This window comes from Stanieria cyanosphaera PCC 7437, assembly GCF_000317575.1.
GTDB classification, from domain to species: domain Bacteria; phylum Cyanobacteriota; class Cyanobacteriia; order Cyanobacteriales; family Xenococcaceae; genus Stanieria; species Stanieria cyanosphaera.
The window spans coordinates 4,061,955-4,119,625 of the sequence record NC_019748.1; the positions used below are offsets into that span (position 1 = coordinate 4,061,955).

54 protein-coding genes and 1 pseudogene (2 of these 55 cut by a window edge) are annotated in these 57,671 nt (G+C 34.6%); 20 read left to right on the top strand and 35 right to left on the bottom strand.

Going from position 1 to position 57,671, the window contains the following annotated elements:
* A protein-coding gene (gene glyA, locus STA7437_RS17680; RefSeq protein ID WP_015194757.1) for a serine hydroxymethyltransferase crosses the window boundary here: on the bottom strand, window positions 1–58 show its beginning. The gene continues 1,226 nt to the left of window position 1, outside the view; only the first 58 of its 1,284 coding nucleotides appear in the window; it begins with the start codon at window positions 56–58; the stop codon falls past the left edge of the window.
* A 167-nt stretch (window positions 59–225) separates the two neighbouring features.
* A complete protein-coding gene (cysS, locus tag STA7437_RS17685) occupies window positions 226–1,683 on the bottom strand; it encodes a cysteine--tRNA ligase (protein WP_015194758.1) in 1,458 nt (485 codons plus the stop codon).
* Window positions 1,684–1,802: 119 nt separating this feature from the next.
* Between cysS and STA7437_RS17690 the strand changes: the two genes are divergently transcribed.
* The gene (locus STA7437_RS17690) at window positions 1,803–2,876 is read left to right on the top strand and encodes a CobW family GTP-binding protein (protein WP_015194759.1); all 1,074 of its coding nucleotides are present in this window, start codon (window positions 1,803–1,805) and stop codon (window positions 2,874–2,876) included.
* Between the two features lie 226 nt (window positions 2,877–3,102).
* Here STA7437_RS17690 and STA7437_RS17695 read toward each other — a convergent pair whose 3' ends face one another.
* Both STA7437_RS17695 and STA7437_RS17700 read right to left on the bottom strand, forming a co-directional pair.
* Complete coding sequence (locus STA7437_RS17695; RefSeq protein WP_015194760.1) at window positions 3,103–3,789, bottom strand: DUF7683 domain-containing protein; 687 nt, start codon at window positions 3,787–3,789, stop codon at window positions 3,103–3,105.
* Between the two features lie 31 nt (window positions 3,790–3,820).
* A complete protein-coding gene (locus STA7437_RS17700) occupies window positions 3,821–4,069 on the bottom strand; it encodes a colicin E3/pyocin S6 family cytotoxin (RefSeq protein ID WP_015194761.1) in 249 nt (82 codons plus the stop codon).
* 198 nt (window positions 4,070–4,267) lie between these two features.
* On the opposite strand from STA7437_RS17700, the gene STA7437_RS17705 reads away from it, so the two are divergent.
* The gene (locus STA7437_RS17705) at window positions 4,268–5,623 is read left to right on the top strand and encodes an IS701 family transposase (protein WP_015191746.1); all 1,356 of its coding nucleotides are present in this window, start codon (window positions 4,268–4,270) and stop codon (window positions 5,621–5,623) included.
* On the opposite strand, the gene STA7437_RS17710 is transcribed toward STA7437_RS17705, so the two are convergent.
* The 3 genes from STA7437_RS17710 to queG form a co-directional block, all read right to left on the bottom strand.
* The gene (locus STA7437_RS17710) at window positions 5,582–6,412 is read right to left on the bottom strand and encodes a slipin family protein (RefSeq protein WP_015194762.1); all 831 of its coding nucleotides are present in this window, start codon (window positions 6,410–6,412) and stop codon (window positions 5,582–5,584) included. The two genes, STA7437_RS17705 and STA7437_RS17710, sit on opposite strands and share 42 nt — an antisense overlap.
* A 204-nt stretch (window positions 6,413–6,616) precedes the next feature.
* Complete coding sequence (locus STA7437_RS17715; protein ID WP_015194763.1) at window positions 6,617–7,294, bottom strand: HAD-IA family hydrolase; 678 nt, start codon at window positions 7,292–7,294, stop codon at window positions 6,617–6,619.
* A gap of 71 nt (window positions 7,295–7,365) precedes the next feature.
* Complete coding sequence (gene queG / locus STA7437_RS17720) at window positions 7,366–8,316, bottom strand: tRNA epoxyqueuosine(34) reductase QueG (protein ID WP_015194764.1); 951 nt, start codon at window positions 8,314–8,316, stop codon at window positions 7,366–7,368.
* 221 nt (window positions 8,317–8,537) lie between these two features.
* Between queG and STA7437_RS17725 the strand changes: the two genes are divergently transcribed.
* On the top strand, window positions 8,538–8,942 hold the full coding sequence (locus STA7437_RS17725; RefSeq protein ID WP_015194765.1) for a hypothetical protein: 405 nt from the start codon (window positions 8,538–8,540) through the stop codon (window positions 8,940–8,942).
* Window positions 8,943–8,961: 19 nt separating this feature from the next.
* Here STA7437_RS17725 and STA7437_RS17730 read toward each other — a convergent pair whose 3' ends face one another.
* Entirely contained in the window at window positions 8,962–10,116 is a 1,155-nt protein-coding gene (locus tag STA7437_RS17730; RefSeq protein WP_015194766.1) for a glycosyltransferase, read from the bottom strand.
* A gap of 9 nt (window positions 10,117–10,125) precedes the next feature.
* Window positions 10,126–11,556: a glycosyltransferase gene (locus STA7437_RS17735; RefSeq protein ID WP_015194767.1), complete on the bottom strand. Its 1,431-nt coding sequence runs from the start codon at window positions 11,554–11,556 to the stop codon at window positions 10,126–10,128.
* Window positions 11,557–11,779: 223 nt separating this feature from the next.
* Here STA7437_RS17735 and STA7437_RS17740 point away from each other — a divergent pair, with 223 nt between their 5' ends.
* On the top strand, window positions 11,780–13,030 hold the full coding sequence (locus STA7437_RS17740) for a bifunctional sterol desaturase/short chain dehydrogenase (protein ID WP_015194768.1): 1,251 nt from the start codon (window positions 11,780–11,782) through the stop codon (window positions 13,028–13,030).
* A 528-nt stretch (window positions 13,031–13,558) separates the two neighbouring features.
* On the top strand, window positions 13,559–14,251 hold the full coding sequence (locus tag STA7437_RS17745) for a hypothetical protein (protein ID WP_015194769.1): 693 nt from the start codon (window positions 13,559–13,561) through the stop codon (window positions 14,249–14,251).
* Between the two features lie 245 nt (window positions 14,252–14,496).
* Here STA7437_RS17745 and STA7437_RS17750 read toward each other — a convergent pair whose 3' ends face one another.
* On the bottom strand, window positions 14,497–15,222 hold the full coding sequence (locus tag STA7437_RS17750) for an ABC transporter ATP-binding protein (protein WP_015194770.1): 726 nt from the start codon (window positions 15,220–15,222) through the stop codon (window positions 14,497–14,499).
* Window positions 15,223–15,641: 419 nt separating this feature from the next.
* Here STA7437_RS17750 and STA7437_RS17755 point away from each other — a divergent pair, with 419 nt between their 5' ends.
* The gene (locus tag STA7437_RS17755; protein WP_015194771.1) at window positions 15,642–16,118 is read left to right on the top strand and encodes a TspO/MBR family protein; all 477 of its coding nucleotides are present in this window, start codon (window positions 15,642–15,644) and stop codon (window positions 16,116–16,118) included.
* A gap of 161 nt (window positions 16,119–16,279) precedes the next feature.
* Here the strand turns inward: STA7437_RS17755 and STA7437_RS17760 are convergent, their stop codons facing one another.
* The gene (locus STA7437_RS17760) at window positions 16,280–17,653 is read right to left on the bottom strand and encodes a sensor histidine kinase (protein WP_015194772.1); all 1,374 of its coding nucleotides are present in this window, start codon (window positions 17,651–17,653) and stop codon (window positions 16,280–16,282) included.
* Between the two features lie 774 nt (window positions 17,654–18,427).
* Between STA7437_RS17760 and STA7437_RS17765 the strand changes: the two genes are divergently transcribed.
* Window positions 18,428–21,556: a hypothetical protein gene (locus STA7437_RS17765; protein WP_015194773.1), complete on the top strand. Its 3,129-nt coding sequence runs from the start codon at window positions 18,428–18,430 to the stop codon at window positions 21,554–21,556.
* A 68-nt stretch (window positions 21,557–21,624) separates the two neighbouring features.
* On the opposite strand, the gene STA7437_RS17770 is transcribed toward STA7437_RS17765, so the two are convergent.
* The 14 genes from STA7437_RS17770 to secD form a co-directional block, all read right to left on the bottom strand.
* The gene (locus STA7437_RS17770; RefSeq protein ID WP_015194774.1) at window positions 21,625–22,431 is read right to left on the bottom strand and encodes a serine/threonine-protein kinase; all 807 of its coding nucleotides are present in this window, start codon (window positions 22,429–22,431) and stop codon (window positions 21,625–21,627) included.
* Between the two features lie 25 nt (window positions 22,432–22,456).
* Entirely contained in the window at window positions 22,457–23,215 is a 759-nt protein-coding gene (locus tag STA7437_RS17775; protein WP_015194775.1) for a tetratricopeptide repeat protein, read from the bottom strand.
* A 38-nt stretch (window positions 23,216–23,253) separates the two neighbouring features.
* Complete coding sequence (locus STA7437_RS17780; protein ID WP_015194776.1) at window positions 23,254–23,574, bottom strand: 2Fe-2S iron-sulfur cluster-binding protein; 321 nt, start codon at window positions 23,572–23,574, stop codon at window positions 23,254–23,256.
* A 60-nt stretch (window positions 23,575–23,634) separates the two neighbouring features.
* Window positions 23,635–24,111, bottom strand: a complete 477-nt coding sequence (locus STA7437_RS17785; protein ID WP_015194777.1) for a globin family protein — start codon at window positions 24,109–24,111, stop codon at window positions 23,635–23,637.
* A gap of 34 nt (window positions 24,112–24,145) precedes the next feature.
* On the bottom strand, window positions 24,146–24,628 hold the full coding sequence (locus tag STA7437_RS17790; protein WP_015194778.1) for a 2Fe-2S iron-sulfur cluster-binding protein: 483 nt from the start codon (window positions 24,626–24,628) through the stop codon (window positions 24,146–24,148).
* 23 nt (window positions 24,629–24,651) lie between these two features.
* Window positions 24,652–25,329 (bottom strand): V4R domain-containing protein, encoded by a 678-nt coding sequence (locus STA7437_RS17795; RefSeq protein WP_015194779.1) that lies wholly within the window; start codon window positions 25,327–25,329, stop codon window positions 24,652–24,654.
* Window positions 25,330–25,422: 93 nt separating this feature from the next.
* Window positions 25,423–25,908: a globin family protein gene (locus STA7437_RS17800; RefSeq protein WP_015194780.1), complete on the bottom strand. Its 486-nt coding sequence runs from the start codon at window positions 25,906–25,908 to the stop codon at window positions 25,423–25,425.
* A gap of 11 nt (window positions 25,909–25,919) precedes the next feature.
* Entirely contained in the window at window positions 25,920–26,288 is a 369-nt protein-coding gene (locus tag STA7437_RS25030; RefSeq protein WP_015194781.1) for a hypothetical protein, read from the bottom strand.
* Window positions 26,285–27,010 carry a V4R domain-containing protein gene (locus STA7437_RS17810; RefSeq protein WP_015194782.1) on the bottom strand — a complete coding sequence of 242 codons (726 nt, stop codon included), beginning with the start codon at window positions 27,008–27,010 and terminating at the stop codon, window positions 26,285–26,287. The genes STA7437_RS25030 and STA7437_RS17810 overlap by 4 nt, the downstream gene beginning before the upstream one ends.
* A 620-nt stretch (window positions 27,011–27,630) precedes the next feature.
* The gene (locus tag STA7437_RS17815) at window positions 27,631–27,906 is read right to left on the bottom strand and encodes a hypothetical protein (protein WP_015194783.1); all 276 of its coding nucleotides are present in this window, start codon (window positions 27,904–27,906) and stop codon (window positions 27,631–27,633) included.
* Window positions 27,907–27,994: 88 nt separating this feature from the next.
* Window positions 27,995–29,659 (bottom strand): ABC transporter permease, encoded by a 1,665-nt coding sequence (locus STA7437_RS17820; RefSeq protein WP_015194784.1) that lies wholly within the window; start codon window positions 29,657–29,659, stop codon window positions 27,995–27,997.
* A gap of 299 nt (window positions 29,660–29,958) precedes the next feature.
* Window positions 29,959–30,333 carry a hypothetical protein gene (locus STA7437_RS17825; RefSeq protein WP_015194785.1) on the bottom strand — a complete coding sequence of 125 codons (375 nt, stop codon included), beginning with the start codon at window positions 30,331–30,333 and terminating at the stop codon, window positions 29,959–29,961.
* 18 nt (window positions 30,334–30,351) lie between these two features.
* The gene (gene secF / locus STA7437_RS17830) at window positions 30,352–31,311 is read right to left on the bottom strand and encodes a protein translocase subunit SecF (RefSeq protein WP_015194786.1); all 960 of its coding nucleotides are present in this window, start codon (window positions 31,309–31,311) and stop codon (window positions 30,352–30,354) included.
* Window positions 31,312–31,316: 5 nt separating this feature from the next.
* On the bottom strand, window positions 31,317–32,729 hold the full coding sequence (gene secD / locus STA7437_RS17835; protein WP_015194787.1) for a protein translocase subunit SecD: 1,413 nt from the start codon (window positions 32,727–32,729) through the stop codon (window positions 31,317–31,319).
* 163 nt (window positions 32,730–32,892) lie between these two features.
* On the opposite strand from secD, the gene STA7437_RS17840 reads away from it, so the two are divergent.
* Window positions 32,893–35,868 (top strand): UPF0182 family protein, encoded by a 2,976-nt coding sequence (locus tag STA7437_RS17840; RefSeq protein ID WP_015194788.1) that lies wholly within the window; start codon window positions 32,893–32,895, stop codon window positions 35,866–35,868.
* Between the two features lie 42 nt (window positions 35,869–35,910).
* On the opposite strand, the gene STA7437_RS17845 is transcribed toward STA7437_RS17840, so the two are convergent.
* Window positions 35,911–36,681 carry a hypothetical protein gene (locus STA7437_RS17845; RefSeq protein ID WP_015194789.1) on the bottom strand — a complete coding sequence of 257 codons (771 nt, stop codon included), beginning with the start codon at window positions 36,679–36,681 and terminating at the stop codon, window positions 35,911–35,913.
* Between the two features lie 319 nt (window positions 36,682–37,000).
* Between STA7437_RS17845 and STA7437_RS17850 the strand changes: the two genes are divergently transcribed.
* Window positions 37,001–38,194: a methyltransferase domain-containing protein gene (locus STA7437_RS17850; RefSeq protein ID WP_015194790.1), complete on the top strand. Its 1,194-nt coding sequence runs from the start codon at window positions 37,001–37,003 to the stop codon at window positions 38,192–38,194.
* Window positions 38,195–38,581: 387 nt separating this feature from the next.
* Entirely contained in the window at window positions 38,582–38,878 is a 297-nt protein-coding gene (locus STA7437_RS17855) for a hypothetical protein (protein WP_015194791.1), read from the top strand.
* Between the two features lie 177 nt (window positions 38,879–39,055).
* Here STA7437_RS17855 and STA7437_RS17860 read toward each other — a convergent pair whose 3' ends face one another.
* On the bottom strand, window positions 39,056–40,429 hold the full coding sequence (locus tag STA7437_RS17860; RefSeq protein ID WP_015194792.1) for a cytochrome P450: 1,374 nt from the start codon (window positions 40,427–40,429) through the stop codon (window positions 39,056–39,058).
* Window positions 40,430–40,656: 227 nt separating this feature from the next.
* Window positions 40,657–41,553: a helix-turn-helix domain-containing protein gene (locus STA7437_RS17865; protein WP_015194793.1), complete on the bottom strand. Its 897-nt coding sequence runs from the start codon at window positions 41,551–41,553 to the stop codon at window positions 40,657–40,659.
* Window positions 41,554–41,804: 251 nt separating this feature from the next.
* On the opposite strand from STA7437_RS17865, the gene STA7437_RS17870 reads away from it, so the two are divergent.
* Genes STA7437_RS17870 through STA7437_RS17880 form a run of 3 tightly spaced genes read left to right on the top strand, consistent with a single transcriptional unit; the run spans window position 41,805 to window position 44,210 of the window.
* On the top strand, window positions 41,805–42,011 hold the full coding sequence (locus STA7437_RS17870) for a type II toxin-antitoxin system HicB family antitoxin (RefSeq protein WP_015194794.1): 207 nt from the start codon (window positions 41,805–41,807) through the stop codon (window positions 42,009–42,011).
* Window positions 42,008–42,229, top strand: a complete 222-nt coding sequence (locus STA7437_RS17875; protein WP_015194795.1) for a type II toxin-antitoxin system HicA family toxin — start codon at window positions 42,008–42,010, stop codon at window positions 42,227–42,229. The genes STA7437_RS17870 and STA7437_RS17875 overlap by 4 nt, the downstream gene beginning before the upstream one ends.
* A gap of 55 nt (window positions 42,230–42,284) precedes the next feature.
* Window positions 42,285–44,210 carry an ABC-F family ATP-binding cassette domain-containing protein gene (locus STA7437_RS17880; protein WP_015194796.1) on the top strand — a complete coding sequence of 642 codons (1,926 nt, stop codon included), beginning with the start codon at window positions 42,285–42,287 and terminating at the stop codon, window positions 44,208–44,210.
* Between the two features lie 49 nt (window positions 44,211–44,259).
* On the opposite strand, the gene STA7437_RS17885 is transcribed toward STA7437_RS17880, so the two are convergent.
* From STA7437_RS17885 to STA7437_RS17895, 3 genes are all read right to left on the bottom strand, one after another.
* Window positions 44,260–45,366 (bottom strand): glycosyltransferase family 1 protein, encoded by a 1,107-nt coding sequence (locus STA7437_RS17885; RefSeq protein WP_216087058.1) that lies wholly within the window; start codon window positions 45,364–45,366, stop codon window positions 44,260–44,262.
* A 219-nt stretch (window positions 45,367–45,585) separates the two neighbouring features.
* Window positions 45,586–46,089 (bottom strand): pentapeptide repeat-containing protein, encoded by a 504-nt coding sequence (locus STA7437_RS17890; protein WP_015194798.1) that lies wholly within the window; start codon window positions 46,087–46,089, stop codon window positions 45,586–45,588.
* Between the two features lie 20 nt (window positions 46,090–46,109).
* Window positions 46,110–47,297 carry an NAD(P)/FAD-dependent oxidoreductase gene (locus tag STA7437_RS17895; RefSeq protein ID WP_015194799.1) on the bottom strand — a complete coding sequence of 396 codons (1,188 nt, stop codon included), beginning with the start codon at window positions 47,295–47,297 and terminating at the stop codon, window positions 46,110–46,112.
* A gap of 99 nt (window positions 47,298–47,396) precedes the next feature.
* On the opposite strand from STA7437_RS17895, the gene pip reads away from it, so the two are divergent.
* The 5 genes and pseudogenes from pip (at window position 47,397) to STA7437_RS17915 (ending at window position 50,883) form a co-directional block, all read left to right on the top strand.
* Window positions 47,397–48,350, top strand: coding sequence for a prolyl aminopeptidase (gene pip, locus STA7437_RS17900; RefSeq protein WP_015194800.1), 954 nt, complete (start codon window positions 47,397–47,399; stop codon window positions 48,348–48,350).
* Between the two features lie 111 nt (window positions 48,351–48,461).
* Window positions 48,462–48,584, top strand: a pseudogene (locus STA7437_RS27870) (type II toxin-antitoxin system HicA family toxin); the annotation flags it as partial.
* Window positions 48,581–48,799, top strand: a complete 219-nt coding sequence (locus STA7437_RS17905; protein ID WP_015194801.1) for a type II toxin-antitoxin system HicB family antitoxin — start codon at window positions 48,581–48,583, stop codon at window positions 48,797–48,799. The pseudogene STA7437_RS27870 and the gene STA7437_RS17905, both read left to right, overlap by 4 nt.
* A 38-nt stretch (window positions 48,800–48,837) precedes the next feature.
* Window positions 48,838–49,503, top strand: coding sequence for a hypothetical protein (locus STA7437_RS17910; protein ID WP_015194802.1), 666 nt, complete (start codon window positions 48,838–48,840; stop codon window positions 49,501–49,503).
* A gap of 99 nt (window positions 49,504–49,602) precedes the next feature.
* Window positions 49,603–50,883 carry a TldD/PmbA family protein gene (locus STA7437_RS17915; RefSeq protein ID WP_015194803.1) on the top strand — a complete coding sequence of 427 codons (1,281 nt, stop codon included), beginning with the start codon at window positions 49,603–49,605 and terminating at the stop codon, window positions 50,881–50,883.
* A 283-nt stretch (window positions 50,884–51,166) separates the two neighbouring features.
* On the opposite strand, the gene STA7437_RS17920 is transcribed toward STA7437_RS17915, so the two are convergent.
* The 4 genes from STA7437_RS17920 to STA7437_RS17935 are packed head-to-tail and all read right to left on the bottom strand — an operon-like array spanning window position 51,167 to window position 55,345.
* Window positions 51,167–52,012: a glycosyltransferase family protein gene (locus tag STA7437_RS17920; protein WP_015194804.1), complete on the bottom strand. Its 846-nt coding sequence runs from the start codon at window positions 52,010–52,012 to the stop codon at window positions 51,167–51,169.
* A 1-nt stretch (window position 52,013) separates the two neighbouring features.
* Window positions 52,014–53,183 (bottom strand): hormogonium polysaccharide biosynthesis glycosyltransferase HpsO, encoded by a 1,170-nt coding sequence (gene hpsO / locus STA7437_RS17925; RefSeq protein ID WP_015194805.1) that lies wholly within the window; start codon window positions 53,181–53,183, stop codon window positions 52,014–52,016.
* Window positions 53,184–53,200: 17 nt separating this feature from the next.
* The gene (gene hpsN / locus STA7437_RS17930) at window positions 53,201–54,211 is read right to left on the bottom strand and encodes a hormogonium polysaccharide biosynthesis glycosyltransferase HpsN (protein ID WP_015194806.1); all 1,011 of its coding nucleotides are present in this window, start codon (window positions 54,209–54,211) and stop codon (window positions 53,201–53,203) included.
* Between the two features lie 42 nt (window positions 54,212–54,253).
* Window positions 54,254–55,345, bottom strand: a complete 1,092-nt coding sequence (locus tag STA7437_RS17935; protein WP_015194807.1) for an acyltransferase family protein — start codon at window positions 55,343–55,345, stop codon at window positions 54,254–54,256.
* A gap of 336 nt (window positions 55,346–55,681) precedes the next feature.
* On the opposite strand from STA7437_RS17935, the gene STA7437_RS17940 reads away from it, so the two are divergent.
* Both STA7437_RS17940 and STA7437_RS17945 read left to right on the top strand, forming a co-directional pair.
* Complete coding sequence (locus STA7437_RS17940) at window positions 55,682–56,680, top strand: hypothetical protein (RefSeq protein WP_015194808.1); 999 nt, start codon at window positions 55,682–55,684, stop codon at window positions 56,678–56,680.
* A 375-nt stretch (window positions 56,681–57,055) separates the two neighbouring features.
* A protein-coding gene (locus STA7437_RS17945) for an endonuclease/exonuclease/phosphatase family protein (protein WP_015194810.1) crosses the window boundary here: on the top strand, window positions 57,056–57,671 show its 5' portion. It continues 344 nt past the right edge of the window; the window shows 616 of its 960 coding nt (coding positions 1–616); its start codon is at window positions 57,056–57,058; its stop codon lies off the right edge, out of view.

Here is a 57,671-nt window from a genome sequence, read left to right on the forward strand (position 1 = left end):
TCGCTTCAGCAATTTCTGGATCTGTTTGGGCAAGAAAGTCTAAATTAGTTTGAGTCACTTGTGATTAATCCCTATATATGCTTACTCAGATTAGTGTAGCTGTTAGATAAAATGATAGACAGCTTCGAGTTTGGCTAAATATTCCCACAGATCAATTTATGATAACGCGAATTGGTTACCCGTCACACAACAAGCTAATTTTTTTCCTGAACTAGTGGATTTCAACTAATCTCGATGCCAAGTAGTCACATTACCAGGCTTATCAATTAAAGTAACACCTTGAGCTTTCAATTCATCCCGAATCCGATCGCTCTCTGCCCAGTTTTTGGCTTTTCTGGCTTCGCTACGTTGTTGAATTAAGGTTTCAATTTCGCGATCGCTGATCCCATTAACAACATCATTATTTTCGATTTCTGGTTGGGCAACAAATCCTAAAACACCTGCTAATTCTATTAAAGAATGCCATTGTTGAAGCAATTCTTCAGGATCAGTTTCAGTTTTACCCTGATGAACCAATAAATTGCCTTCTTTTCTGAGATTCTTGGCAAGATCGAACAAAACTGCTAATCCACCAGCAAAATTAAAATCTTCATCGACTGCTTCTCGGAAACGAATTATAAATTCATTCTCTTCTACATTCCCCTCCTTGTTAAGGGGGGATTCCCAACCTAATTTATGCCCATACTGATAACCAAACAACAAACCTTCCTTGAGAGTATGCCAACCATTAGTAGCAGCTTCCAAAGCTTCATCAGTAAAATCAACGGGTTTACGATAATGTGCCTGAAGAATAAATAACCTAACTGCCATCGAATCGGTTGGTTTATCGAGTAAATCGCGGATCGTCGTAAAATTGCCCAGGGATTTCGACATTTTTTCTCCGCCTACCTTTACCATGCCATTGTGCAACCAATAATTAGCTAAAGGCTTCCCTGTAACTGCTTCTGATTGAGCAATTTCGTTTTCATGATGAGGAAAAATCAGATCGCTACCACCCACGTGAATATCTATGGTTTCCCCGAGTTTCTCCCTTACCATAGCAGAACATTCGATATGCCAGCCAGGACGACCTGCACCCCAAGGAGATTCCCAAGCTGGTTCGCCTTCTTTGGCAGCTTTCCAAAGAGCAAAATCGAAGGGGTCTTTTTTCTTCGCTGCTTCTGGATCTTCTACTCTCCCGCTTGCCCCTGCTTGTAAATCTTCTAATTTTCTACCTGATAACTTTCCATAATCATTAAAATGTCTAACTGAATAATAAACATCACCCTCAGCAGGATAAGCAAAACCTTTTTGTTCCAACTCATAAACTAACCGCTTAATCCCATCCAAAGTATGAGTAGCGCGGGGATAAGCATCTGCTTGACCGACATTTAAACGTTCCATATCTTCAAAATAAGCTTTGATGAAACGTTCCGATACATCTTCCATCGATGTACCTTCTTGTCTTGCGCGATTGAGAATTTTGTCGTCAATATCAGTAAAATTTTGAATATACTGTACTTGATAGCCCCGCCATTGTAGATAACGACGAACTACATCCCAAACAATACAAGTTCTTGCATGACCCAAATGACAATAATCATAAACTGTAATGCCACAGCAATACATCCGAACCTGATTTGGTTCCAAGGTTTCAAATGCTTCTTGGCGACGAGTGAGAGTATTGTAAACGGTTAAGGTCATGACAATTTGATCGGACTTGTTATTTTAAGGCAATACGAAATAATAATGTAGAAAAGAGAGGTTATTCAGTCAACAGCCTCACACAATGAAATTAAAAGCAAGAAACTAACGCGATCGCTATGACTCAAACTACTGTTTCCTCTAATACACTTGAAACTTCAAAACACGGTTTACCAGTTACCATCATTACAGGTTTTCTTGGTAGTGGTAAAACTACTCTTCTTAATCATATTCTCACGAATCAAGAAGGTTTGAAAACTGCTGTTTTAGTTAATGAGTTTGGGGAAATTGGCATTGATAATGAATTAATTGTCTCTACTGATGAAAGCATGGTAGAGCTAAATAATGGTTGTATCTGCTGTACCATCAACGAAGATTTAGTTAACGCCGTCTATAAAATTCTTGAACGGGAAGACAAAATTGATTATTTGGTAGTAGAAACAACAGGTTTAGCAGATCCTCTTCCTGTTGCCCTCACTTTTTTGGGTACGGAATTACGAGAAATGACTCGTTTAGATTCAATTATTACATTGGTAGATTCGGCTAATTACAGTCTGGATTTATTTAATAGTCAGGCTGCTTTTAGTCAGATTCAATATGGTGATGTAATTATTCTTAATAAAACTGATTTAGTCGATGAAGCTGATGTTGATTTACTTGAAGTCAAAATTAGAGAGATCAAACAAGATGCTAGAATCCTTCGCACCCAAAAATCTCAAGTACCTCTTCCTCTAGTTCTCAGTGTTGGTTTATTCGAGTCAGATAAATATTTCGATTCAATAGAATCTGAACCTGAACATCATGACCATCATGAACATCATCATCATCACGATCATGAGCATGACCATCATCACCATCACTCCGACCATTTAGAAAATGATGGTTTTACCTCTCTCTCAATTCAAAGTGATAAACCTTTTAACATTAGAAAATTTCAATATTTTCTTGACAATCAATTACCTGGTAATGTTTTTCGTGCCAAAGGTATTCTTTGGTTTGATGAAAGTCCCAAACGTCATATCTTTCATTTAAGTGGCAAAAGATTCACTATTGAAGATGAAGAATGGAAAGGAGAAAAGAAAAATCAATTAGTTTTAATCGGTCAAAATTTAGACCATGATATTTTAAGAGAACAAATTGAAAATTGTCTCTGTCTTCCTTCAGAAAACCGAGGCAAAGGTTTTGGGAAATAAAACATAAACCGATTTACATTCTAGTTAAATAGAAAAAAGTTTCCCTTTAATTAGTTTTTTTTTTAAGAGAAACGAATTTATCGTAGGGATAATTCATGAATTATCCCTACAAATTATGTGATGTAATGACTAATGTGGCTAGATTATACTCCTAATATTGTTTGAATTTTCCGATGTTTTAGCCCTTGAATTCGCATTTTCACTACTAAGGGTTGCTTGAGATTATTCAATTATTAGTTGATGATTTGATTACATCTGGATTACGTTCTCTTAAAGCATCTACTAATTTCTTAATTTCCTCTCTATTTGGAGACTCAACAAAAATTTCTGTTAATAATTCTTCATGTCGGAAAAGAGTTTTCTGAAGCGACATAACTTGTACTTCAAAGTCAAAAGATAAATTTCCTAAGCCTTGGGAATTTGAATAACCCACCTTCCAATTTTTTATATAAAATCTATCATCTTTAGATAATCCTGGGTTTTCATTAAATTCATCAACAATAAGATACCCACCTCGATTGGGATCGCCTTCAAGATTTATCAAAAGACATATCTTATATTTGATAGAAATGACAGAAGTGGGTTTAACCATGTCACATTCAACTAGATAATCGTAAGATTTTGTATCTAACTCTAAATTTAATAAATTCTGCAAATAATTGATTTGTTCGGGAGATTCTACCAAATAGCAATCATACATCGGATTTTCTGAATCAATCCCAAATAGTTTTTGTAGATGCTCTAGATTAACATTAGAGATAACTTTTTCTCCTACCAAATCATCCCCTTCCTTTTCAAACCAACGAAGTACGCGATCAATTTTAGGTTTTGATATTTCCTCAGTCTTGTCTAAAACCGTATTATCGTGTTTTTTATTTGGTAATTTAGGATTAATTAAAAATTCAGAATTCATTTAAGACCTCGAATACGCCTTTGTAGTTGTTTTAAGGCTTTATTTTACGATTAGAATCTGCTGGTTTAGTTTGCTCTCCAGTATTAGGATCGAATTCACCAAGATGATTTCCTCGTTTGTCATATTTTTCTACTCTGCCATGATAAGAATCCCACTCATAAATATAATCTTTATCCTTCCATCTCTTTCGTAATCCACCTCCAGCTATAGGGGTTTTGGGTTTAACCTGTTTTGCTTCAGGAAAAGCTGATAAATTTTTAGGCGGTGGTATATTAGTCACTAATAAGATAAAAAAAATTTTACCGCTCTATTATCATTTGTTTTTTTCGATAACGAAACTGCACAAACAGAATCCTGATGAAGATCGCATTTATTTTGACTTTTCAGACATCCTCTCAGCTCGACTTTATCCATTGTGAGAGAAAAGTGAGGTCGAACAACGATACAGTATTTTTGAGTGTATCGTTAGGCTCGAAGCATGAGTTTTAATTTACCCGTTGAAATTATTAGTATTCTTTTACCTTTTGCTGGTCTGTTTTCTAAAAAGGTTTGGAACTACGTTCAAATCATGTTAATTGGTGCGATTTTAGCCACAGGAAAAAGAACTGTAACTTCAATATTAGAAGTGATGGGATTGTCTGCTGAGTCTAACTTCCAGAATTATCATCGGGTATTAAATCGTGCAGTTTGGTCAAACCTTCAAGCAAGCAAAATACTACTAACAACCTTAGTCATGACATTTATTCCTTGTGGCATAGTTGTCTGTGGAATAGACGATACGATAGAACGTCGAAAAGGCAAGAAAATAAAAGCTAAAGGTATTTATCGCGACCCAGTCAGGTCAAGTCATAGTCACTTTGTTAAGGTTAGTGGTTTACGTTGGTTGTCAATGATGTTGCTTGTGGAAATCCCTTGGGCAAAAAAGGTTTGGGGATTACCGTTTTTTACAACACTAGCTCCGTCTGAGCGTTATCATCAGCAATTACAACATCGACACAAAAAACTAACTGATTGGGCAAGACAGATGATTTTTCAAGTTAGACGATGGCTTTGGAATCGAGAACTGGTAGTAGTGGCAGATAGTAGTTTTACCTGTCTAGAATTACTTTCCTCAGTGAGCCAAACTACTTCTACTTCAATGATTACCCGTTTACGCTTGGATGCTGCTCTTTATGAACCTGCTCCATCAAGACCTACAGGTACTATGGGTCGTCCTCGTCTTAAAGGAACAAGATTGCCTAACTTGGAACAAATTCTCATTGATGCTGATACACAATGGTCAAAAATTACACTATCTAATTGGTATGGAGAAGCAAATCGCCCAGTTGAAATGTCAACTGGGGTAGCTGTCTGGTATCATACTGGACTACCTGTTGTGCCAATTCGCTGGGTTTTAGTCCGCGACCCTTTAGATAAATTTAGACCACAAGCTCTGTTGTGTACCAATCAAAGATATCAATCTCAACAGATTCTTGAATGGTTTTCGCGTCGTTGGCAAATAGAAGTAACTTTTGAAGAAGCTAGAAGACACTTGGGTATGGAAACTCAACGTCAGTGGTCAGATTTAGCAATTGCACGCACCACCCCTCTTATTTTAGGACTTTTTTCTCTAGTTACTCTTTTGGCTCATCGTTTACAAGCCAATTTTACTTGGACTACTAGACAAAAAAGTTGGTATGTTAAATCTCTACCTACTTTTTCTGATGCCTTAGCTTTAGTACGCCGATTTCTGTGGGCTAGCACTTTTTCGATATCATCTAAACCTACTGACATCATAAAAGTCCCTCGTTCTTTATTCAATCGTTTGAGAGATCTGGCTATTTATGCTGCTTGATTGGATAAAGTCGAGCTCAGTTGTTTGCCTTTTAGCTTGAAGTGTATTTGTCCATTCCTTCGCTAAAGTAATCATATCGGATGGCATCATAATCAAAGTAGTAGTGTTATTTTCTGCGCCAATTTCAGTTAGCATTTGTAAGCGTCGTAATTCTAAAGCAAGAGGATTTTCAGAAATTTTTTGAGATGCTTCAGAAAGTTTCTGGGATGCTTCTTGTTCTGCTGTTGCTTTAATTAAACGGGCGCGTTTTTCTCTTACAGCTTCTGCTTCTTTCGCCATTGCTCTTTGCATAGATTGAGGAATTTCTACATCTTTCATCTCTACTCTTTCGATTTCTATTCCCCAAGGTTCAGTTATTTCATCGACGATTTCTTGGACTTTAAAATTAATTTTGTCTCGGTTTTGCAAAACATCATCAAGAATATTTTGTCCTACCACATTGCGGAGAGTTGTCATTGCAGTTTGATAAACTGCTACATTGTAGTTTTCTACTTTGTTGATTGCTTTACAAGGATCGATAATACGATAGTAAAGGACAGCATTAACTTTAATCGTTACACTATCGGCAGTAACAGTTTCTTGAGGGGCAATATCTACAGTTTTGGTACGAATATCAACCTTCGCTTTTTGATCTACTAGAGGTACAATCCAATATATTCCTGGTCCTTTAGTTGTTTGATAACGTCCTAGGCGGAAGATCACGCCTCGTTCATATTCTCGGTCTATTTTTAATCCTTTAGCTCCTAATACCAATACTAAGCCTAACAAAATACTTAAAATTGATTCCATACAGATTTAGCAAGCACTTGATTTTTACTCAAATGTCTTGTCCTCCTGTTTAAATTATAAAAATTATTAGATGACTCTATTTTAGGCAAGTAAATTAATATTTAGCTAGAAATAAAAGATTAAGCAATCCAAACATTTTAATGGTTTAACTAATTCTAATTTGAACCAAAATTACAGACTTTGAGTTTGTTGAGTGGTATTTAGTTAACAAAGCTGCTTTTCTGAATTTTCTTTTTGCCAAGTATGTTCTGATTCAATTATCGCACTTAGTAATTCTACTGGTGTGGTAACTAAAAAGTCTGGTTGATAATGAGCTAAAATTTCCGCCGAATTAAATCCCCAAGTAACTGCGATCGCGATTACTTTGCTTCTTTTTGCTGCTCTAATATCTCTAGTTTCATCTCCTACATATATAAATTGATTTGGCTCAATTTGATATTGCTTAATAATATTATTAATAATGCGATGTTTACCAAAAATAGTTGTTCCTGAATAAATAAAATCAAAAATATTATCTAATTGATGTTTTTCTAGGAAAGCTACTACATTTTCTTTAGCATTAGAAGTAATAATACCTAGTTTATAATCATGTTGTTTTAATTGACGTAGTACCAAATCAATGCCATGAATTGGTTCTAAATTTGAAATTTCCTTCTTCAATTCTCTTTGCAGTCTTTTAATTAAAAAAGGAATTTTAAAAATTGAAATTTCTGATTGTTGAATAATTTCTCGTGAGCTTAAGTTTTTTAACAAAGATATTTCTTCTTCATCAACTGGCTTATAACCAAACTCTGAAGCTAACTGATTACTAATTTTAACAATCGCTTGATAACTATCGGCTATTGTGCCATCAAAATCAAAGAATACTAATTTGCCATTCATTGAATTAATTTTAAGCAAGTATGATGAAGAGCAGCAAAAATTTACTAATCAAACTGAATTTCAATTGTATCTTAAGACATCATCTTTTTTGATTTTAAATTAGCAAGCGCGTTGCGTTGTAACATTGGCAACTTAATTCTTCTTAAGGCTGAAGCTCGAAAACGACTATCCCACTCAGGTTCAGTAATTTCTGCCAATTCTGTCAATTTCGGGTTAAGATTCTCAGGATAAGGCTGAAACTCTTTAATATCTGTCTCTTGAGCAAAACGTTGATTCCAAGGGCAAACATCTTGACAAATATCACATCCAGCTACCCATCCTTGTAAGTTATTTGCGATCGCATCGGGTAATTGTTCGGCTCGGTTTTCAATGGTATGATATGCAAGACAACGATTAGCATCGACCACAAAAGGTTTGGTAATTGCCCCAGTTGGACAAGCATCAAGACAACGAGTACAAGTACCACAATGTTGAGTATGAGGGCGATCGGGAGGCAATTCTAAATTAGTTAAAATTTCCCCCAAAAATACCCAACTACCATAATCTCGTGTAATGACATTACCATTTTTAGCAATCCAACCAATACCAGCCCTTTGCGCCCAAACTTTATCTTGTATTGGTCCTGTATCAGCATAATAACGAGTTTTGATTCCTTCCTGTTGTGCTGTCAACCAGTTACTTAAAGCTTTGAGTTTTTTATCCATGATTTTGTGATAATCTCTTCCCCAGCCATAACGAGAGATTTTGGCTACTTCAGGATGATTAGAATGTTGATGAGGCGTATAATAATTAAGCGCAACACAGATCACGGAACGAACTTCAGGCATACAAGCAGTAATATTCTCCCGTTTCGGATTTGCCATCCAACTTAAATCTGCATGATATCCCAAAGCTAACCACGTTTGAAGGTGGGCAACTGCATCATCTTGATAGTTGTTGTTGATGGTAGCAATTCCAACTTTATGAAAACCAAAAGACTTAGCTGCCGATTTTATATCTTCACTGTTAAGGTTTTGTGACATAAGTATCTAGTCGTAATCAAAAGCTTTAGAAGCTTCAGACACAAAGGAGAAAAGACAAACATACACATAAATTTGCTGAAGTACTTAAATTGCAACTTTGATTGATGAGTTATAAAGCTAACTAGAAATATTGACGTAGCTCACGTTCAAAATCTTTCTTTTGGGGTAAGTAAAAATCGGTTCTTTTTTTTAAGCTAAGAGAGTCGAATTAAAAAAGATGAATGATTAATTCTAGTTTACAAATTGCAGGAATTACAAATCCAACTATTTTAGATTATTTTAACACGATTAACCAAGAAGAATTTATTGAAACTGCTAATTTATTTAATGAAAACGGGGTTTTATATGCTCCTTTTGAATCTCCCTTGGAAGGAAAACAAGCGATCGCATCATACTTAGAAAAAGAAGCTAAGGACATGAAATTAGAACCTAAGCAAGGAATTAGCGAAAATTTAGCAGATAATTTGGAGTTGATTAAGGTTACAGGTAAAGTACACACATCTTTATTTAGTGTTAATGTGCGGTGGGAATTTACGATCAATTCTAGTCAGCAACTTGAAGCAGTCAAAATCAAGCTCCTTGCTTCTCCTCAAGAATTACTAAAATTAAATGTTAAAGCAAATTAGAACGTAATTTTTGCCAAATTTAATCTTTGTTATTTTCCTTTACTTTGGCAACACAATGAGCAAACAATTCCCTGTATTTGTCAGCGCAAGTTCGCATGGAAAATCGCTCGGCTTGTTGTGCAGAAGCTTGTGCTTTTGTAACTAATCTTTGAGGTTCTAAAAAGTGTCTTTCAATTGCGCTTGATAACGCCTCCACAGACTCCGTTGCTACTAAATCACCATATAAACCATCAGCCAAAATTTCTCGTGGCCCAGTTAAACAATCAGTTGCTATCATAGGAATGCCTAAGACTGAGGCTTCCATCAAAGATAAGGGCATTCCTTCGTAGCGGGATGACAAGCAAAACAGTGATGCGCGAGCCAAAGTAGAATAAGGATTACTAGAAAAACCGAGAAAGTTTACACTATCAAACACTCCAAGATTTGTTGCTAATTCTGATAAGTTAGAATGTTCCTCTCCCTCTCCGATCAAAACTAGATGATGAGCAATTCCTTTCTTAATAACAGCAGCGTGAGCTTTAATCAATAAATCAAAACCTTTTTGTGGTACAAGCCTGCCAATCCCCACTATAAAAGGTAGATTGTCTGTCGTAAGTAACGATGAGTCAGGAAGCTTGGCGAGTTCCTGAACCCGTTCGATGTTGATTCCGTTTGGAATTGAGGTAATCGTTTTTGAATTTATTTCTGCTTCGACAAAAGTTATTAAAGCTTGACTAACACAAACTACAGCCTGTGTTTGTCCGTAAGCCCAACGGCGGACAACTCGCCCAATCCGACTTGGATATTGCGCCCAAGATTTTTGAATATTATTCTGAACAATAGCGATAGTAGGTTTACGCAGAATATAAGCGATTAAACTTGTCCAAACCAGGGCGGGGCCGTTTTCCCAGGTAAGAACAATAAGATCGGAATTTAAAGCTGACTTGAGCAGTCGATTTAACAAAATAGGTAATCCTAGTCGAACCGACTGATTTGCTTCTAAAGCTACGCTGGTTTTGACAGCTTGTTTGGGTAAGGGTGAGTGTGGTTCTTGTTCAGATAAAGCTAAAATTTCGACATCTAGGTAAACAAGAGCCAATTCATCTGCAAGATTGATAATTAAATTGACCGCACCGTTACGATAAAAAGCTGGGAGAACAAATAAAACCCGAAAAGAATTAGAGTTAGGCAGCATTTGACAAAGTTAATAATCAAAACTTTCTGTTCCTGCACCTTCATGAACTGTTTTCACCCATTTCAGCCGTTTGGGGCGAATTGACATTCGGGCAGTAATACAAGGCATGACAACTTGCCAATGCAGCATATAAACGAGTCCGTTAAGAGATTGCCAACCAATATTAATTAAGTCAAATAGATTGAGTTGTTGTTTAGCACGAGTACGCAAGATACCTCGAAACATACCTATATAAGCAAAGAAAAATAACAAAGCACTCAAAGGACTAAGCAGAATAAAATGATGGCGAATCGTTCCCATGATTAAATCTGGAACACAGGCAGTCGGTAGGATGTATTGCAGTAAAATAAAAGTTAGTAAATCAAATCTTTTTCTTAAACCCATTGGACTACGGAATAGATATCGCCAATAATCGAGATAACGTTGATATCCTCCTTCAGCCCAGCGATTACGTTGATGCCACAGAGAACTTGCTTTGACTACTCCTTCTTCTTGAACACTTGGATACAGTAGAAAACCGATTTTCCAGTTATCTAAATGCAATCTAATAGTTAAATCCAAGTCATCGGTGATAGTTTCTTCATTCCAACGACCACAACGTTCCAAGGCAGAACGACGGACAAATTGACCATTACCTCGTAACTCACCAATACCACCGAGGGCAATGCGCTGCTGCTGCATATAACTATCTAAAGCCATTTCGGCTGCTTGCCCTTTAGTCCAGAAATTTTCTTCGGTATTAGCGATCGCTTTACGAACTTGAACCGCGCCTGTTTCTGCTGAGGCAAACATCGGTACAACTCGCCTTAACAAGTCTGGAGTTACTCCAGCATCGGCATCAAAGACTCCAACAATTTCTCCTTGAGTTTGAGATAAAACTTGATTCAAAGCACCTGATTTACCACCTCCTGCATTAGCAGGACGATGAACTACCTTTAGTTGAGGATATTTTTGAGCTAAACGATCTAAAATTTCAGGAGTGCGATCGCTACTGTGGTCGTCTATTGCCCAGACTTCATATTGATCGCGGGGATAATCAAGATTACACAACTGTTCGATCAAATTCCCAATCACTGCTGCTTCGTTTTTGGCAGCGACAAGCAAGGAAACTTTAGGGGCAGAGGCTAAATCTCGATCAGACAAAGAGACTGGAGGTAATTCTGGTTGAGCAATTGATAATCTAAAGGCATGAATACCTACTAATCCCGTTAAAATAAAAACGATTAAATAGCCCCAGGAAACTAAATGAAGAGTAAGAACAATTCCCCAAATAGCCATTAGCACGAAAGCAGCTTTTTTTCTACGTCCGTCTAGTCCTTGGAAAAAATCGCTTCTAAACTCCTCCTCTTCTTCTTCTGGATCTGACCATTCTGATAATAAAGAGCCAATGGGATCAAATTCTTGTTCTGATTCTTTTTCTGACCAGTATTTCTCTGTCATAATGATTGTGCGTTCTTACCTATTATCAGGGCGAGCAATGTTTCAATTGTATCGAAGTTTAATATTTTTCTTAGCTAATTCTGTAATTTAAAGCTCAGAGAATAAGTTATTTGTTTTACTTATCTGTAGCTGATTGCAGGTTTTTTAGCTAAATTAATCAAGAATTAACTATATTTTGAATTTTATTCAATTAATCTAAAAATATAAAATCAAAACTTAAAATATGTCCAACTGGTATCAGGGTATAGCGATCGCTATTGTCTCAGTAATCTGGGTTGAGTTGGTAAGAGATCTGTATCACACTCTTGCCCATGTTTGGCAACCTCTTTATCGTCTTCACGTTTGGCATCATCGCGTTTTTCGTCGGGATTTATCCGTCGTAAGTGAAGCCATTTATCGTCAAGCACACTGGTACAACGATGTTCCTGAAGCTTTGGTCATGTTGTTCTTTAGTCTAATTCCTGGGGTGATAGTTTACAGTTTGAATTTATCCCCTCAATCAACAGCATGGGTTGGTTCTATTTATACTTTATCTTTTTTACTGAGTGCGATCGCTCGTGGTTGTGGAATTCCCTATGCTGATGCAATTACCGATGTAACCCATCGTCCAGGTGATTTTACTGATTTACCAGCACGTTGGTTTGTCAATCGTCCCTATCATTGGCGACATCACTTTGATAATCAAAATGCTTATTTCTGTGGAACTTTAACTTTAGTAGATAAAGTCTTGGGTACAGCATTATCTTTAAAAGGAAAAAAAATTGCAGTTACTGGTGCATCAGGAAGTTTAGGAAAAGCGTTACTCAAACAACTACATCTTCAAGGAGCAAAGGTAACTGCTTTAACCTCTTCAGATCAAACAATTAATTTAGATATTAATGGGGAAAAAATTGCGATTAAAACTATAACTTGGCAAGTAGGAAAAGAGTCAGACTTAGTAACAGAATTAGCAAAAATTGATATTTTAATTCTCAATCATGGTATCAATGTTCATCAAGAAAGAACCGCAGCAGCAATTACCAAATCTTATGAAATTAATACTCTTTCTGCTTGGCGATTGATGGAATTATTTTTTACAACTATTCAAACTAATGAAGATCTAGTTCGCAAAGAAATTTGGGTTAATACTTCCGAAGCAGAAGTTAATCCAGCTTTTAGCCCTCTTTATGAATTAAGTAAAAGAAGCCTTGGAGATTTGGTTACTTTACGTCGTCTTGATGCACCTTGTGTTGTTCGTAAATTAATTTTAGGGCCTTTTAAAAGTAATCTTAATCCAATTGGTGTAATGTCTGCTGATTGGGTAGCAAAACAGATTGTTAATTTAGCACAAAGAGATCTTCGCAATATTATTGTGACAATTAATCCTCTGACATATTTAGCATTTCCAATTAAAGAATTTTGTGTTTCTACTTATTTCAAATGGTTTAGTAAGTCGACTAAAAAAAAACTAGATAGCCTTTCTCGCTCTTGGTGAAGTACACGATTATCAGTTACTAATTACTATTTATGGGAATGAATAATCAACCATTAACATAAGCGAAGCGCACTACCGTAGGTCTCAACTATCAACGCTCTACCAGGAAAATGAACTGTATCTCAATAATCTGAGAAGCGCTATAGCAGTTCCATTTCATTAGTAATAATTTGCGAAAATTCTGTAGGGGCAATTTATAAATTATCCTTTTTTTTATAAATTAATTGATATTACTTTACTCTAGAGCAAACCCTGAATTATTTCGCTACTAGTTTTTTAAAGTTGAGATAAAGAAAAATTGATTCTACTAAGAAACTTATTAAACCAGTTGAAGTTAATCTTGTCTTCCCAAAGTATATTAAATCAAAGAAGTTTTAATTAAATTAAAAGTATAATTTGAGAGTTTTTGATTTGAATCTTATTTAAGATTCAATGAAGTTATACCTACTGCTATTGCTGTTTTTATTGTCAGTGTTTATTCTGAATTTAGTGAACAAAAAACATTCAATAAATTTACGCAAAAAAATCATGACATTAACTATTTCCAATAAAGTATTAGGTCTAGCTGCTGTTGCTACTGCTTCTATAGTTTCTTTTGCTGGTTCTGCTGAAGCTGCTGTTATTCAATTTGATGACAAAACAGTTCACGGTGGTACTATTTCTTATAATGGAACTGGTGGTAGTTTAGTTGGTAAAGATCTTTTATTAGATACTGTTTTAGGAATTGATACTGTTTTAAACAATAAAAAAGAACTTTCTTGTGTAGGTTGTAAATTAAACTTCGTTACAGGAGCAAATATTTCTGAAACACCTTTATACGAATTTGCTTCTGGAGGTTCGGTAACAATTACAGGAAAAATCTTAGACGGTTTAACTGAAATCGTTAATGGAACTCTTTTGACTGGAACATTCACTGAAAACATTTTCGGAAATGTCGCAAACGGTTTTGCAGTTTTTACTGGCATTGGTGTTAATTCAGTTAACTCAGCCCTCAGTTCCTACTATGGTGTTAATGCAACCGACTTTACTTTTGCTCAAACCAGTATTGCAGCTAAAAATGTTAAAGTTGAAAAAAATAGAGGCTTTACTGGTACAGTAACTAATACTGATTTTGATACTAAACCAGTTCAAACTACTCCCGAACCTACTGCTACTCTTGGTTTATTAGCCGTTGGTGCATTCGCTGCTAACAGTGCTGCTAAACGCAAAAAACAAGCTTAATCAAAGTAACTTTTTATAATTTACTTTTATAATTAATAGGGTTTAGATTAACATTTTTTGATTAATCTAAGCTCTTTTTTTTATGACAATATCGTTTTACAGCAGTTTTTGTGCTTGGTAGATTAGAGAAGGCAAAGTAAAATGCAGGAGGCAAAAAATATAAAACTTAATTTTGTTTTTTGTTCTCTACTCCCTATTAACTGATATTAGTGCTGCTCAACAGCCAAATCCTACTTTAATTAAAATTACTTTTTATAAGCTAAGCCTAAATATAACTCTCCTACTTTCGGATCTTTTAATAACTGTTCTCCTGTACCTTCAAAACGATCTTTACCACTTTCTAATACATAACCTCGATTTGCCATTAATAAAGCTTTTTTAGCATTTTGTTCCACTAAAACAATAGATTTTCCTGTTTGATTAATTGCTTTAATTTGTTCAAAAACAGAATTAACTAAAATAGGTGATAAAGCTGCTGAAGGTTCATCTAACAATAATAAATCGGGGTCAAGCATTAATGCCCTACCCATAGCTAACATTTGTCTTTCTCCCCCAGAAAGAGTACCTGCTCGTTGACGACGACGTTCTGCTAATCTGGGAAACATAGTATAAATAGTGTCTTTTAAAGATTGAAGCGAACCATTACGAATAAATGCCCCCATTTCTAAATTTTCTTCTACAGAAAGAGAAGCAAAGACATTTGCTATTTGAGGTACGTAACACATTCCCCTACGTACAATTTGGTTTGATTTCAAACCAGCAATATTTTCTCCTTTAAAAATAATTTTTCCTTGATTGGGATTGAGCAAACCAAAAATAGTTTTTGCTAATGTAGATTTACCTGCGCCATTAGGTCCAATTACTGCTACCAATTCCCCAGGAGCAATGCGAAAGTTAATTCCTTGCAATATATTTAAATCTTGCACATATCCAGCATAAACATTTTCTACTTCTAATAACCAATTATTCATAACTTAGCTTCAATCAATTATCTTGCTTGCTTTGTCTGTCTATTTTGCCAACGAAAAGTGTTGGTCTAAAACTATTATTGATTAATTATTTTGTTATTTTTGCAAACTACTCGACATTAGAGCTTATTTTTAGTTAAATTAAAACAAAGATTTTTTTTGTAGATTAAAAGAAAGCCGTTTGTACATTAGGTTTTTTTTGAGTCTAGACGTGCTAGTACAGCAGTCCAAGAGAAAGATACATCTCAATCAACTATCAACCATCAACAATTAACAAAAATCCTTGTTGTAAGACGTATTTCATAGAAGTGAGAATTCCTATATATCTTTCATTGTATAGATGTTGCTTTAATAACAATGCTTAATAATAACAAGTAGAATTTTTAGCTCAATTTTTATTTAAAAAAAATTTTAATAGTAAAATGGAAGTTCCTTCTTGGTTAGTTATTGGACTTGTGACGATCGCAGTAGCAGCAGCAGCAAATCTTCTTTCCAAAAAAGATATCCGTTGGTTTAAGCATTTACGTCGCCCTAAATGGCTAACCTTTGAAAAAGCAATTCCTTTAATTTGGACAATTGTATTTATTTGTGGTGCTTGGTCTGCTTATATTGTTTGGGAAGCAGAACCTGGTACGATTAAGACATGGTTATTGATGGCTTTTTATTTATTAGTAGAAATAGCTATCGTTGCCTATACTCCTGTGATGTGTAAAGCTCGTAGTCTTAAAGTTGGTACAATAATTGGTGGTGCAGGTTTTGTTCTAGGTTTAATTCTGGCTTTAATCGTTTTATCAATTAGTGGTTGGGCATTTATTTTGTTACTGCCTTATCTTCTTTGGAGTCCTATTGGTACTTTTGTGACTTGGCAAATGGCAAAATTAAATCCTGCCGATACCTAAAAAATTGATTTAGTTGTTCTCTAGTAAAGACTTAACGGGTTAGCTCAGGTTAGTTTCAACGGTGAGAAATTTAATTGGTAGTTATCATCCGAACTTGATATTACGTCTCTACAGTTATCAATCAACAATCAACAATCAACTATTAACAAAAACCATTTTAGTTATTTTAACCAAGTGAAATAAAAAGTTGTTCCTTGTCCTTCTTGAGATTCTAACCAAATTTTTCCCCCTTGATTTTCGACAATTTTCTTGACAATAGAAAGTCCTATTCCAGTACTTTCTTTTTCTTCACGGGAAGCTAAAGTTTGAAATATTTCAAAAATTTTCTCGTGGTATCTAACAGGAATTCCCATTCCATTATCAGCTATAGCAAATTGATAAGCAGAATCGCGATCGCTTACAAAAATTTCAATTTTCCCTTCAGGATTAGAATTATACTTGATTCCATTACTAATTAAGTTACTTAATACTTGTTGTAAAGGTAAAACTTCTGTTTTAAAAACAGGCATTGCTCCATTAATTTTGATTGTAAACTCTGGCGGAGGATTAAGAGAATCAATGATTTCTGCTAGTAATTCCTTAACATCTACAATCGTTTTTTCTTCTTTAAGTCTACCAGCGCGAGAGTAGCGCAACAAGCCGTCAATAAACGCATCCATACGAAAAACTCTTTGACGTAGTAGCGTTAGTTGGTGACTGGTATCTTCATCTAATTTATCCTGTAAGTCTTCTTCTAGCCATTCAGAAAGATTTGCGATCGCTCTTAGTGGAGCTTTTAAATCATGAGAAACAATATAAGTAAACTGGTCTAGCTCTTGATTACGACTAGTTAAATTAGCGTTGGTTTCTGCCAAACTAGTATTAACTAAAACAAGTTCTTTGGCTTGTTCTTCTAATTTACCTTCTGAGTTGCGATAAAACTGTACAGCAACAAAATAACTAATTAAACTAATAGTGATTGTAGAAACAAGTAAAATGTTAGTAACATTTCTAACTTGTTCTAAATTATCTCGACGTGAATTGAGCAAGCGCCATTCTTCTTTTTGGAAAGCATTTAACAAATTACGAACAATGTTCATTTCTTGTTGACTTTCTTCAAACAATTGTCTTAATTGGGGTGATAGCGTTGTTTGTTGTTCTATTTCCATCCTTTGCAAAATTCGTGCTAGTACATTTAATCTTTGCTGTACTTGTGGTTCAATAGCTTGAAGATGCTGCTTTTGTAAAGGATTATCTTCAGTTAGTTGCTTTAAAGAATTAAGACGAGAAGGTATTTCTTGAAGTGATTGTTGATAAGGCTTTAAAAAATCTTCATCTTGAGTAATTTTGTAACCTCGAACTCCCGTTTCTGCATCTAACAACAATCGCAATAAAACATTGCTTTCTCTCATTACTTCTTCGGTATGATTAACCCACCAATGCGCTTTAGCTTCTTCTTGACGTGACCACATCCAGCCATAGACTGTTATGATAACTGAAAGCAAGGGAATGGCTAAAATTAATGCTCCTCGATAAACAGCAGGTAATTTAGGCATTTGTTAATAGTAGTTTGATTAAATTGAGTTTGATTGATGGGAAGTTTATTGAGATTTCGATGCAGCTAAGGCGCGAAGCACAAGTAAACTTTTTCTATACTCCAGCTTTGCCTAAACAGCACTTATTGTATATGTACGTGACTGCGCGTCTTTTCTAGGAATGAATTCTAAAAATACTTTAACTAAACCCCAAAATTGTTTTTATTTTCTAGATGATAAAGTATAAAACAAAATGGTTCGTTCTCGATTAAAAATTTTACAAAAAACCATGCTTTTGAAAAAAACTTTAGATAAAGCTAGCTAAAAATAAGAATTTTTTATGAATTAATCGACTCTTTTTAACAATAAATAAAAACATTTTTAATAAAAAAAACAAATTAGTCTCACATTATAAACTTAATCCTAGCTTTTCTATAATATACCAGTACTCATTAATCATGAGATAGATACAGTAGACAGCTTGCAGCTTTACCAGTATGAAGCTTTATTTTCAGATTAAAAACAGCTTTTGTAGATTAATTCTTTTTTAGCATCAGACTTAAGATAGAAAAATTTACGTCATCAAAATTGCTCCTATCCTACATTGAGATAGATTTTTATGGCTGGAGAGAGAAGCCTGAAACTGAAATGTACTTCATACTTAGGCAATACTTATGATTTCACCAACGCTATGGGTTGAAATTTGATTAACAACTAGTAAACGAATAGACACGAATAATTTCAAACAAGTCGAAACATCTTCAATAACTTAGATGCAAAAATTAGGAACAGAAAATGGCGTTAAATTTATTATCATTTAGCTCTTTATATAATTTAGCAATATACTTTTCTCAAGTGGTCGTACCTGGCCAACCTCCAACCCAACCAACAGCAGAAAACGCTGCTTTGGTTTTTAGTGGCCCGCAGTTTTTTAGTGCGCTTATTGCTGGGGTCGTTTTAGCTTTTGCCTTTCAATTATTACTAACTAATTTGGGTGTAGCAGCAGGAATTTCGTTGCTCGGAAAATCATCTTCTTCCCATCACGAAGAAAAAGAGCCAGATAGTTTTGGTCGCACAATTCGTAAAGTAGGTACAACTTTAGGTTTAGGTACGCTTATTAGCGTTACTTTGGCTCTATTTTTTGCTTGTCTTTTAGCCGTTAAACTAAGTTTGTTTGTTTCACCTGCATCGGGTGCGATTGTCGGCTTAGTAATTTGGGCAACTTTCTTTTCAGCCATGATGTGGCTTAGTTCTACCGCAGTTGGTTCTTTACTAGGTTCGATTTTTAGCACGGCAACTTCGGGGTTACAAGCAATTTTTGGTACAGCCACCGCAGCTTTGGGTGCTAAAGCAGCTAATCAACAAATAATTAATACTGCCGAAGCAGCAGTAGCAGCAGTTAAACGAGAATTGGGTGCAGGAATCGATCCTATAACCATGCGGGAAAATGTTGAAGAATTGCTTCAATCAATTAAAACACCAGAATTAGATTTAGAAAAAATTTCTGCTGATTTTGAGCGACTGCTTAAAGAAGAAGATTTACGAGAAGTAGTCAATAGTGAAAGCCTCCGCAACATTGATCGCAATACTTTTACTCAGTTGATTAGCGATCGCAGTAATCTATCGAAACGAGATGTAGAACGCATTGCCTCTAAATTAGAATCAATTTGGCAGAAGGCAACTAATCAGCAACCGAGTTCTAGTTCTAATAATAAATTAGGAGATTTTGCAAATTATCTTAAGTCAGCTACAAAAGAACAGTTATTGGGTAGCGATCTTAGTAGTAAGCTAGATAGCCTAATTGATGAAATGCGCAAAGATCGTGAAAATCAAGGTGTCAATCCCACTGCTCAAACTACAACCCTAGGACTAAATAGTTTAATGGGTATGATTTTGGGACGTACCGATCTATCTGACTTTGATGTCGATAAAATTGTCGCCAAATTACAAAATTTCAAAGAAAGTTTCAGCGAACAAACAGATAAAGTAGTAACTCAAGTTGGCATCAAAGATTCTCAATCTCGCAGCACGATCAAAACTGATATCGAAAACTATCTCCTCAATGCCTATCCTTGGCAATTAAAACAAAAATATCTTGATGTCGAATTTAGAGATTTAATTTACGATCCTAATGCAGACCCTGAAATGGTAGCTGTCGAATTACGACGAATTAATCGTGGTTACTTTGTCGATTTACTAAAACAAAAAGGTCTTTATACCCAAACACAAATAGAATCTATTGCTAACTTACTCGAAGCAATTCGTTTAGAAGTTATTCACACAGCAGAAGGAGCTAGTGAACGAGAAAAAATGCTGGCTTTGTTAGCAGAAGTAGAATCTTATTTGGTTAATACTCCTAAATCAGAATTAACTCCAGAAAAAATTCAACTCAACCTCAAACCAGCTTTAGAAGACTTTGATGCCAGTTACGAGCAGTTAGGAAATCGCTTAAATCAACTAGATCGTCCTACTTTAGAGCGAATGGTTGAACTACGAGGAGATTTAGATGAGGTTGAAAAATTCAGAACTATTCAAGAAATCGAACTAATTCGCGACCGCATTTTACAAGAGTCACAAACTAACCTTAGCCAAGCAACAAGTTTAGCAGACCAACAATGGCTCAAAGTTCAATCCTATTTAAGAGATACAGGAAAGAGCGAACTCAATCCTCAAGCCATTGAAGCAGAATTAAAATTATTGCTCGAAGATCCCCAGGCAGGTGCTAACGCTCTCAAAACTAGACTAGCTCAATTCGACCGTGACACTTTAGTTCAGTTACTATCTCAGCGTCAAGATCTAAATCAACAACAGGTTGAAGATATCATTGATTCGGTTGAAAATGTTTGGTTTAGTATTCAAACTGCACCCCAAAAACTAACAGCTAAAGCTCAACAGCAATACGAAGAAGCCACAAGTGCGATCGCCAATTATCTTCGTAATACAGGTAAAGCAGAACTTAATCCCGAAGGCATTAAACAAGATCTAACTCTGCTGTTAGACAATCCTCAACTAGGAGCAAAAGCGATTCGTCAACGTCTAGCTGCGATGGATCGAGATACGTTAGTTCAGTTACTCTCTCAACGAAAAGATCTCAATGAAGCAGAAGTTAATCGAGCTATTGATGAAGTTCAGTTTACCCTGCGGACTCTTGCCAAAGCACCACGACGTTTAGCAATACGTACTCAAGCCCAAGTTCAAGACTTCCAAAGTGCGATCGCCAATTATCTCCGCTCTACTGATAAAGAAGAACTCAATCCTGAAGGAATTAAACGCGATATTGAGTTACTACTTAACGATCCTCGCGCTGGTGCAGAAAGTTTGCAAAGCAGACTGGCTAAGTTTGACCGCGATACCTTAGTCGCACTCTTGTCCCAACGCAATGATATGAGTCAAGAAGACGTTAATCGTACTATCGACCAAATCTTATCAGTACGCGATCGCATCTTAGCACAATTACAAACAATTCAAAATCAAGTACAGTCAGTTATCGACCGTGTGTTGGCAAAAATTCGTACCTATCTTGATAGTTTAGAACGCCCTGAACTTGCTTACGAAGGGATCAAACACGACTTACAAACTCTCTTTCACGACCCCCAAGCTGGCTTTGAAGCTCTCAAAGACCGCTTTTCTCAACTAGATCGAGACACCTTGATTGCCGTTTTAAGTTCTCGTGATGATATTTCCCAAGCGGATGCGGAAAGATTGGTATTTCAAGTAGAAAGAACACGCGATCGTATTTTACAACGAGCCGAACGAATTCAAACCGAAGCACAACTCCGTTTGGAAGCAGCTAAAGTTGAAGTCCAAAAACAAGCTGAAGAAACTCGTAAAGCAGCAGCAACAGCTTCTTGGTGGTTATTTTTCACTGCCTTAATTTCTGCCATAGCTTCAGCAGGTGCTGGTGCTTTAGGTGTAATTGACTAATTATTCCTTTATTTTATCTCCTCAGTTATTGGTAAATAGCTGAGGTTTTATTATGTTTATCTTTTTACTCAAAGATGAGATAAAATTTCTCTTGCCAGTTGAATAGATTTACGCATTTCCTCGGCCGAAGCAAATCGTCTTTGAGGTAACTTTTGAAGAGCTTTAATTATAGTAGAGTGTAGGATAAATGGAACAGAATCAGGAATTGTGATGGTTTGATTGAGATGTGCTTTGATTAAATCTCCTGGTAATCCTTCAAAGGGTCTTGTTCCAAGCAATAATTCATAAAGCATAATCCCAACCGCGTAAAGATCGGAAGCAACAGAATAACGACCATAAAATCTTTCAGGAGCCATGTAAGCAGGAGAACCTGTTGCTCCTACACCTACAACCGAAACACCAGCCTCTTGAAATAAACGAGCTATGCCAAAATCAGAAATCTTCGCAATCCAACTATTTCCTTGAGGTTTGAGCAAAACATTCTCTGGTTTTAGGTCACAGTGAACTACCTCTCGACTGTGAGCGTATTCTAAACCTAATAAAATATCATTAATAAACTTAAGAATATCAAGTTTGTTGATATTTACTTGAGATTCTATTAAATCTCTTAAAGTGCCTCCTTCACAATAATCCATTACTAAATATCTGTTATTAGAGCTATAATCTAAACCTTGAAAAGTAACTATATTAGGATGATGCAAACTAACTAAAAAGTTGAGTTCGCGCAAAAATAATTTGGTAGGTAAATTATGGCAATTAAGTTCTTTGAGAGCAACTAATTTACCAGTTTGACGCTCAACTGCACAAAAAACTTTACTAAATTGACCTTGACCAATTTGTCTAAGAATTTCGTAATGGAAAGGTTTATTTTCCACAAAAATTTAATTAATAAAAACTAATTTAAGAAAATAATTTTCCTAAAATCACTGGCTCACTATCTTTATCTTGATTAGAATCTTCAAGTTCATAAAGTTTATTACATAAGTCTTTAGCTTGTTGATAATTCTCCAAATCTTCTTGCTCGAAATATAATTTAGCTGCCATGCGAAAATCTTGAATTGCTCCTTGTTTATCATCTAATTCAGAACGGATCACGCCTCTTTGTTGATAAGCATTGGCATTTCTGTGATTATGTTTAATTGCTTCAGTATATAGTTCTCTTGCTTTAGAAAGCTCGCCTATATTTTGACAATGATGTGCTAATTCACTAAAATCTTCGGATGAACCTCCAACTGCCATAGCTTTACTTAAAATTTGAATTTTTTCTAATTTTTTAACTAGTTCAGTCAATTGTTGTATTTGTTGTTCTACATTTTCATCTTGTTCTTGTAACTTTTGTGTATCAGTATTGAGGTTAGCAATTGATTGTTCAACTGTGCTTATTTGATTAAAAGCTTGATCTAAATTAATGTGGTTTTCCTGAATCTGAGCCGTTAAAATTGCGATCGCTTTTTGAGTATCTTGGGCTTTTAATAATCGATTGCGATTACACAAATTAACAGCAACACAAATTGATAAAGGAATTGAACTCAAAGCTGTTTGCTGAAGAACTATGGCTAGTAGTGAACCACCAACAGAACTGACCACAGAAACAATTTCGACCAGATCTAGCCAATGAAAACTTTTTAATTCTGATGATTGATTAATTTGCTGGGACATAATCGTATCTCAATAACAAAAATTAATTATTAATATTTTTAAGAAAACAATTCTTCAGCTTGATCGGTAACAATAGTGCAATCTGAACGAGGACAAGCAGCACAAGTAAGTATATAACCAGCTTTTAACTCATCTGGACTCAAAAATTCTAAAGCTTTAGCCGTTTGTTCTACCTGACCTTGAAGAACTTTACCTAAACAGTCAAAACAACAGCCATTACGACACGAATAAGGCAAAGTCAGACCTTCTACTTCTGCGATATCCAAAATGTATTCTTCAGAATTGACTTGAATTGTCTGGTTAATTCCTTTGCCTTCGTTAATCAAAGTAACATTATAGGTTTTTGTAATTGTATTCATTGGTCTAATATCCTTTAGTTACAAGCGACAATTATTTAAAATAAAAATTTGTTGACAGCATTACCATAAACCGAGAATATTATGCTCAACTTGGAAAACTACCATAATTAACTCGGCTTCTTCAGGAGTGAGATAGTTTTTGATAACTTCTTGAATAGTAGGATAGTGATTCTGAACATATCGTTTCCATCCAATCGCACGAACAATAGTTTGAAACCAAATTAGTGTGCCTTCGCGCAAGCGGTCTAAGTCGTCCATTAACATAGCAGTACATGAGTAACATATGGCATTTTTTCGATCTCGCCTACAAATTTCTATTTCGTAATCTCCCATCACGAATAATTGGTTATTTTGATTTAAAGCCCGCATTTTAGCTTCTACTTCTGGAATAATTTCTGCTTCGTGATCCCTAATTTTTTCATAGGTACGAATGCGCAAGTCTACCGAATCGAGATATTCTTCTAAAAACTGCAACTCCTGATCCGTTGCATAACGACCATCAACTTCTAAACTTAAACGAGTTAGTTGAGTTAACATAAATCAAATTGTTTGATTGCAAATTGTGAATTATTTAAGCCTCGTGAGTATTAGCAAGATATTCACTAGCTTTGGCTTTAGTATCTTGTAATTGAGTAATCATCGAACGAGTAATTAACTTACCTTCTTCAACTAAAACTTTGCCAGATATGGGGTGTAAGATATTTTGCTCGGCGCGACGACCAATTAAAGTTTCTAAATCATCAAATTGGCTGACGTACATCCCCGCAGGTAACTCAATGATTACTCCTTCTCCTAAAACCCTAGCTTGACAAGCTAAACGAGAATTAACTTGACAGGTAGTAATTAATCCTAAAGTTCTTTGTTCGCGACGATTAATTGGCGAAAGACTTGCCATGCCATCTTTGATGTAAACGTGGCAGGTAGAACACATCCCACGACCGTTACATTCATCATTAATATTAAGTTCATTTTTTAATAATCCCGAGAGAAGATTATCATTAGTCTTAACTAAGGTTTCTTGCCCAAGAGGGTCAACTTTGATTGCTTTAGCCACAGTGATTTAGCCTTGAATGAAGATCAATCTTGATGAATAACTTCGTTATGACAAAGACGACTAAGAATGGTGCTATGGTCTTGTTGTTCTTCTATCCAAGCTTCTGCGGGCTTAAGCCGTTTAGCTAAACCTAAAATAAAATGATTACACTCTGCTCCCAATGATTCGCAAGAGGTTTGGACACAGTGTAAATTTTGTCCAGTTAATTGACTAAAAAAGGCACTTAAAATACCTGCCTCAACAAAACAAATCGGTTTATTGCTAGATAGTTCGAGTGAAGCAAAAGCTGAATTAACAACTTGAACAATTAAAAATCCCTGTTGATAATAGTCCATGTCGAGATTGATTGTTCCCCAGCCATGAGTTTGCCAACATTGCTTGAAACATTGTAAAAATTCAATCATTTCCATCTGAGCTAAAGGTTTGCCATAATATTCGCTAACTTCTTCAGCAAAACGACGATAAAAATTTTTGCCCCACCAAAAACCACAATTAAATAGAACTATTCCTGTAGCAGGTCCTAATTCTTGCTTTATGCCTTGGTAAATTCCTTGCAACATTACTTCAGGTAAAGCAATCAAACGCGCTCCTTGACGATTTTCGATCAAGCCAAATTCTATATCACCCTGAAGATAAGCATCTGGAGCAAAATAGTTTCCCCTTAAGGAACTATCTTGAATAAGATCGGCAATTGTAATCATTTTTTAAATACCTCGGCAAAATTAATTTCAAACTTTCACTTGATTTGATTGGCTTTGAGGTGTTGCTAGGGTAAGTGAATTGGGATACCTTATTTATCCTCCTATTTCAATGGGAGTACGTTCCCCTAATAACTTTGTCTGCGCCATGAGCAAAAAAGGTTCTATTAAATCAAACTGTTCTTGAGATAGAAATTGCTGTAAGCTTGTTTGTAAAAATTCATACAGTTTAGTTTCAATCTCTTGCAATTGATGAGCTTTAATCTGAGGAGCAAGCCATTCTAGCAAACGACGCTGCAAAAATTCTGGATTATTTAACAGCATTGCCATGCTACAGTTACGCATCACTAATAACCAATGCTTTAAAGCTTTTTCTATGAGTTGTTCCTGTTGATCGGGAAAAACATCTAACAATTGATTAGCTACAGTCTGGAAAATATCAATTTCTCGATCGCGTATACTTTTATAAGTCTTTAAACGTTGAGCTAGAGAATCGGTATGATGTTTAAACGCTTTTATTTCTTCCGATTGTAAGTAGTGGTCTTCTGCCTGATACCAAAAAGCTTGAAGATCAGAATGCATAAGATTAACCTTTAAAATAATTCTGTTAAATCAGCAATGTTCATTGTTGGAGTAGAAGCTTGAGCGACGTTCTTTTCTATCTTGAGCGGTGAGAAAGCAGCAATTTTAGGTTTTCCTTCCCAGTCAAAATAGCCAAATAATTGCTCTACGGGTAAAGTCAAAGAAAAATCAACCTTAGTTGTTTGATTCGTTTCATTAGTTAAGGCTTTACCTTGCCAGTTAGCATGGCTAAAAAATTCTTCAAGACTCAAAATTTGCCAATTAGAAAAAAGCTGAGATTCGATTTCTGATGAAGAAGAAACTTTTTGCCTCACAACACCTTGCCAGTTGGCATAGCTAAAAAATTCTTCAAGACTCAGAATCTGCCAGCGATCGCTCATGCCAGATATTCTCCGTTATGTAATCTTTTTTCAATATCTTTAGCAGTAGCTCCTTCGTTATGCCAGAAGGTTGCAGCATCGATGCGGTCTTTTTTACCTAAAAGAAATTTACAATAGGTTTCTCCCATGGCATAACATTGAATTTCAATACAATTTAAGTCTTTTTGAACTAAATCGCTAAAAAATCCTGCTAATAATCCAGCATAAATATGACAAACAGGTTTACCTACATTACCTAAAGTACGAGCAACGGCGGAATCAAAGATGTTGATAAACATAAATCCGTTGTTTTGTTCACTCAAGTCAACATCCCAATTTCCCCAGCCTTGTGTTGCAAAAGGCCACCACCATGCTTCTAAGACATGATGAAGATTTTTTTGGCTAATGTCTTGCTCGTATTGATACTCATTCATAAACCATTGACGAAAGAAACTGGCATCTCTTTTACCCCATTCTTTTCCAATGTTATACATGACAACTGAAGCAGCACTGCCTACTTCTTCTTCTAAACCTTCAATTAAACCAATAATAAAATCTTCTGTTACAAAAATATTTCGAGATTGATTCCAATCAATTACTGTTCCAGTTTCTGCCTGAAAGGAAAAGAAATCATCAAATAAGTAATGATTATGTTTTTGGGGATATTTAGCGCGCAACAAATGTTGATTTTGATTAGGAATTTTTATTGATTTTTTAGTTTGTTCTGGTTGAATAAAAACCATATTATCGACTTCCTACTCGATTTTAACTATAATTAATTATTCTGTTTATTTTCAAAAACTCTTTAGTAAGATAAATTGATTCTTCTAACATTAATGTAGTTCGATTTTAAATTAGTAATATTTTTAATACCTCAGTAAAATCAACGATTATTATTTAAAATTAACTACCAAAGTTATTATTGTAAAAATTATTTTTTATTTAAAAAACTTAATAAAAATTAAAGTTTATATGTATTTATTTTTTAATATTTTTTAGATTGAAAACTAAATTAGTTTCAAGAAAAATTTGACTAATTTAATAGCAAATCTGGACAAAAAAGTCAAGGTGATTTTTCTAAACTTTGAGATATAGCATTTCTAAATCATTTCTTTTGTCTTCTACTTGTTGACAAGAATTTATGTTCACAAATCATACTAAATTCTGTTGATATATAATAAGTAGTCGAGCAAAATAGAAAATTTAAAATGTGTAAATAATTATGCTTAAGTATTTACTTAAAAGCAAGCTTAAGGCAGAAGTATCTGAGTCTAATTAAAACCTTTAACCAAAAGTATGCTTTAGTAATCGGATGCAGTGATTATACGCAAATAATATAAATTAAATAATTAATAGCTTACTATTATATATAAGATTTGAGACGAGCAATAACTAAAGTATTAGTCCATTCTGTTTTAATTAATTCTTGTTTAGTATGCTTAGAAACTAACCACCACCAATCACCTATAACATCAGGTTTTTCTTGGCGTAGCCATTCTCTCAATCCAATAATTTCTTGAGATTGAACCTCTTGAAGATTAAACCATTGATTTTGCCAAGTTGGTTTTGTGTTTAAAAATTGCCAATTAATTGGTGGAATAACTACGCATACTTCTTGCTCAACAATTAACTGAAACATAAGCTTACCTATTTTCTAATCAGTTTTAGAATTGTTTAAGCCAAGTATGCCCAAAAACCAACAAAAAAAATTCGGGGTCACAAAAACTTTAAAAATTGGCACGAAATCTAGCAATTCGGAAACTTAAAAAAATCACTGGAATAATTCCTACTAAAACAATTGCTAAAGCAGGTGCAGAAGCTTCTACTAATCTCTCATCAGAAGCGTATTGATAGACTCGAATAGCTAAAGTATCAAAGTTAAACGGACGAATAACTAAAGTTGCAGGTAACTCTTTCATCACGTCAACAAAGACTAACATGGTTGAAGTTATTAATCCTCCCCACATTAAAGGTGTATGAACTTTGAGTAAAGTACTGGTTGCGCCATAACCAAGACTACGAGAAGCATCATCCAAATTGGGTGTAATTTTATTCAAGCTTGATTCAATCGAACCAAAAGCAACGGCTAAAAAACGCACTAAATAAGCAAAAATTAAAGTAGCAATAGTTCCCGATAACAACAAACCAGTAGAAATGCCAAAAGTAGCTTTCATCCAACTATCGAAAGCATTGTCAAACTGACCAACAGGAATTAAAGTTCCGACAGCAATTACTGAACCAGGAATAGCATAACCGATCGCACCAATTCTTACTGCACTACGCATAATTAAATTAGGTTGTAATCTCTGTCCGTAAGCCATGATCAGGGAAATAATTGTAGCTAATACTGCACTAATAATTGCCAAAATAAAACTATGATTAGTTAAACGCCAAAAATCTTTGTCTAAAGTATCTTCAAAATTACTAATTGTTAGTTGTAGTAAATAACTTGCGGGAATGATAAATCCTAAAGCAACGGGTAGCAAACAACTAAGCCAAGCTAAACTACCTCGAAGCCAACCCAATTGATATTTTGGTAATTGCTGTGTTGCACTGGCAGTTTGATAATAGCGAGCTTGAGAACGCGACCATCTTTCTAAAACAATTAGAATTAAGACAAATAACATTAAAAAAGCAGCTAATTTGGCTGCTGCTGCTCTTTGCCCCATACCCAACCAGGTACGATAGATGCCTGTGGTAAAGGTACTAACTCCGAAATATTCAACTGTCCCAAAATCATTGAGAGTTTCCATCAAAGCTAGAGCTAAACCTGCCATAATAGATGGTCTAGCTAAAGGTAAAGCTACTGTAAAAAAGCTGCGCCAGGGATTACAACCAAGAGAACGACTGGCTTCTAAGGTACAAACTGATTGTTCTAAGAATGCGACTCTAGCAAGTAAATAGACATAGGGATACAACACTAAAATCAGCATTACAATTGCACCCCAAAGGGAACGAACATTGGGAAACCAATAATCTTGAACACTAGTCCAGCCAAATAAATCTCTGAGTCCAGTTTGAACAGGACCAAAATAATCCAACATATATGTATAAGCATAAGCTAATAAGTAGGCTGGTGCAGCAAGAGGCAGTAGCAATAACCATTCAAACCAACTACTACCCCAAAAGCGACACATAGTAACTAACCAAGCTGTTCCTACTCCAATTACTAAAACACCTGTACCAACTCCCAACATTAACCATAGGGAGTTAAGAATATAGTCTTTTAAAACAGTTTGAGTTAAATGAGTCCAAACCCCCTCAGAATTGGTAAAGACGCTGCTAAATACAAAAATTATCGGCATGGCAATGATGATAGCCACTACCAAAACTACGATTGTCCAACCGTTAAATTGAGGAGTTGTAGAGATACGAGTATTTTTGAGGATCATTAGTAGCGATTAAATTTGTTTTAATGATTTGTTTGTTGAGAGTTGTTAGTTATACCATTTCTCAAACATATAGCAATCCTATTTGATTCGTGAATCTAAGTTATCGTCAAAAGGCAAAAGGCAGATGACAGAAGTTAAGTTAATGATTTTTTCATGAATGATTTATGACTGCTGTAGTTGAAGAAATAAAAATAAACAATGAGAAACTTACTTTAGCTCAAAGTTTTGTTTATTCTGATTTCTGTATGGGCAATTCATGAATTGCTTCTACTAATTCGGTTAATGTATGAGAATCGAGATTATTTATTAATCCATTTCCACAGGGGATGACTCGAACCAGAGGCTAAAATTTGTTTGACTTGTTGTTGAAGACGATAACGTTCTCGAAGAGGTAATCCCCAAATAAGATTGCGACTTTGCCACACTAATACAGAAACAGTTAAACCAATACAAATAGATAGACATAAACTCGATCCAAGATTGTAACTCAGGCTATAACGCAGACCAGCCCAGGTAAAATAATCTAATAAGCGTTGAATTTCTGCTCGTAATCCCCATAATCCAAACGTACCAAGTGTTAGCCAGCTAAAAATCACTAGCGACCATCTAGCATATACTGTTAATTGGTGAAGTCGTTTGACTTTTTTACGTAGATTGGGGTCGAGTTCTGTCATGATAATTTTAATTTAAACCTAGTCTGAAGTAGAACTATTAGCGATCGCGGTTAAGTCGTTTTTTTTACTGTTGCGCCACCAACCGAGTAGAGTACTAGCTACAAAAATACTAGAATAGGCACCTGCAATAAAACCAATAATTAAAGCTAGAGCAAAATATTTTAAAGTAGCCCCACCAAAGAAAAAAATTGCTACTAAAGGTAAAACAGTGGTTAAACTAGTGTTGATCGAGCGAGCTAAAGTTTGATTAACGGCATCATCGACAATTTGATCGATTGAGTCATTGGGATTAATCGCCATTGTTTCACGGATGCGGTCATAAATAACGACTGTATCGTTAACGGAAAATCCCACAATAGTCAGTAAAGATACCAAAAATAAACTGTCTACTTCCACTCCTGCAACTAAACCTAAAACAGCAAAAACTCCGCAAGTTACGACAACGTCATGAAAAAGAGCCACAATGGCAAAAAAAGCATAGTCAAACTGAAAGCGAACGCTCAAGTAAACGATAATGCCAAAAAAGGAAACAATTAAAGCGAGTAATCCCGACGAGAATAATTCCTGCCCAATTGTCGGCCCAACCGAATCAATTTGAATTGTTTTAGGGTCAAATTGACCAATTTTACTACTAAGAGCTTGTTGAAGTTCAGTTCTGGCATTAACATCGAGGTTTTGCGTCCGAACTGATAATATTTGTTTGTTATCACCTAGTAACTGGATACTACTACCAGTCAAACCTTGAGCATCTAAAACTTCTCTGACTTGAGTAACTTCAATTGGGCGATCGCAATTTCCTGCTATCGAACAGTCTCTTTCTACCTGTAAGCGAGTCCCACCAACAAAATCTAACCCTGGTCGTAATGGTGCATTAAGTTGGGTATAACTAATGATCATTGCAATGATACTACCTAGGATGGCAAGGCTAGAAATAGTCCACCACAAACCACGGGTTTTAGTGACATTTAGTTTATTCATTGGTCTTAATTGATTGATTTAGGGAGATTGGGACAGAATAATTCGGGTTTTTGTCTGATTTTAGGAAATCCTAATACAGTCAATAGTAAAAAAGTTCGACTACAAGTAAGAGCGGTAAACATACTTACTCCTACTCCAATAGCTAAAGTTAAGGCAAACCCTTTAACTAATCCCGAACCAAGCCAAAATAAGGCAATACAAGCAATCAAAGTCGTGACGTTACTATCCAAAATACTGGAAAAAGCCCGATAAAAGCCTGATTCTACGGAGCGATAGAGAGTTTTACCTGCTTGCAATTCTTCTCTGGTTCGTTCAAAAATTAAGACATTAGCATCTACTGCCATACCAATACTAAGGATGAAACCAGCAATACCAGGTAGAGTCATAGTAACTCCGATCAAAGAATAACAAGCAAGAGTAAGTAAGGTGTAAATAGATAAAGCTAAATCGGCAATTATTCCTGGTAAACGATAATAAACTGCCATAAATACCAAAACCAATATCAAACCAGCCATCCCAGCGTAGATACTGCGACGGATACTATCTTGTCCTAAAGTTGCTCCAACGGTACGGTTTTCAACTACTTCCACAGGAAAAGGTAAAGAACCACCGCGAATTTGAATGGCTAAGTCGTTGGCACTATCTAAGGTAAAATTGCCCGTAATAACCGCTCTACCACCAGCAATTCCTGTATCAGCAAATTCTGCTCCTACTACTGGCGCACTAATTAACTCGTTATCAAGAAAAATCCCAATACTACGTCCAGTTCCTGCTAAATTTTTGGTTAATTGGGCAAATTTTTTGCCCCCTTCATCATCAAACGCGATCGCAACTTCCCAGAGATTACCTGCTTGGGTTGGTTGAGGACGAGCATCTTTGAGATTTTTACCCGTTAAATCAACTGACTTAAACAATTGCGCGATCGCTTGATTGGATTTTTGTAAAGATTCTTGAAGCTCAGCTATTTGGGTTTGATTTTCAGCAATTTTGCCTGTTTCTTTTAAAACTGCTAATTGTAACTGTAATTGCTGTCGAACTTGCGATTCTGCTGCTAATTCGCCTTCAGTTCCTTGAATTTGCTCGCGAAATTCTAATTGTGCTGTACCACCTAAAACTCGTTCTGCTTGTTCGGGGTCAGTTACACCAGGAAGTTGAACTAAAATTTTATCATTACCAACCGTTTGCACAATCGGTTCAGAAACACCAAGAGCATTGATTCGATTGGTAATAACTTTCTCAACTGCACTGAGATCGTCGGCTTGAATTTCTTTGACTTGTTCGGTTGGTTTAACCTGAATAGTCAGTTGTGCGCCTCCCCTAAGATCTAAACCTAACTGAAAAGGAAGCGTAATTAAAACTGCGATCGCAGCAGCGACCAAAACTACAATCAGAACTAAATAAGCGCGCTGTTTTTGCATTGACACTCACCTGTGGCAACAAATGCCATAATAATGCTTTTTGTTAATTCCCAATCACTAATTCAAATATTTTAAGGGAGTAGGGAAGAAGAAGTAATAATTACTAACATAAAGAAAAGATGGTGCCATCTAGCACAATGTCAGCCTATACTATCAATTTTTTATGCCGAAACTTCTTTCAGAACGAATATTTCGTCTTGCTGTAATCATTATAGGAGCGTGGCTATTGATCGATCTGCTCGCTCATGTAGTTACTGAAATTTTGTGGTTTAAAGAAGTTAATTATTTGTCAGTGTTATTAAAACGTTGGGGATGGCAATTATTATTGTGGGTTGTTGCTTGTGGAGTTTCGATTGGTTTTTTATTAACGAATTGGTTTATTGCTAATCGTTTAGCGTGGCGATGGTTGCCTCAAAATGAAAATAACTCACTAGGGATTGCCTATTTACCTGGAAGACAAGACAAACCTGGTTTTAAGACTCCCAATCAGAAGTTTGTTTTAAGGCTCAAATTACCACTATTATTGATTTTAGTCTTGATTAGTAGTAGTGCGATCGCGTTTTTAGTAGTTTATTATAGTACAATTGCTTTTCAGGCTTGGCATTATAACTATAATTTGCCTAAGATTATTCCTACTTTGCCTTCTTTGTTTACCTGGTTGTCGGTAGTCAAAATTTTCACGGCTATCAAACAACCACAATATCTTGAACAAAGCATGATCATTATTTTTCTTGCTTTGCTATTAATTTTTAAACCCAAATCCTTTTTATTAGCTTTATCAGTAATTATTAGTTTAGCTTTTAGTTTAATTATATCTGGAAATTGGACAGTCTTTTTACAATATTTTAATAAAAGCTTATTTAATACTGTCGACCCCCAATTCGGTAATGATATTAGTTTTTATATTTTTAGTTTTCCTGTTTGGAAGTTATTAAATCTTTGGTTATTAGGATTGTTTGGGTTTGCGCTGCTTGGTTCTTTTTTATTTTATTTATTATCAGGAAATAGTCTTTTTGAAGGTAAATTTAATGGATTTTCGACTCAACAATCTTGGCACTTATCTTGTTTATTGTCTGGCTTATTTCTCATTGTAGCGTTACGGCATTGGCTCAATCGATATGATCTGCTTTATTCTCAACGAGGAGTTATTTATGGAGCAAACTTTACTGATATTACCATTCAACTGCCTTTAGAAACAATTTTGACGATTACAGCAATTGTAGTGGGAATTTGGTTGTCACTGCAAGTTTTAATTAGTTATCGCCCGAAAAAATATCAATTTAAACTAGGTAAAAAAAGAATTATATCTTGGTGGTTAGTTTTAATTTATTTATTAATTTTAGTAGTTGGTAATTTAACTGGTCCGATTGTACAGCGTTTAGTCGTTCAACCGAATGAATTAGCCAAAGAAAGCAAGTTTATTCAACGTAGTATTGCGATGACTAGAACTGCTTTTGGTTTAGATAAAATAGACGATCAAATTTTTAATCCTCAAGATCAATTAACTGCTACTGATATTCAACAAAATGATTTAACAATTGATAATATTCGTCTTTGGGATACCCGTCCCATTTTGCAAACCAATCGTCAACTGCAACAAATTCGACTTTATTATAAATTTTTTGATGCTGATATAGACCGATATACTATAGGGGAAACAGAAAATAACAAACAACAAGTCATTATTGCCCCTAGAGAACTAGACTATAGCTCAGTACCTCAAAGAGCGCAAACTTGGGTTAATAAACATTTAATTTACACTCACGGTTATGGTTTTACCCTATCTCCTGTGAATCAAGTAGATCAAGGAGGATTGCCTTTTTATTTTGTCAAAGATATTGGTACTGGTACTCAAGAAGAAGGAACTCTTACCGTTTCTAGTGAATTAATTCGTCAGAATATTCCCATTGGTCAACCGCGAATCTACTATGGAGAATTGACCGATCCTTACATTATGACTCCTTCTACAGTTAGAGAGTTTGATTTTCCCAGTGGAGAAGAAAATATTTACAATACCTATGATGGAAATGGTGGGATCAGAATTGGTAATTATCTGTCTCGATTGTTATTTGCCGAATATCTCAAAGATTGGCAAATGATCTTTACTCAAAACTTTACTGACGAGACTAAATTACTATTACGCCGTAATATCAATCGTCGAGTTAGAACGATTGCTCCTTTCTTAAGATATGACCGAGATCCTTATTTAGTTGTAGCAGATGTAGAAAATGAACAAGGAAAAAAAGAGCCTAATTATCTTTATTGGATTATAGATGCTTATACTACAAGCGATCGCTATCCTTATTCAGATCCCGAAGATGATGATTTTAACTACATTCGCAATTCAGTCAAAGTAGTAATTGATGCCTATAACGGAGACGTAACTTTTTATATTGCTGAACCTGAAGATCCAATTGTTCAGACTTGGCAAAACATCTTTCCTAGTTTATTTAAATCCCTCGAAGAAATGCCTGTTAGTTTGCGTCGTCACATTCGTTATCCTGAGGATTTATTTAGTATCCAATCTGAAAAACTATTAATTTACCACATGACTGATGCTCAAGTGTTTTATAACCGAGAAGATCAATGGCAAATTCCTCAAGAAATTTACGGTACTGAATCTCAAACGATAGAACCCTATTATCTCATTATGAAATTACCAACAGCGACTAAGGAAGAATTTATTTTACTTCATCCTTATACGCCAATTAGTCGTCCTAATTTAATTGGTTGGTTAGCAGCAAGATCTGATGGAGAGTTCTATGGTAAATTATTACTCTATAAATTTCCTAAACAAAGATTAGTTTATGGTCCTAATCAAATCGAAGCTTTAATTAATCAAGATCCAGTTATCTCACAACAAATTTCGTTATGGAATCGCAAAGGTTCAAAGGCTATTCAAGGCAATTTATTAATCATTCCTATTGAACAGTCTTTACTGTATGTTGAACCTTTATATATTGAAGCGGAACAAAATAGTTTGCCAATTTTAGCCAGAGTAATTGTAGTTTATGAAAATCAAATTGTGATGGCAGAAAATTTGCAGGAGGCGTTAGAAGCAATTTTTAATCCTAATGTTGATTCTGATTCTACTATTATTCGACCATTAGAGGAATTACCTTCTGTAGCACCAGAATAAATAATTATTCAAAAATGTTTAACTGAGGCAAGTTAACTAAATCTATGCTGTTTTGAAAAAGTGAATAATTTCTCGAACGTGATTGAGAACTTGACTATCTTCAGTTAATTGAGAAATAGCAGTGGTCGTTTCTCTTGCTAATTGTTCGTGTTCAAGGTTATTTTTGGCTGCTAATTGTTCTACAAAAGCTTTTAAATGATGTAATTCTTGTCTTGTATCTTGCGCTTGTTGTTGTTGTTTTGCAATCAAAGAAACAGGATCGTTTATATTGAGTTGAGAATCAATTATTGATAAAGATGATTCAATCTGTTTTATTCTATCTCTTAATTCAAATATATCTTCCCGAGGATATTTAATTTGTTGCCTAATCATTGATAATCTACTAGCTAAATATTGATAACCTCGAATTGCTGGACGCAAAGCTGTTAATAATAAAGTTGCTAAAGAACTTACATAACCAACTGTACTAATACCTGTAACAGCCAGTAAATAAAGAACTAATGCCGAAATCAGATGTAGTAAAATTGCAATAATAATTGACCAATTAGAAATCTTTTTAACATAGTTTAATTGTTGTTGTTCGATAGGAATTCCTTTTTGTTGAGATATTGCAGCTTCAGCAATTGTCTCACGAGTATCAAAATAAACATTCCAAGGAAGAGTCACAATAATTATTAACCACCAAAAACTAACAATTCCAATTAACCAGTCTACTAAGTTTCCTGTGGGAACTTGTAACCATTGTAAAATTAAGCCAATTAGTAAAATTAAAATACTACAACCAATACTAAAGCTAAGATATTTACTCAACATGGTTTTGTTTATTAATATTTGTTTTCCGATTAATTGTAAAAAAAACTAACTGGTTTATTTTTGGTGATTGTGACAGTTTGACGAGCTTCCTAGATCAGTATGCATAAATTGAAGCTTAAATCGGAAACATTTATAATAATTTAATTAAAATTAGCTAAATTTATAAGTTGAGATTTAAACAATTTTTATTTAAGTTTGATTGAGTAAAGATAGGGTTTAAAAAATAATTGTGAAAAGTTAAAATCTTTTTTAAGAGTATTTAATTTGAAACTTAGCTATCCTTATTTAATAGTTTGTCAAGTAAAAAGATTAAAATTATATGACTGAAATCACTACTTCTCAACAGAAACTTACTAACTACGATATTGAGTCAGAAGTTCTAGAAAGATACCAAGCAGGTGCTAAACAACAACAACCTAGTTTATGTTGTCCTACTGAATATGAAGGTAATTATTTAGAAATTTTACCAGAAGAAATTATTGCCAAAGATTATGGTTGTGGTGATCCTACCCGTTATGTTAATGAGGGAGAAACGGTAGTTGATTTGGGTTCTGGTGCAGGAAAAAACTGTTATATTCTAGCGCAAAAAGTTGGTTCTATAGGAAAAGTCATCGGAGTTGATTTTAATGACGAGATGTTAGCTTTGGCAAGAAAGTATCAAACTGAAATTGCCACAAAACTTGGATACAATAATACCCAGTTTGTCAAAGGCAAAATTCAAGATTTAAGATTAAACTTAGAACGAGTAGAAACTTGGTTAAAAAATAATCCAATTACTTCTATTGATGGTGTAAGTAAATACGAAACAGAATGCGATCGCTTGCGTCAATCAGAAACTTTAATTCCCGATAGTAGTGTTGATGTAGTTATTTCTAACTGTGTTTTAAATTTAGTTCGTCCCCAAGATAAACAACAGTTATTTGCAGAAATATTTCGAGTACTGAAACGAGGTGGTAGGGCAGTAATTTCTGATATTGTTTGTGATCAAGAGCCTACTCCTAAAATTTTAAATGACCCTGAATTATGGAGTGGTTGTATTGCGGGAGCATTTCGAGAAGATTTATTTTTAAAAATGTTTGAATCGGCAGGTTTTTATGGCATTGAAATTCTCAAAAGAGAGGAACGGCCTTGGCAGGTAATTGATGGAGTTGAGTTTCGTTCCATGACAGTTCGTGCCTATAAAGGCAAAGAAGGTGCTTGTTGGGAAAGAAAACAAGCGGTAGTTTATAAAGGACCTTGGAAACAAGTTCAAGATGATGATGGTCATGTTTTTTGTCGTGGAGAAAGAATGGCAGTTTGCGACAAGACTTATCAGATTTTAACTAATACTAATAGTCCCTATGCTAAGGATATTATTCCTATTCCTCCTTATGAAAATATTCCTTTAGAATCAGCTACAGAATTTAGTTGTAAAAGTCAAGCAATTCGGCATCCTAGAGAAACCAAAGGTTCTGAATATAACCTAACAGATATAAGTAATGAATCTTGTTGTTCTCCAGGAGAATGTTGTTAACAGTTATTATCTTAGAGACGTAACAGTTAATTTATTTTGGAATGTTTGCTAGTTCAAAACTATCTACTGAATTGAGATCGCACGCGGAATATGCTGGCGATTAGATTATTAACTAAAGATTGAAACTTCAATAAAATAAACTTTAGCATCTTTATTTAAACTACGATCTCGGCTTCGCTGAGGCACTTCGTGGTCAGGCTTTGCCTGGCGCGTACGCGATCGCGAAACTTTCAAGCTAACTACCAACAAAATAAAATTAATCTAGTACCCTAGAAAAATCATGTTTATCAAAAGACCAAGCTTGGAGAATAAAATTAAAACATCTCTCCACAACTACTAATTATCAGGGGATGTCTAGTTAATAAAAAATTTGAATCAATTATATCAATGGAAGAACAGGAAAAAGAACAGAACAAAAGAATTAATCAGCATCAACGGTTAATTAACAATCTTAGAGAAAGACTTAAGAGTGTAGAGACGGATGTTGAACCTGACGGTAGAATAAGTGAAGCTTTCGATGCTTTAGATAATCATTTAGATGATGTAGAACAAAGATTATCCAAAAGATTAGATGAGCATGATAAAAGATTTGATCGCTTAGAACATAAGGTTAATCAACTAGGCAGCAAATTAGACATTATTATCGAACACCTAACAAGTATTAACGATTTACCTGAAGAATAATTGTATAGAAAACTTTAACAAATTGAATTACTAGTTGTGGTTGGATTTTTACTTTTGAAAAAAGTTGTTAGTTGAGCGATCGCTATAAACTCTTAATTCAATATGCTGATGGAGATAGCGTCGATAACATTTACTAACTTTTAAGAAAAGCAAAATACAATAAGCATTATAGACTTATTAGTTTTTGTACTTTTTAACTCTCATCCTGACTCCACCAGCAGGCGCAAAAGTAATACCACGACGCACAGTTTTAGGAAAACGGCGATCAAGAAGTTCTAATTCCACCTCAGACAAAATAGTAGCTAGAACTAATTTCATTTCAAATAAAGCAAAAGCATAGCCCAAACAGCGACGATTACCACCACCAAAAGGTAAATATTCGTAAGGAGAAAATTGTCTTTCTAAAAATCTTTCTGGCTTAAATTTTTTCGGTTCGGGATAAATATCTTCTCTTTGATGGGTTAAATAAATTGCAGGAAATAAAGATGTACCAGCTTCAAAAGTATATCCCATTATCTCAAACGGTGCTTTTAACTGACGACCGATTAAGGCAACTACGGGGTGAAGTCTTAAAGTTTCGGAAACGACAGCGTTAAGATAGGGCAGCTTATTAATAGTATTAAAATCTAAATTTCCCTCCAGGGAATTTAATTCTTGCTTTAATTTTTCCTCTATTTCTGGAACATAATGAAGCCAATAAAACGCCCAAGCTAAACTATTAGCAGTGGTTTCATGTCCTGCAAACAACATCGTCATCAATTCATCTCGTATTTCCTCATTACTCATAGGCTGATCTTCTTGATCACGAGCCAATAGCATTAAACTGAGAATATCTTCCCCTAAAGTAGCGGGATTATTTCTACGGCGATCAATCTCTGTGTCTAGAATTTCGTGAATCATGCGTTTTAGCCTGATAAATTGTCCCCAAGGACTCCAAGCACCCAAATCTTTTTGTAGTAAAGGAAAAAAGAGCAAACTGGATCTAAACGGAGAGTTAAAAATATCCAACCATTCCACTAAAAGTTTTCTGAGGCGGTCAAATTTTTCCCCTTTATCCAAACCAAAAATAGTTTCTAAAATAACCCGCAAAGAAATATCTTGAGTATAGGTGCGAAGGGAGAACGGTTTGCCTACTTGCCATTGAGAAATAACTTGTTTGGTAATCTCAATCATCGTCTCGCCATAACTTTTCATCCTCTCACCATGAAAAGGAGGCATTAATAACTTTCGATGTCGTTGATGTTGGACTCCAGATAAAGCAACTAAAGATCTTTCTCCCAATAACACCCTAATTGGTAGAGAAGTTTGTCTGCCTACTTCAAATAAATTAGGATCGGCAGTAAATACTTTTTCAATTGCTTTGGGATCGTTAAAAATGACAAATGGCGGAAATCCAGGCGATCGCGGGGTGTAAAAGATATCTCCATATTTTTGATGATATTTTTCTAATACTCCAAACTGATCGAACATCACTTGGATTGTTTGGATAAAAACAGGTGTTTTACATATAGGAGGCTTGGTTTGAGTCGGAGACGGAGTTATAGTAGTCATTTGTATATATATCTGCGAAGATAAAACCTTTCTTATCAGTATGAAAAATTAACTACTCGATTGTCTTGCAGATTCTTCAGATTTTTAATAAATTCTAGTTATAAGTCGGTAAAAGCGAAAATGCAGAAAATCAAAAGGTTTATTTCTTGTCGTGATCGCACTAGAGAAAAAAATAAAATCTAAAATTAATGCATTTTCATCTATATCTGTATATCTATATTTATGATTTATTGAAGTTTAAATTGTTTCGGAGTTAACCCGACTAAACGCTTAAAATGTAAATTGAGATAACTTTGATTCGCAAAACCAACAGTTTGGGCAATATCCACAATCGACATTTTTCCTTTTAGCAATAACTTTTTAGCGCGAGCAACTCTAGTGTGAATTACATATTGATGAGGAGTTAAGCCTGTCGATTGTTTAAAGAGTAAAGAAAAATAATGAGGACTTATTTGAACCAGATTGGCTAATTCTTGTAATCTTAAATCGCGCTCAATATTTGTATCAATATAGTCAATTACTTGCTTTAATTTACCTTTTGATAAACCACCTCGATATTCTGGAAATTCAATTTTATTTGAAGAATAATATTTTATTAAATGAACTACTAAAGCATTAGCGATCGCATCTACATAAAGACGATGATAAGTATTGTTTTCTAAAACTTTTTTTAATGCCAATCCCATTTGAAAAATTAGAGGATCGCAAGTGGGAATTTGTGGAATTAGATTTACTGCTCGCGATCGCACTGACTCATCTAATGCAGAAGCGCAAATTTGAGGATTTAATCCCAGCAAAATAAACTCGCTATCTCCATACCAACTAGCTTTAACTCCTGTATTAGCAGGAATCAAAAGAATATCTCCTTCTGTTACCGAATGTTTATACAAACGTCCATCTATAATTCTTTCTGCTTTACCGAGATGGGGAATTTTTGTAAAAATAGCAATACTATGTCCAGATACACAAACCTCTTGGTGTTCTCCTGAAGGTTGTGAGTGATATTCTAAAAAAAGATTATCCCAATCAGCTTTAATACTAGAAAGAACTGGAGAACGAGGTAAGATTGATGTTGTAGTGTTTTCTGTAGCCCGATCTACAAATAATGGCTTTGTGGCACACATACTATAAGTTAATTGCTTATGTCTTCACTATATCAAAGCAACATAATTAGATTGAAATTTTAAATACTGCGATCGCCAGATAAAATTTTCTAGCGATCGCTATAGGATTTATTTTTAATTAAACATTAAGTATCATAATCCTACAAAAATTATGACTATCAAAAAAACCTAGTAGTGGTATGAGCAAACTACCCCATGCAACAGCCAAGATTAAAAATTAAAATAATTAAGTAGAACGAGATAAATTGAAGATGAGGCAAGTGATTTTGTATAGAGATGAAGATGGCTACTGGATTGTAGAATGTCCCAGTCTCAAAGGATGTATCAGTCAAGGCAAAACTAAAGAGGAAGCTATTGCTAATATAAAAGAAGCGATCGCTGGTTATATTGCTGCTTTAGAAGAAGATGGGATACCAATCCCTGAAGAAAATTTTGAAACTTTTTTAGTAGTGGTGTGAGCAAATTACCAAGTATTTCGGGACGAGATTGCATCAAAGCTTTACATAAAATAGGTTTCTACAAAAAACGACAAGAAAGCAGTCATATCATTATGCGACGAGATAATCCCTTTGCTCAAGTGGTTGTCCCAAATCATCAGGAATTAGCAAAAGGAACATTAAGAGCTATGATTCGAGATGCCGATCTGAGTATAGATGAATTTATTTCACTATTATGAGATACGTATTAGCTTCTCAATGAGCGATCGCTATAGGATTTATTTTTAATTAAACATGAGTATCGTAACCCTACAAAAAATTAAAAAAGACTTCGGTATCAAGGAAATTCTCCACGAAGCTAGTTTTACCATTGAAGAACAAGATAAAGTAGGGCTAATTGGGGTTAATGGTGGTGGTAAATCAACCTTACTGAAAATGATCGCAGGAATTGAATCGATTGATAGTGGCGATCGCCTTGTTAAATCTGGTGCAAGAATTGTCTATCTACCGCAACAACCAGAGGTAAATGAAGATAATACCGTTTTAGATCAGGTATTCGCCGATAGTAGCGAAGAGATGAAACTGGTGCGGGAATACGAAGATTTAACTCATAAAATTGCCCACACATCGGGAGATCAGCAAAATCAATTAACAGAGAAACTAATTAAGGTTACAGAAAAGATTGAAGCAGCTAATGCTTGGGAATTGGAAACCAAGGCGAAAATTATCCTTAGTAAGTTGGGAATTGAAGATTTTGAGGCGCGAGTCGGAGACTTATCGGGAGGATATCGCAAACGTATTGCACTAGCGACGGCATTAATGAACGAACCCGATCTATTATTAATGGATGAACCTACCAACCATCTCGACGCTGCATCGGTAGAGTGGTTACAGGATTATTTGAATAGTTTTCGCGGTGCTATTTTATTAATTACTCACGATCGCTATTTTCTGGATCAAGTAACTAATCGTATTTTAGAAATAGACAGAGGAGATCTTTACACCTATTCAGGCAACTACTCTTATTATCTCGAAAAGAAAGCCATACAAGAAGAATCAGCAGCATCTACTCAACAAAAACATAAGGGAATACTGCGGAGAGAGTTAGAATGGTTGAAACGAGGTCCAAAAGCTAGAAGTACCAAACAAAAAGCTAGAATCGATCGCATTGGTGAAATGCAGAATCGAGAATTCAAAGAAGTTCAAGGCAAAGTCGAAATTGACACTCCAGGAAGACGCATCGGGAAAAAAGTAATTGAACTGACGAATATTTCTAAAGCTTACAATGGACGCACTTTAATTAAAAATTTTACCTACGAATTTACTCCACGCGATCGCATTGGCGTTATTGGCGGTAATGGTGCAGGAAAATCTACTATGATGAATATTATTACAAGCAGAGTCGAACCCGATTCGGGAACAGTTGAAATCGGTAGTACAATTCAAATTGGTTATTTCGATCAACATTCAGAAGATTTACTAGACGCGATCGATCACAATCAAAGAGTAATTGATTACATTAAAGATATCGCAGCTTTTGTTACTACCGCAGATGGTACTCAAATCAGTGCTTCTCAAATGCTAGAGAGATTTTTATTTCCTGGCAATCAACAGTATGCACCAATTCATAAACTTTCTGGAGGGGAAAAGCGTCGCTTATTTTTATTACAAGTATTGATGGGTGCGCCTAACGTTTTAATTTTAGACGAACCGACTAACGATTTAGACGTGCAAACTCTTTCGATCTTAGAAGATTACCTAGAAAACTTTAATGGTTGCGTAATTACAGTATCCCACGACCGCTATTTCCTCGATCGTACTGTAGAATTTATTTTTGCGATTGAACCTGGTGGTAATATTCGTCAATATCCTGGTAATTATTCTATTTATTTAGATTACAAACAAGCAGAAGAGAAAGAAGTAAAACAGGAAGAAAAAGAAACCAAACAAAAAGAGTCAGTAACTCAAACTCAAAAACCAGTTTCTACTAATAATAAATCTCGTCGTTTATCTAACTACGAAAGAAGAGAATTTGAAAATTTAGAAGCTGAAATTTCCGAGATGGAAGTAGAAAAAGAAGAATTAGAAAAAACTCTTTACCACAATCCACCCAGTGGTTTTAGTAAGATTCAAGAATTGTCAAAAGAGTTAACCCAATTGAATGAAAAGCTGGATCAAGCTACCGAAAGATGGATGGAATTAGCTGAGAGAGACTCTTGAAATATTGATAAAGAGATAATAAAAATCTAAAATTCAAACATAAAACTTACTATAAAGATGGTAATAATAAAGAAGCAATAGATTCTGCGTTTCGTTTTTCGCGCCACAACCAATGATAATCTTGTCCGTGAGTTTTGAGATGAGCGATCGCATTATTAATGAGATTTTCTAACTCATCAAAATCGGTAAAAGTAGAACCAATTGTTACTGGATAATGAATCTGTTGTTTAATTAAAGGATAATCTGAAGCAATAATGTAACAACCACAAGAAGCAGCATCACTAATTACACCACTGGTACGATAATAATAGCGATCGCGATCGTAATGAATTACTAAAATATCAATTTGTTGTAGTAGTTGTAAGTAGTCTTGTTCTTTGGTTGTATCGTAAATTTGTGCATTTATTTGATCTAAGTAAGCAGGTTTTTGACCAAAAGGAGTTCCAATGATTAATTCGCATTCTGAATGATGTTGAAGATATTTTTGAAGTTTTTCTAAGATTTTACCAATGGGTTTATCAGCCCTAATCATTCCCACAATACCAATTTTTATAGAAGTATTTTCGGTTAATCTTTCTCCTGATTTTAATCTGGGAAAAACATCATTTCTAAGAGGATGAGGTATAATTATTTTTGTAGCAGAAGGTAATTGAACTTTGGTAGGTAAAATATCGTCGTTTAATTCTAATAAAATTACTTTGAAGCGTTTAAATAATTTTAAATAAAGTTTTAAATATAATAAACCCCAATATTTAAGTTGACTATGAATAGCAAATTGTTGATTACCATGCAGCATAATAAAAATTTCTTTACCTGTTAAAGCTAGTAAGGGTAGTAATAATAATAAATGTTGATTATAAGCTTCAAATATTAGTAAAGCATCGCATTTTTTCAGTTTTAAAGCTCTAATGCCCATAGCAAAATGACGATATTCTCGTCGTAAATGCAAACCAACTGCATAAACAGGAATAGCCTGAGTAAAGTTTTTTAACCATAAAGGTAAAGGAGTTTCAATAGACAAAAATTCTATTTTCTTTTCACCTAAATACTGATTAAGATTCAGTAAATCTTTCAATCCTTCATGAAATAATTGAATTTGAGAATGCTCATTAACTGTTTGTGATGATTGAGTAATAGTTGGTTCAAGAGATGTCATGGTAATCTCTTCTCTGTCAAGGTAGTAGTTTTCTTCGCCAAGATAACATACAAAAATTCCTTCCTCAGACACAAGCGTAGTAGTTTTTAGCGCGACATAATACTAAATTCTTAGATCAAATACTTGAAAGTGTGAAGCGTCCTAAACGCAGCAAAGAATCTAAATAAAAAATATCTAGTGCGATCGCGACATCAACAGCGATCGCAAATGAATAATTAATTAAGGACAGAATAAAGTATCTTTAGTATTGCGTCCTGTAGTAGGATTAGTTCCCGAAGCATTTTCACAGAGCATTTTTTCAGTAGTGGGACTCAGTAGTACGTTAGTAAAATCAGCCCCTTCGATAATGGCTTCATCTAGTAGGGTATTAGTCATAAAAGCTCCTGTCAAGATGGCATTAGTAAAATTAGCGCGTGTCAGACGACAAGATTCGAGATCTGCATTAGAGAGATTTGCCCCTGTAAAATTAACCCTAGATAGATTAGAACCAAACAATCTCACGCCACTAAGATCTGAATAACTAAAATCACTACCACGCAAACTAGCATGATCGAAAATAGCATCTCTTAGATCTTGATGGGAAAAGTCAGTATCAATCAAAGCACGATTACTATAATTTACTGCCCAAGTAGGCTCGACTAAAATACTAATACTACCCAAAAGTAGTACCATCACCAAAGTTATTAGTTTAATTCCAAATTGCTTAATTATCCTCGTTTTCATTGTTCTAACCAACTTTTGCGTTAAGTCAACAACTCAACTAGCGGTTGAGTGATCCAATTAAATCCCACTGTAAGCTGATGCTTGAGAGTAGGTAAGCGGTAAAGATAAATTAGACGACGGGCGATATAAGCAAGAGAACCATCTAAGTTTAAACCTAAACCGCTAATACTAGCATTATCCACCCCTAGGGTCATCATTTCGCCTAAAGGTTGATAACGGAAAGGTAATAACGGGCGATCGCTCATACTAGCCCAAAGATTCCAAGCGCAGTAATCTGATTGTTGAAAAGCGACTTGTGCTGTGGCAGGTACTAATTGTCCTGTGGCATCTTGGCAACTGGCAATATCTCCCAGGGCAAAGATATCTTCATGTTCTAATACTTGTAGATTAGCATTAGTTTTTAACAAACCTTGAGAATCTTGAGGTAGTGGCAGTTTTCTCATGAATTCTGAAACTTGATTGCCTACTGTCCACAACACTAAATCTACGGGAATAGTATCTACCTTTCCTTTATAAGCTAAAGAAATACTATCAGCTTCAACTTGCTCGACTTCTGTTTCTACATCTAACCAAATCTTGCGTTTTTCTAACGCTTTAGTGGCTGCTTCCTGATTAAATTGAGAACTATCTTTAAGGATTTTGTCTCCGCGCTCGATAATTCTAATTCTACCTTTATCGCCGAGGCGGTCTGCGATTTTACAAGCTAATTCTACACCACTATAACCACCACCCACCACTGCAACCCTAATTTTATCTCGGTTTGATTGTTCTAATAACCGCAGTTCTTCTCTAAGACGATAAGCATCATTGAGAGTACGAAAAGGAATTGCATGAAGAATTGCCCCAGGGACGGTATTGAGAGGGGTTTTTCCTCCCATCGCAATGACTAATTTAGTGTAAGTCAGTTCTGAGGAATGATCTAATTTGACTCTTTTTGCCTCAATATCGATATCTGTCACCGAGGCTTGATAAAATACTATTCCTGTGTCTGCCAAAATTTCTTCAAAGGGAGGAGCAATTTCCCACGTTTGTAGTTCTTCTGTAACTAACTCATACAGTAAAGGTGCAAATAAAAAGCGATCGCTTTTGTCTACGAGAACTATTTCTGGTTGTTGTTCTTTTTCCCAAGGTAATTGACTTAATCGCAAGGCAGTATACAAACCGCCAAAACCACCACCAAGGATGCAGATACGTTGTTTCTCAGTCATAACAGTGCTGTTGTTGGTTGCAGGAGACTGATTTTAGGATAACAATAGTTGAGGTAGAGACGTTAAATTTAACGTCTGTACGTTTGAACAGGGGTAGAAATGAGAGAATTATATCCGCCGATTGAACCTTATCATGAAGGGAAATTGCAGGTTTCTGAGTTACATACAATTCATTTTGAACAGTCTGGTAATCCTAATGGTAAACCAGTAATTTTTTTGCATGGTGGCCCTGGTGGTGGTATTACACCCATGTATCGGCAGTATTTCGAGCCAAATTTATGGCGCATTATTATTTTCGATCAACGTGGTTGCGGTCAAAGTACTCCCTATGCAGAGTTAAGGGAAAATACTACTTGGGATTTAGTGAGTGATATTGAAAAACTGAGAGAACATTTAGGTATTCAACAATGGGTTGTTTTTGGTGGTAGTTGGGGTAGTACCTTAGCCCTTGCTTATAGTCAAACTCATCCTAAAAGTTGTTTAGGTTTGATTTTACGGGGCATCTTTATGTTGCGTCCCCAAGAGTTACATTGGTTTTATCAGGAAGGGGCAAGTTATATTTTTCCCGATGCTTGGCAAGAGTATCTTAAACCAATTCGTGTTGAAGAACGTCACGATTTATTATCTGCTTATTACCGAAGATTGACTAGCGAAAATCTCCAGGTTCGTCTGGAAGCTGCCCGTGCTTGGTCGGTTTGGGAGGGAAGTACCAGCAAACTTTTTCCTTCAGAAAGTACGATTCAACGTTTTGGTGAAGCTGATTTTGCGGAGGCTTTTGCCCGTATTGAATGTCATTATTTTGTTAACAAGGGATTTTTTAAAACACCCAATCAACTATTAGACAATGTAGACCGCATTCGTCATCTACCCGCAGTCATCGTTCAAGGTAGATATGATGTGGTTTGTCCGATGATTACCGCTTGGGAATTACATCAAGCTTGGCAAGAAGCAGAATTTATCGTTGTTCCCGATGCAGGACATTCTATGAGTGAACCAGGAATTCGTACTGCTTTAATTGAGGCGAGCGATCACGTAGTGCGAGTCGTAGGCTGACCGCTTTGCTGCTACTTTGTAGTCGCTTTGCTTGTAGCAGAGATTAAGATTAATAGATAAAAAGTTTTGGTCTAATAAAAAACAGATGAAATTCTTGCTCTTAAAATCAAATTACTGAAGAAAACACTCACTATTCCAGGAAAAGATGGCGATGATGTACCAATTTACTTGGAAAAGCAGTTAGCTCACTTATTAAATGAACTTAAAAAATTAAGAGAGAATAAAGATTTATGAATCAATATAGCATGACTGTTCAATGGTCTGAAGAAGATCGGCTTTTTTTAGTAACAATTCCAGAGTTTGCAGAACGTGTTGTCATGCCTTGCACTTACGGTAGAACTCGTGAAGAAGCAATTCATAATGGAGAAGATGTAATTGAAATGTACTTGGAAGCTTGGCGAGCAGAAGGTGAATTAATCCCCGAACCAAATACGCTTCAAATTGCGTAATAACCCTATTTTAAATACATAACATTTAAAAATTTATAATGTCCATTGAAATTCAAGATGAATATGCGATCGCATTAGATAGCTTAATACCAACATTGAAAAGTTCATATGAGCAAATGAAGCTATCATGTTTTTCTAATGGTAGTTTTGATTATTCTCAAGCCATCATTAATCGGCTACGTGCCTTTTATCTTTTACAATTAGGAATAAAAGGTTTTCTTGATAAGAAAGTTGCTCAAGCGGGTTCAGACTTTTTTGTAGAAACAATTCTATTTTTTCTGAAGTTGTTCAATGATGTAGAAAAGCTTGGCTTTGAAATTAGATCGGAACAAGCTATAGAGCGTAAACGTAATGCTCTACGTCCTGATATAACAATTTGGAGTGGTACTGAATTACTTGCTGTAATAGAATGTAAAACACAACTTGGGTGGCATCGCCGTCAATGGGATTTTCATTTCAAAGATCGAGAGAATAAAATAAAAGCAGCATTTCCAAAGGCTCAAGTATTTCTGGTGGTAATGAGTGGTAGTAACTGGTCAGGATTTGGAGATGATCCCAGAGTTGGTCAACAATTATTTTGTTTACTAAAAAGTGGTATTTGGCCTACGAATTTATCTGTTAATTATGATGAAAATGTTTTAGAAACTAGGATTGAAAAGCTTTTTGCTCAACTTAGAAATTTGCGGTTTGATATTTCTGCATAGTTGTATAATAAGTTTCTGCTTCTCATCATTAGAGGCAAATATAGCATACTGGCTTTTTGTTGATAGATTATGAACTATAAACTATTAACTTAAATCTTTATGCAACAGCTAGAACAATTATTAGAACTGGCAAAACAAAAGGGTGCAACAGATGCGGAAGTGTATCAAGTGCGATCGCAATCTCGCCCAGTTTTTTTTGAAGGAAATCGCCTCAAACAGTTAGAAAGTTCTCAATCAGAAGGAACTGCGTTAAGAATTTGGCGTGATAATTGTCCTGGTTTAGCAGTAGCTTATGGACAGGTAGATGCAGAGACTTTGGTAGATAAAGCTTTAGCCCTTTCTCAATTAAATGAACCTGAAACTATTGAATTAACTGAAGCACGAACAGAGATTGTTGCTAATCAAGGTACGGTTTTACCTGTGGAAACTTTCATCGAAATGGGTCAAACTGCGATCGCAACTTTGCGTCAAGCTTATCCAGAAATTATTTGTTCGGCAGAATTTGAATGTGAAGAGGAAACTACTACTTTAATTAATTCTCGCGGGCTTTATTGTCAATATACTGATACTTCTTTAAGTTATTATCTCGGTGCAGAATTAGTTAGAGGAGAAGATTTTTTAGGTATCTATGACGGAGAATACAGTCGAGAAAAATTGAATCCCGAACAAATTGTTCAGCAAATTATTCAACGTCTTGACTGGGCAAAAAATAATACTAAAGCAATTACGGGTAAAGTACCTGTTCTCTTTACTGCCAATGCTGTTACTATGTTGTGGGGAACAGTTTCCGCAGCTTTGAATGGTAAACGAATCTTAGAAGGTTCTTCTCCTTGGAGTGAAAGCAAAGGTAAAGCAGTAGTTTCGGAATTAATTACTTTAACTCAACAACCAGATAAGGAACCCTATAGTTGCCCCTTTGATGATGAAGGTGTTGTCACTCAATCTCTTAATCTGATCGTAGGTGGCAGACTAGAACAATTTTACTGCGATCGCGCTATTGGTAGAGAATTAGGAATAGGTAGTACGGGTAATGGTTTTCGTCCTGGTTTAGGTAGTTATTCTACTCCTTCTTTAATTAATTTAATTGTTAAAGCTGGTCATGGTTCTTTATTCGATTTAATTAATCAGTTAAATAATGGCATCATTGTCGATCAAATTCTCGGTGGTGGTGCGGATATTTCTGGAGACTTTTCTATTAATATTGATTTGGGCTATCGTGTGAAAAATGGAGAGATAATAGGAAGGATTAAAGATACGATGATCGCAGGTAATGTATACACTGTTTTGAAGCAAGTCGTTGCTTTAGGTGAAGATTTAACTTGGAATGGTTCTTGTTATACTCCTTCAATGATTGTGTCAGGCTTATCGATAGTGGGTTAGGTCTAAAAGAACACTAAAAAACAACATTGCATTTAAAGTGGAAGAAAAGGGGCAAAGAAAAACCTATTATTAATAAATTCTCTGTTGCACCTCTGCGAAAATATCTTCTAATTTTTGACGATAACTGATAGCAGTTTTTACTTTCATAGATTACAGCAAACATTTAGATTTTTTAGATTGTTCATGGTTGATAGTTAACTAATAATTGTAGAGGCAATTCATGAATTGCCTCTACTGGTAACTGCTTTATGTTTGCACATAAGATAGAATTGCTATAGCATGCTTACTGAAAAATTAAACCGCTTTGAGAAAATTGTTCAATTAAAAATTCTTTGTGGAGAAAAATATTTTGCTCTTCGGGCGGTTTAGGTGCATTACTAGGAGCATCCTGAAGTAAATTGGAACTATATTGATTCAATTCTTTTAATAATTGAGTATCTCCTTTAGCATCTTTAGTTGCAGCAAAAGCTCTAATAATAGTATTTCCTGTTCTACCAATATAAGGATGAGTTAAATTAATTAATTTTATAGTAGATTGATGATTGATTTTTTCATAAGCTTTCCATAAAGTTAATTGATCGATATATTTGCTATCTTGGGGTTGTTCTAATAAATTCCAAAGTTGTAAAACCCATTCCTGAGTTAAAGCTTTAGCTGCCATAGTATTAGATAAACCGATAATATTCATAGTTAATCTTAAGGCTTCATGCTTCATTTTTGGTCTAGCAAAAATACAAAGATCGCCTTGTTCAAATAATTTGCCAAATTTGTTTAAATCTTTTCTAATAATTGTATCAGCATCTAATTGAAGTAAATTTTCTATATTGGGATTAGACCGCAGTTCATTAATAAAAAAGATTCGCCTAGCAATTGAATATAATCTTTGTTCATAGGCATGAGTAAATTCTTTATTTTCATGAATTATTTCTATATTTTTGAATTCCTGATATTCTTGTAAATTTTCTTCCTCAATATTAATAGCTAAAACTTTAACTTGAACTTGAGGAGAATTTTTAAGTAAAGAATTTAATAAAATTTTGCCATAATGAAGATATTTATCATCAAAACTAGTACTGACAGTAAGATGAGCATCTTGTGTCTTGAAGATATTCAATAAAGAATTAAACATATTAGGTTAATAATTGTTGATAAAATTCTAATTGTTGTTTTGCTAAAGCTGTATTAGTGTATTTAGTAATTACTCTTTGATATCCCATTTGAGAAAAGCGATCGCATAAATCTGGTTGCTCGATTAATTGTTTTAAATTGTGGGCTAAAGCTGTGGCATCTCCTTCTGGAAAAATTAAACCCGCATCACCAATTACATGAGGAATTTCTCCAGAATTAGAACCAATTACAGGAACTTGACAAGCCATTGCTTCGATTAAAACATGACCAAATTGTTCTTTCCAACCAGCAGCAGTTAAAGTTTTAAATTGATAAGTTGTTTCTGATGGTAAAACCAACACATTCATCAAATTAATATAATCAGGTACGCAGTCGTGAGGTACACTTTCAATGATAATTAATCTATCTTGTATTCCTGCTTCTCTAGCTTGCTGTTCAATTGTTTCTTTTAGTTCACCGCGACCTAGTAATAATAATTTCCAAGGCAAATAAGTAAGTGATGTTAAAGCTTTAATTAAAGTTAAAATTCCTTTTTCAGGTACAAATCTTCCCACAAATCCTATTACAAATTCGTGAGATTGAATCTTTAATTTTGCTGCTAATTCTGGTTGAGTACGAGCAGAAAATAATCGTTCATTTACTCCTAATTGAGGCATAATTTCTACTTGATTTTTATAACCATGTTCTCTCAAAATATCTGCTCCATCTTGATTACCTGCAATTAACCCATGTGTATGTTGAAGATTATATTTTTCTAGCCAATCAATTGGAAATTTGTTTTGATAAGGAAGATTCCACCAAGTAAAAAGAACATTTTTTGCTTTAAGTTTTAATAATTTGTTTAGAGTAATTAATTGAGCATAGCCTAAAGATTTTGCTCCTTGTTCAACCTGAATAATATTCGGTCGAAATTCTTTTAAAAGTTTGCTAATTCCTTTTCCAAAAGTAAGTAAGCCTTGATTATTTTGACTAAAATTTTGAAGAGGAACTACTCTAAAATTTTTATCTATTTTGGGCTTGGTTTCAATTAGTTTGTTTTGAACGCCTCCTGGTTGCCAAAACTTAGGTACAATTACTGTGACCTGAATTTCTGGCTTTAGTTTAGCAAGTTCTTTGAGTTTCTCACAATTAAGATCGACTATATAAGTATGGCTGGCAACTAAAATTTTCATAGATTTATTTATGATTTTTATAATTTTAGATCTGATGTTTTTAAGTCTCTTTTTGTATAAATTTGTCCGTCATCCCAAATCCCTTTAATTTGAGATGAAAGAGCATTTAAAAAACCTAACAAGAAAAAAAGACCACGAGTTAAAATTTTGAAGGAAGAACCACTTTTATTACAGGGAGGATGACCTAAAACATGACAATCAAATAACTTAATATATAAACGCAATTGCTCACCTAAAGTAAGATTTTTAAGTGCCATTAAAAAATGATTGTGATAAAAAGTAAATTGATATTCAAGCGATCGCGTGCTAATATCATGACAACCTCCTGTTTCTTCTCCTAGATGAACTAAATTCGCTTCGGGGTCATACCAAATCTGATAACCTGTTTTTCTTAATCGCAAACAAAAATCGGATTCTTCTCTGACTGCACTACCACGAAATCTTTCATCAAACCAAATATTATATTTAGTGAAAATTTCTTTTCTAAAAGACATATTACAACCCCTAACAGAAATAACTTGTTGAGGTTTAGTAGTATGAACCAAATCGATATGATACCAAGCAATACCTGGATCCATCGCTTCTGGTGGTAAATAATCAATCGTATAAGTAGAATGTTTTTGATTTTCCTGACAGGAATCAGCCAATTTCATGCGGTCAAAAACTCTTCCTGCTACCGCACCAATTGCTGGATTTTCTTGATAATTTTTAGCATGGGCTTTTAAATAGTTGGGCGGAAGTTCGATATCATCATCAATAAAAAGAATAATGTCTCCCTTTGCTCTTCTAATTCCATAATTTCTTGCTCCTGGTAGACTTGCCCAATCTAATTTTAACCACTGGATTTTGCCACTTTGATGAAGTTGTTCCAGATAATTATTAATTTCTGGTTCATGATTTTTGGTTTGATCGATCACTAAAACTTCAAAGTTATAATAATCTTGTTTTAAAACATCATCAATACTTTTTTTAAGAGGTTCTTCTCTACCATAAGTTGGAATAATAACAGAAATTTTAGCCGAATTCATAGTTACTCGTCTTTTTGTTTAATTATCAGTACTTACACTAATCTAAGCATTTTTATAAATATTCCCCATTAGTTTTCTAAACACAACATCTGTTTGAGTAAATAAATATACGTATAAACTTAAAATAATCATAACAATGCTGATTGTTATAACTAAAGATTGATAAGAATTTAAGTCGAATCGGTTAGCTACAAAATTTAATAAAACAAAAAATAATGGTTGATGAATTAAGTAAATTTGATAAGAATACAAACCGATTAATTGAAGCTTTTTCTCTACTAAAAATAATTTACTAGTTAATTGCTCACAAAAGTAGAACAATAATAAAAAAATTAAAGGAGTATAAAATAAATCTAAGCCTAATTTATAAAGAAAATCAAAATCTATTAGAGCAGCGTTTATTTGAATTATTAAACCTAAAAGACAAGCTATAATTGCTACTTGCCAATCTAAATTCCGAAAACTGTGATAGTTACTATAAATAAATCCCCAATAAATTCCTAGGCACAAAGGAAATATATAACTACTTAAAAAATTGTTTTGTAAAAAAAACCAATATAATTCCTGATTATCTGTAGCTCCTGCCCACCAACAAACTATTTTATTTAAAATACCTAAACTAATCCCTAGTAATAATATTTTCTTTGGTTTATTTTGAGTGATATATAGAAGTAATGGCATAACTAAATATGCTTGAATAATTACCGAAACAAACCAAAAACCAGGATTGATTAATTTAAATCTTTCATACCCAGGAAACCCAGATAAAATTAAAATCCAGTCACTAAAATTAATTGATTTTAAGGGATAACTAGCAATTAAATAAATAAAAATACTAAAGATTATAGCTAACCAATAAGTTGGATAAATTCTAATCACTCTTTGATTCAACCAAGTCAACCAAGAATAATTATTGAAATTAATTAATTTAGTTCCAATATGAAACCCCGATAATAAAAAAAATATATCTACTGCTGCAAATCCTACCTTGGCACCATGAACAGCCAGAAACTCTATTAAAGGAATGGATTTAGGATAATTTTGAAAAAAGTGAAAAAAAACAATTCCCAAAATAGCTAATCCTTTAATTTGATCAAGCCAAATTAATCTTTTTTTAGAAAGATTTTTATTCATGTTATTTAAAACTTTTTAAATTAAACAATTACTTATTAATCTTTAACCTCAACTAAACCGTGTCGACCATTATAGCCTTGGTAATTTAATTTGACAGTTAAACAACTACTAAGAAATTTATTAAATTTTGTAATAACATCTAATATTTCTAATCTAGTTTTCAAGCGATCGCTGTAAACTTATCGCTCAATAATTATTTTTTTTGTAAATTAGCAATTACCTCTTTACAATTTAGACAAGAAAGTTTATCGAAATATTCACATAAAAAAATATTAAATCCATGTATTGTTTTTGTTAAGCTTAAAATCTGATTATTAATTAACTAAATTATTTATTATGAAAACTCCTGTTTCTTTATGGATTCTTGTGGCAAGAACTGATGTGCCATATATGCTAAAAACTATTCCTCATCAAATTAGAGCTTGTAATTATCCTTTTGTAGAAAAAGTTTTAGCAATTGATACTGCTCCTTTGATAGGAGATAAACGTTACCGATATAACACAGGAAGTCAAGAACAATTAGAAACTGCTTGTCAAACTTTAGTAGAACAGGGAATAATTGATCGCATCGTTAAAATTGACTACAATCAAGCCTTAATCAAACAAATTTATACAAAATATTTTGGTCAACAGCAAGCTTTACAAATGCTAGACCATACTCATAATTGGAAAGGCTCGACAGTGTATGCTTCTCTTTATTGTTTAGAAGCTTCTGCTAGCAATTATTACTTACATTTTGATGCCGATATGCTGCTTTATCAAAACCCTAATTACGATTGGATTAGTGAAGCAATTAAACTAACAGAATCAGTTCCAACTATTGCAGCAATTCGACCTCGTTGTGGTCCTCCACATTTAGAAGGAAAAGCTTTTCATCCTCACACATTTAGTCAAGACGAAAGAGGTTTTTTAGCTCACAAGTTTTTTAGTATGCGAGCTTATCTACTCAATCGTAATCGTTTTGCCGAACTTTCTCCTATTCCTTTAATGTGGAAACATCGCCCTTTACTGTCTCGATACTTACCCCAACCATTACAATCAGTTGCTGCTAAATTAGAACGTCAATTAACTAGAAAAAAAGGGCCAGTCAAAGGAGCAATTGAATCTTTTGAACCCATGACTAGCAAAAAACTAGAAAAAACTGATTATATCAGGGCAGATTTGCTTAGTGACCAAGCTTGGACAATTCATCCTGCCAAACATACTCCTGAATTTATCGGTGCTTTATCTAATTTAATCGATGCGATCGAGCAAGGCAAATATCCTTCAGCACAAGCAGGACATTACGATCTTTTACTAAATGAATGGTTGAATTTTTTAGTCCTATCAAAATAATCAAATTAATCCCTAGTAAAAATAGTAGAACTGGTTGAGGATAAACCACCCGAAACCAATCGGGAATGGGACGAGTTTATGAAAGTTTGGGAAAATAGATCGATAAGGAGTTGAGGACAAACAATGAATGACGATCTAATTCCCTTTTTAGCTGGCGTAGCTTTTCTGATTCTTTATCTAGTATTTTCAGCTTGGACGGAGATGGGTACGAAGTTGCCTTGGAAGAAGTGAGATTCCACCTATCATCTGAGATGATTTAAAAGAGCTAGAGCAAAGTATTGAAGCATATACAAACTAACTGAATGAAAACTTAATTTTGCCGAATTGTTTGGCAGAAAGCTATAAATATATGAACACGACAGCTTGTTTGTATTTATGCTTCGTTACTTATTATTAAGCTTGATTATAGCTATAACTTTTATTGCTTTTTTTAGTTCTTATTTTGTCTGGAAATTAGTTTTAGAAATTTTCTCTCATTTTCAAGTTCAATATTTAATTATTTCGTTTATTTTATTTGCTTTCCTGATAATAATTAGTTCGTCATGGAAACTAATTACCATTGCTCTGTTCTGTATAGCAATAACATCTACGCAAATTTTATCTTTTTATATTCCTGCTTCTGCTCTATCGACTAATTCAGCTTCTAATCTAAAAATAATTAGCTCAAATGTTAATACACAGAACCACGAGTACGATAAATTAATATCTCTTGTAAGACAGACAAAACCAGACTTGGCTTTATTTATGGAAGTCGATAAAAACTGGACTGACAAATTAGATTCACTAAAAGATATACTGCCCTATTCTTTTGGAAGAGCTAATCCTTTTAATCTTGGTATAGTTATCTATAGTAAAATACCTTTGAATAATCCAACAATCAATCTATTTGGCACTTCTAAAAATTATACGATTTTGACAGATTTAAAGATAAATAAAAAAGTTATATCTTTAATAGCAACTCATCCATTACCACCTCTCAAACCATCATTTT

Excerpts from the sequence above, each read along its gene's own strand:
- cysS (WP_015194758.1), bottom strand. The coding sequence starts at position 1,683 with ATGACCTTAACCGTTTACAATACTCTCACTCGTCGCCAAGAAGCATTT.
- STA7437_RS17690 (WP_015194759.1), top strand. The coding sequence starts at position 1,803 with ATGACTCAAACTACTGTTTCCTCTAATACACTTGAAACTTCAAAACAC.
- STA7437_RS17695 (WP_015194760.1), bottom strand. The coding sequence starts at position 3,789 with ATGAATTCTGAATTTTTAATTAATCCTAAATTACCAAATAAAAAACAC.
- STA7437_RS17705 (WP_015191746.1), top strand. The coding sequence starts at position 4,268 with ATGAGTTTTAATTTACCCGTTGAAATTATTAGTATTCTTTTACCTTTT.
- STA7437_RS17710 (WP_015194762.1), bottom strand. The coding sequence starts at position 6,412 with ATGGAATCAATTTTAAGTATTTTGTTAGGCTTAGTATTGGTATTAGGA.
- STA7437_RS17715 (WP_015194763.1), bottom strand. The coding sequence starts at position 7,294 with ATGAATGGCAAATTAGTATTCTTTGATTTTGATGGCACAATAGCCGAT.
- queG (WP_015194764.1), bottom strand. The coding sequence starts at position 8,316 with ATGTCACAAAACCTTAACAGTGAAGATATAAAATCGGCAGCTAAGTCT.
- STA7437_RS17725 (WP_015194765.1), top strand. The coding sequence starts at position 8,538 with ATGATTAATTCTAGTTTACAAATTGCAGGAATTACAAATCCAACTATT.
- STA7437_RS17730 (WP_015194766.1), bottom strand. The coding sequence starts at position 10,116 with ATGCTGCCTAACTCTAATTCTTTTCGGGTTTTATTTGTTCTCCCAGCT.
- STA7437_RS17735 (WP_015194767.1), bottom strand. The coding sequence starts at position 11,556 with ATGACAGAGAAATACTGGTCAGAAAAAGAATCAGAACAAGAATTTGAT.
- STA7437_RS17740 (WP_015194768.1), top strand. The coding sequence starts at position 11,780 with ATGTCCAACTGGTATCAGGGTATAGCGATCGCTATTGTCTCAGTAATC.
- STA7437_RS17745 (WP_015194769.1), top strand. The coding sequence starts at position 13,559 with ATGACATTAACTATTTCCAATAAAGTATTAGGTCTAGCTGCTGTTGCT.
- STA7437_RS17750 (WP_015194770.1), bottom strand. The coding sequence starts at position 15,222 with ATGAATAATTGGTTATTAGAAGTAGAAAATGTTTATGCTGGATATGTG.
- STA7437_RS17755 (WP_015194771.1), top strand. The coding sequence starts at position 15,642 with ATGGAAGTTCCTTCTTGGTTAGTTATTGGACTTGTGACGATCGCAGTA.
- STA7437_RS17760 (WP_015194772.1), bottom strand. The coding sequence starts at position 17,653 with ATGCCTAAATTACCTGCTGTTTATCGAGGAGCATTAATTTTAGCCATT.
- STA7437_RS17765 (WP_015194773.1), top strand. The coding sequence starts at position 18,428 with ATGGCGTTAAATTTATTATCATTTAGCTCTTTATATAATTTAGCAATA.
- STA7437_RS17775 (WP_015194775.1), bottom strand. The coding sequence starts at position 23,215 with ATGTCCCAGCAAATTAATCAATCATCAGAATTAAAAAGTTTTCATTGG.
- STA7437_RS17780 (WP_015194776.1), bottom strand. The coding sequence starts at position 23,574 with ATGAATACAATTACAAAAACCTATAATGTTACTTTGATTAACGAAGGC.
- STA7437_RS17785 (WP_015194777.1), bottom strand. The coding sequence starts at position 24,111 with ATGTTAACTCAACTAACTCGTTTAAGTTTAGAAGTTGATGGTCGTTAT.
- STA7437_RS17795 (WP_015194779.1), bottom strand. The coding sequence starts at position 25,329 with ATGATTACAATTGCCGATCTTATTCAAGATAGTTCCTTAAGGGGAAAC.
- STA7437_RS17800 (WP_015194780.1), bottom strand. The coding sequence starts at position 25,908 with ATGCATTCTGATCTTCAAGCTTTTTGGTATCAGGCAGAAGACCACTAC.
- STA7437_RS25030 (WP_015194781.1), bottom strand. The coding sequence starts at position 26,288 with ATGAGCGATCGCTGGCAGATTCTGAGTCTTGAAGAATTTTTTAGCTAT.
- STA7437_RS17810 (WP_015194782.1), bottom strand. The coding sequence starts at position 27,010 with ATGGTTTTTATTCAACCAGAACAAACTAAAAAATCAATAAAAATTCCT.
- STA7437_RS17815 (WP_015194783.1), bottom strand. The coding sequence starts at position 27,906 with ATGTTTCAGTTAATTGTTGAGCAAGAAGTATGCGTAGTTATTCCACCA.
- STA7437_RS17820 (WP_015194784.1), bottom strand. The coding sequence starts at position 29,659 with ATGATCCTCAAAAATACTCGTATCTCTACAACTCCTCAATTTAACGGT.
- STA7437_RS17825 (WP_015194785.1), bottom strand. The coding sequence starts at position 30,333 with ATGACAGAACTCGACCCCAATCTACGTAAAAAAGTCAAACGACTTCAC.
- secF (WP_015194786.1), bottom strand. The coding sequence starts at position 31,311 with ATGAATAAACTAAATGTCACTAAAACCCGTGGTTTGTGGTGGACTATT.
- secD (WP_015194787.1), bottom strand. The coding sequence starts at position 32,729 with ATGCAAAAACAGCGCGCTTATTTAGTTCTGATTGTAGTTTTGGTCGCT.
- STA7437_RS17840 (WP_015194788.1), top strand. The coding sequence starts at position 32,893 with ATGCCGAAACTTCTTTCAGAACGAATATTTCGTCTTGCTGTAATCATT.
- STA7437_RS17845 (WP_015194789.1), bottom strand. The coding sequence starts at position 36,681 with ATGTTGAGTAAATATCTTAGCTTTAGTATTGGTTGTAGTATTTTAATT.
- STA7437_RS17850 (WP_015194790.1), top strand. The coding sequence starts at position 37,001 with ATGACTGAAATCACTACTTCTCAACAGAAACTTACTAACTACGATATT.
- STA7437_RS17855 (WP_015194791.1), top strand. The coding sequence starts at position 38,582 with ATGGAAGAACAGGAAAAAGAACAGAACAAAAGAATTAATCAGCATCAA.
- STA7437_RS17860 (WP_015194792.1), bottom strand. The coding sequence starts at position 40,429 with ATGACTACTATAACTCCGTCTCCGACTCAAACCAAGCCTCCTATATGT.
- STA7437_RS17865 (WP_015194793.1), bottom strand. The coding sequence starts at position 41,553 with ATGTGTGCCACAAAGCCATTATTTGTAGATCGGGCTACAGAAAACACT.
- STA7437_RS17870 (WP_015194794.1), top strand. The coding sequence starts at position 41,805 with ATGAGGCAAGTGATTTTGTATAGAGATGAAGATGGCTACTGGATTGTA.
- STA7437_RS17880 (WP_015194796.1), top strand. The coding sequence starts at position 42,285 with ATGAGTATCGTAACCCTACAAAAAATTAAAAAAGACTTCGGTATCAAG.
- STA7437_RS17885 (WP_216087058.1), bottom strand. The coding sequence starts at position 45,366 with ATGACATCTCTTGAACCAACTATTACTCAATCATCACAAACAGTTAAT.
- STA7437_RS17890 (WP_015194798.1), bottom strand. The coding sequence starts at position 46,089 with ATGAAAACGAGGATAATTAAGCAATTTGGAATTAAACTAATAACTTTG.
- STA7437_RS17895 (WP_015194799.1), bottom strand. The coding sequence starts at position 47,297 with ATGACTGAGAAACAACGTATCTGCATCCTTGGTGGTGGTTTTGGCGGT.
- pip (WP_015194800.1), top strand. The coding sequence starts at position 47,397 with ATGAGAGAATTATATCCGCCGATTGAACCTTATCATGAAGGGAAATTG.
- STA7437_RS17905 (WP_015194801.1), top strand. The coding sequence starts at position 48,581 with ATGAATCAATATAGCATGACTGTTCAATGGTCTGAAGAAGATCGGCTT.
- STA7437_RS17910 (WP_015194802.1), top strand. The coding sequence starts at position 48,838 with ATGTCCATTGAAATTCAAGATGAATATGCGATCGCATTAGATAGCTTA.
- STA7437_RS17915 (WP_015194803.1), top strand. The coding sequence starts at position 49,603 with ATGCAACAGCTAGAACAATTATTAGAACTGGCAAAACAAAAGGGTGCA.
- STA7437_RS17920 (WP_015194804.1), bottom strand. The coding sequence starts at position 52,012 with ATGTTTAATTCTTTATTGAATATCTTCAAGACACAAGATGCTCATCTT.
- hpsO (WP_015194805.1), bottom strand. The coding sequence starts at position 53,183 with ATGAAAATTTTAGTTGCCAGCCATACTTATATAGTCGATCTTAATTGT.
- hpsN (WP_015194806.1), bottom strand. The coding sequence starts at position 54,211 with ATGAATTCGGCTAAAATTTCTGTTATTATTCCAACTTATGGTAGAGAA.
- STA7437_RS17935 (WP_015194807.1), bottom strand. The coding sequence starts at position 55,345 with ATGAATAAAAATCTTTCTAAAAAAAGATTAATTTGGCTTGATCAAATT.
- STA7437_RS17940 (WP_015194808.1), top strand. The coding sequence starts at position 55,682 with ATGAAAACTCCTGTTTCTTTATGGATTCTTGTGGCAAGAACTGATGTG.